Source organism: Aminobacter sp. UC22_36, from assembly GCF_044056035.1.
Classification (GTDB): Bacteria; Pseudomonadota; Alphaproteobacteria; order Rhizobiales; family Rhizobiaceae; genus Aminobacter.
The window spans coordinates 1,228,439-1,277,500 of the sequence record NZ_CP171996.1; the positions used below are offsets into that span (position 1 = coordinate 1,228,439).

The 49,062-nt window shown below is 63.8% G+C and carries 46 protein-coding genes (1 of these 46 running past the window's edge); 28 read left to right on the forward strand and 18 right to left on the reverse strand.

What is annotated here, in order from left to right:
- Positions 1–125 precede the first annotated feature (125 nt).
- Complete coding sequence (locus tag ACHMW7_RS09295; protein WP_395449981.1) at positions 126–1,757, forward strand: AMP-binding protein; 1,632 nt, start codon at positions 126–128, stop codon at positions 1,755–1,757.
- Here the strand turns inward: ACHMW7_RS09295 and ACHMW7_RS09300 are convergent.
- A complete protein-coding gene (locus ACHMW7_RS09300) occupies positions 1,754–3,037 on the reverse strand; it encodes a GNAT family N-acetyltransferase (RefSeq protein WP_395449982.1) in 1,284 nt (427 codons plus the stop codon). The genes ACHMW7_RS09295 and ACHMW7_RS09300 overlap by 4 nt on opposite strands.
- A complete protein-coding gene (locus ACHMW7_RS09305) occupies positions 3,037–4,446 on the reverse strand; it encodes a lipopolysaccharide biosynthesis protein (protein WP_395449983.1) in 1,410 nt (469 codons plus the stop codon). Before ACHMW7_RS09305 ends, ACHMW7_RS09300 begins: the two co-directional genes overlap by 1 nt.
- A 98-nt stretch (positions 4,447–4,544) precedes the next feature.
- On the opposite strand from ACHMW7_RS09305, the gene ACHMW7_RS09310 reads away from it, so the two are divergent.
- Positions 4,545–4,748, forward strand: a complete 204-nt coding sequence (locus ACHMW7_RS09310; RefSeq protein ID WP_395449984.1) for a hypothetical protein — start codon at positions 4,545–4,547, stop codon at positions 4,746–4,748.
- Positions 4,749–4,809: 61 nt separating this feature from the next.
- On the opposite strand, the gene secA is transcribed toward ACHMW7_RS09310, so the two are convergent.
- Entirely contained in the window at positions 4,810–7,533 is a 2,724-nt protein-coding gene (secA, locus tag ACHMW7_RS09315; protein WP_395449985.1) for a preprotein translocase subunit SecA, read from the reverse strand.
- Positions 7,534–7,773: 240 nt separating this feature from the next.
- On the opposite strand from secA, the gene ACHMW7_RS09320 reads away from it, so the two are divergent.
- Positions 7,774–8,688: a peptidylprolyl isomerase gene (locus tag ACHMW7_RS09320; RefSeq protein ID WP_395449986.1), complete on the forward strand. Its 915-nt coding sequence runs from the start codon at positions 7,774–7,776 to the stop codon at positions 8,686–8,688.
- Positions 8,689–8,791: 103 nt separating this feature from the next.
- On the opposite strand, the gene leuS is transcribed toward ACHMW7_RS09320, so the two are convergent.
- From leuS to ACHMW7_RS09335, 3 genes are all read right to left on the reverse strand, one after another.
- Positions 8,792–11,320: a leucine--tRNA ligase gene (gene leuS / locus ACHMW7_RS09325; RefSeq protein ID WP_395449987.1), complete on the reverse strand. Its 2,529-nt coding sequence runs from the start codon at positions 11,318–11,320 to the stop codon at positions 8,792–8,794.
- A 353-nt stretch (positions 11,321–11,673) separates the two neighbouring features.
- Positions 11,674–12,351 (reverse strand): hypothetical protein, encoded by a 678-nt coding sequence (locus ACHMW7_RS09330; RefSeq protein ID WP_395449988.1) that lies wholly within the window; start codon positions 12,349–12,351, stop codon positions 11,674–11,676.
- Positions 12,352–12,547: 196 nt separating this feature from the next.
- Positions 12,548–13,147 (reverse strand): TetR/AcrR family transcriptional regulator, encoded by a 600-nt coding sequence (locus tag ACHMW7_RS09335; protein WP_395449989.1) that lies wholly within the window; start codon positions 13,145–13,147, stop codon positions 12,548–12,550.
- Positions 13,148–13,243: 96 nt separating this feature from the next.
- Here ACHMW7_RS09335 and ACHMW7_RS09340 point away from each other — a divergent pair, with 96 nt between their 5' ends.
- The 6 genes from ACHMW7_RS09340 to ACHMW7_RS09365 all read left to right on the forward strand — a co-directional run bounded on the left by ACHMW7_RS09340 (position 13,244) and on the right by ACHMW7_RS09365 (position 16,805).
- The gene (locus ACHMW7_RS09340) at positions 13,244–13,477 is read left to right on the forward strand and encodes a hypothetical protein (protein ID WP_395449990.1); all 234 of its coding nucleotides are present in this window, start codon (positions 13,244–13,246) and stop codon (positions 13,475–13,477) included.
- Between the two features lie 102 nt (positions 13,478–13,579).
- Positions 13,580–14,821 carry a bifunctional glutamate N-acetyltransferase/amino-acid acetyltransferase ArgJ gene (gene argJ / locus ACHMW7_RS09345; protein ID WP_395449991.1) on the forward strand — a complete coding sequence of 414 codons (1,242 nt, stop codon included), beginning with the start codon at positions 13,580–13,582 and terminating at the stop codon, positions 14,819–14,821.
- A complete protein-coding gene (locus ACHMW7_RS09350; protein WP_395449992.1) occupies positions 14,802–15,602 on the forward strand; it encodes a GNAT family N-acetyltransferase in 801 nt (266 codons plus the stop codon). The genes argJ and ACHMW7_RS09350 overlap by 20 nt, the downstream gene beginning before the upstream one ends.
- 1 nt (position 15,603) lies before the next feature.
- Positions 15,604–16,017 (forward strand): (deoxy)nucleoside triphosphate pyrophosphohydrolase, encoded by a 414-nt coding sequence (locus tag ACHMW7_RS09355; RefSeq protein ID WP_395449993.1) that lies wholly within the window; start codon positions 15,604–15,606, stop codon positions 16,015–16,017.
- Positions 16,018–16,128: 111 nt separating this feature from the next.
- Positions 16,129–16,443 carry a hypothetical protein gene (locus ACHMW7_RS09360; RefSeq protein ID WP_395449994.1) on the forward strand — a complete coding sequence of 105 codons (315 nt, stop codon included), beginning with the start codon at positions 16,129–16,131 and terminating at the stop codon, positions 16,441–16,443.
- 188 nt (positions 16,444–16,631) lie between these two features.
- Positions 16,632–16,805, forward strand: coding sequence for a Flp family type IVb pilin (locus ACHMW7_RS09365; protein WP_395449995.1), 174 nt, complete (start codon positions 16,632–16,634; stop codon positions 16,803–16,805).
- A gap of 4 nt (positions 16,806–16,809) precedes the next feature.
- Here the strand turns inward: ACHMW7_RS09365 and ACHMW7_RS09370 are convergent, their stop codons facing one another.
- Positions 16,810–17,682: a methyltransferase domain-containing protein gene (locus ACHMW7_RS09370; protein WP_395449996.1), complete on the reverse strand. Its 873-nt coding sequence runs from the start codon at positions 17,680–17,682 to the stop codon at positions 16,810–16,812.
- 55 nt (positions 17,683–17,737) lie between these two features.
- Here ACHMW7_RS09370 and ACHMW7_RS09375 point away from each other — a divergent pair, with 55 nt between their 5' ends.
- Genes ACHMW7_RS09375 through ACHMW7_RS09390 form a run of 4 tightly spaced genes read left to right on the forward strand, consistent with a single transcriptional unit; the run spans position 17,738 to position 20,117 of the window.
- On the forward strand, positions 17,738–18,523 hold the full coding sequence (locus ACHMW7_RS09375) for a ComF family protein (RefSeq protein WP_395451295.1): 786 nt from the start codon (positions 17,738–17,740) through the stop codon (positions 18,521–18,523).
- A 26-nt stretch (positions 18,524–18,549) separates the two neighbouring features.
- A complete protein-coding gene (grxC, locus tag ACHMW7_RS09380) occupies positions 18,550–18,813 on the forward strand; it encodes a glutaredoxin 3 (RefSeq protein ID WP_395449997.1) in 264 nt (87 codons plus the stop codon).
- Between the two features lie 15 nt (positions 18,814–18,828).
- Entirely contained in the window at positions 18,829–19,695 is an 867-nt protein-coding gene (locus tag ACHMW7_RS09385) for a carbon-nitrogen hydrolase family protein (protein WP_395449998.1), read from the forward strand.
- Positions 19,692–20,117 (forward strand): DUF1178 family protein, encoded by a 426-nt coding sequence (locus tag ACHMW7_RS09390; protein WP_395449999.1) that lies wholly within the window; start codon positions 19,692–19,694, stop codon positions 20,115–20,117. Before ACHMW7_RS09385 ends, ACHMW7_RS09390 begins: the two co-directional genes overlap by 4 nt.
- Positions 20,118–20,144: 27 nt before the next feature.
- On the opposite strand, the gene ACHMW7_RS09395 is transcribed toward ACHMW7_RS09390, so the two are convergent.
- Complete coding sequence (locus ACHMW7_RS09395) at positions 20,145–20,522, reverse strand: bleomycin resistance protein (RefSeq protein WP_395450000.1); 378 nt, start codon at positions 20,520–20,522, stop codon at positions 20,145–20,147.
- Positions 20,523–20,652: 130 nt separating this feature from the next.
- Positions 20,653–20,994, reverse strand: coding sequence for an MmcQ/YjbR family DNA-binding protein (locus ACHMW7_RS09400; RefSeq protein ID WP_395450001.1), 342 nt, complete (start codon positions 20,992–20,994; stop codon positions 20,653–20,655).
- 141 nt (positions 20,995–21,135) lie between these two features.
- Between ACHMW7_RS09400 and ACHMW7_RS09405 the strand changes: the two genes are divergently transcribed.
- The gene (locus ACHMW7_RS09405; protein ID WP_395450002.1) at positions 21,136–22,023 is read left to right on the forward strand and encodes a DMT family transporter; all 888 of its coding nucleotides are present in this window, start codon (positions 21,136–21,138) and stop codon (positions 22,021–22,023) included.
- A gap of 49 nt (positions 22,024–22,072) precedes the next feature.
- Here ACHMW7_RS09405 and ubiG read toward each other — a convergent pair whose 3' ends face one another.
- The gene (gene ubiG, locus ACHMW7_RS09410; RefSeq protein WP_395450003.1) at positions 22,073–22,819 is read right to left on the reverse strand and encodes a bifunctional 2-polyprenyl-6-hydroxyphenol methylase/3-demethylubiquinol 3-O-methyltransferase UbiG; all 747 of its coding nucleotides are present in this window, start codon (positions 22,817–22,819) and stop codon (positions 22,073–22,075) included.
- A gap of 302 nt (positions 22,820–23,121) precedes the next feature.
- Between ubiG and ACHMW7_RS09415 the strand changes: the two genes are divergently transcribed.
- From ACHMW7_RS09415 to clpB, 6 genes are all read left to right on the forward strand, one after another.
- Positions 23,122–24,396 (forward strand): aspartate kinase, encoded by a 1,275-nt coding sequence (locus ACHMW7_RS09415; RefSeq protein WP_395450004.1) that lies wholly within the window; start codon positions 23,122–23,124, stop codon positions 24,394–24,396.
- A 75-nt stretch (positions 24,397–24,471) separates the two neighbouring features.
- The gene (gene ptsP, locus ACHMW7_RS09420; protein WP_395450005.1) at positions 24,472–26,748 is read left to right on the forward strand and encodes a phosphoenolpyruvate--protein phosphotransferase; all 2,277 of its coding nucleotides are present in this window, start codon (positions 24,472–24,474) and stop codon (positions 26,746–26,748) included.
- Entirely contained in the window at positions 26,745–27,824 is a 1,080-nt protein-coding gene (prfA, locus tag ACHMW7_RS09425; protein ID WP_395450006.1) for a peptide chain release factor 1, read from the forward strand. Before ptsP ends, prfA begins: the two co-directional genes overlap by 4 nt.
- Entirely contained in the window at positions 27,817–28,671 is an 855-nt protein-coding gene (gene prmC, locus ACHMW7_RS09430; protein WP_395450007.1) for a peptide chain release factor N(5)-glutamine methyltransferase, read from the forward strand. The genes prfA and prmC overlap by 8 nt, the downstream gene beginning before the upstream one ends.
- 337 nt (positions 28,672–29,008) lie before the next feature.
- On the forward strand, positions 29,009–29,812 hold the full coding sequence (locus ACHMW7_RS09435) for a DUF4167 domain-containing protein (RefSeq protein ID WP_395450008.1): 804 nt from the start codon (positions 29,009–29,011) through the stop codon (positions 29,810–29,812).
- Positions 29,813–30,148: 336 nt separating this feature from the next.
- On the forward strand, positions 30,149–32,755 hold the full coding sequence (gene clpB, locus ACHMW7_RS09440) for an ATP-dependent chaperone ClpB (RefSeq protein WP_395450009.1): 2,607 nt from the start codon (positions 30,149–30,151) through the stop codon (positions 32,753–32,755).
- A 41-nt stretch (positions 32,756–32,796) separates the two neighbouring features.
- Here the strand turns inward: clpB and ACHMW7_RS09445 are convergent, their stop codons facing one another.
- Positions 32,797–33,564, reverse strand: a complete 768-nt coding sequence (locus ACHMW7_RS09445; RefSeq protein ID WP_395450010.1) for a hypothetical protein — start codon at positions 33,562–33,564, stop codon at positions 32,797–32,799.
- Between the two features lie 119 nt (positions 33,565–33,683).
- Between ACHMW7_RS09445 and ACHMW7_RS09450 the strand changes: the two genes are divergently transcribed.
- Positions 33,684–34,046, forward strand: coding sequence for an MmcQ/YjbR family DNA-binding protein (locus ACHMW7_RS09450; RefSeq protein WP_395451296.1), 363 nt, complete (start codon positions 33,684–33,686; stop codon positions 34,044–34,046).
- Positions 34,047–34,238: 192 nt separating this feature from the next.
- Complete coding sequence (locus ACHMW7_RS09455; protein ID WP_395451297.1) at positions 34,239–35,615, forward strand: L,D-transpeptidase family protein; 1,377 nt, start codon at positions 34,239–34,241, stop codon at positions 35,613–35,615.
- Between the two features lie 229 nt (positions 35,616–35,844).
- On the opposite strand, the gene ACHMW7_RS09460 is transcribed toward ACHMW7_RS09455, so the two are convergent.
- Positions 35,845–36,330 carry a GNAT family N-acetyltransferase gene (locus tag ACHMW7_RS09460; protein ID WP_395450011.1) on the reverse strand — a complete coding sequence of 162 codons (486 nt, stop codon included), beginning with the start codon at positions 36,328–36,330 and terminating at the stop codon, positions 35,845–35,847.
- Between the two features lie 417 nt (positions 36,331–36,747).
- Positions 36,748–37,656 (reverse strand): ankyrin repeat domain-containing protein, encoded by a 909-nt coding sequence (locus ACHMW7_RS09465; RefSeq protein ID WP_395450012.1) that lies wholly within the window; start codon positions 37,654–37,656, stop codon positions 36,748–36,750.
- 405 nt (positions 37,657–38,061) lie between these two features.
- Between ACHMW7_RS09465 and ACHMW7_RS09470 the strand changes: the two genes are divergently transcribed.
- Together ACHMW7_RS09470 and ACHMW7_RS09475 are read left to right on the forward strand one after the other, a co-directional pair.
- Positions 38,062–38,775 carry an outer membrane protein gene (locus tag ACHMW7_RS09470; protein WP_395450013.1) on the forward strand — a complete coding sequence of 238 codons (714 nt, stop codon included), beginning with the start codon at positions 38,062–38,064 and terminating at the stop codon, positions 38,773–38,775.
- A gap of 278 nt (positions 38,776–39,053) precedes the next feature.
- Positions 39,054–39,770 (forward strand): outer membrane protein, encoded by a 717-nt coding sequence (locus ACHMW7_RS09475; RefSeq protein WP_395450014.1) that lies wholly within the window; start codon positions 39,054–39,056, stop codon positions 39,768–39,770.
- Positions 39,771–39,811: 41 nt separating this feature from the next.
- Here ACHMW7_RS09475 and ACHMW7_RS09480 read toward each other — a convergent pair whose 3' ends face one another.
- On the reverse strand, positions 39,812–41,248 hold the full coding sequence (locus tag ACHMW7_RS09480; RefSeq protein WP_395450015.1) for an MFS transporter: 1,437 nt from the start codon (positions 41,246–41,248) through the stop codon (positions 39,812–39,814).
- A gap of 103 nt (positions 41,249–41,351) precedes the next feature.
- Here ACHMW7_RS09480 and ACHMW7_RS09485 point away from each other — a divergent pair, with 103 nt between their 5' ends.
- The 3 genes from ACHMW7_RS09485 to ACHMW7_RS09495 all read left to right on the forward strand — a co-directional run bounded on the left by ACHMW7_RS09485 (position 41,352) and on the right by ACHMW7_RS09495 (position 43,383).
- A complete protein-coding gene (locus ACHMW7_RS09485; RefSeq protein WP_395450016.1) occupies positions 41,352–41,978 on the forward strand; it encodes a TetR/AcrR family transcriptional regulator in 627 nt (208 codons plus the stop codon).
- 2 nt (positions 41,979–41,980) lie between these two features.
- Positions 41,981–42,826 (forward strand): phosphotransferase, encoded by an 846-nt coding sequence (locus tag ACHMW7_RS09490; RefSeq protein ID WP_395450017.1) that lies wholly within the window; start codon positions 41,981–41,983, stop codon positions 42,824–42,826.
- Between the two features lie 62 nt (positions 42,827–42,888).
- Entirely contained in the window at positions 42,889–43,383 is a 495-nt protein-coding gene (locus ACHMW7_RS09495; protein ID WP_395450018.1) for a GNAT family N-acetyltransferase, read from the forward strand.
- Positions 43,384–43,406: 23 nt separating this feature from the next.
- Here the strand turns inward: ACHMW7_RS09495 and ACHMW7_RS09500 are convergent, their stop codons facing one another.
- From ACHMW7_RS09500 to ACHMW7_RS09510, 3 genes are read right to left on the reverse strand one after another with little or no spacing between them, the layout of a single operon-like run.
- Positions 43,407–43,877 (reverse strand): SRPBCC family protein, encoded by a 471-nt coding sequence (locus ACHMW7_RS09500; RefSeq protein ID WP_395450019.1) that lies wholly within the window; start codon positions 43,875–43,877, stop codon positions 43,407–43,409.
- The gene (locus tag ACHMW7_RS09505) at positions 43,870–44,211 is read right to left on the reverse strand and encodes an ArsR/SmtB family transcription factor (RefSeq protein ID WP_395450020.1); all 342 of its coding nucleotides are present in this window, start codon (positions 44,209–44,211) and stop codon (positions 43,870–43,872) included. Before ACHMW7_RS09505 ends, ACHMW7_RS09500 begins: the two co-directional genes overlap by 8 nt.
- Before the next feature lie 15 nt (positions 44,212–44,226).
- Positions 44,227–44,907, reverse strand: coding sequence for a glutathione S-transferase family protein (locus tag ACHMW7_RS09510; protein WP_395450021.1), 681 nt, complete (start codon positions 44,905–44,907; stop codon positions 44,227–44,229).
- A gap of 595 nt (positions 44,908–45,502) precedes the next feature.
- On the opposite strand from ACHMW7_RS09510, the gene ACHMW7_RS09515 reads away from it, so the two are divergent.
- Positions 45,503–47,023, forward strand: a complete 1,521-nt coding sequence (locus ACHMW7_RS09515; protein WP_395450022.1) for an MFS transporter — start codon at positions 45,503–45,505, stop codon at positions 47,021–47,023.
- A 91-nt stretch (positions 47,024–47,114) separates the two neighbouring features.
- Here ACHMW7_RS09515 and ACHMW7_RS09520 read toward each other — a convergent pair whose 3' ends face one another.
- Positions 47,115–49,062, reverse strand: the 3' portion of a protein-coding gene (locus ACHMW7_RS09520; protein WP_395451298.1) for a M23 family metallopeptidase. It continues 20 nt past the right edge of the window; 1,948 of the gene's 1,968 nt are visible here — the last part of the coding sequence; the start codon falls outside the window, past its right edge; the stop codon is at positions 47,115–47,117.

The window sequence follows — 49,062 nt, forward strand, 5'->3', positions numbered from 1 at the left end:
ATCGCGACGATGCTGGCAATTTCTTGACGTGAGCCGCTTGCGATACTAGGCAGGGTTCCTGTTGGTTGGTAGCTCCGGCACCACTATCAGCTATTTCCCTCGCGGAGGAGCGGAGACGACCGTCCATGCTCGAACGGCGCGACACCTACGACGCCCTCTACCGTGATTTCCGCTGGCATATCCCGCAAAAATTCAACATCGGCACCGCCGTCTCCGACCGCTGGGCTGTGGTCGATCCCGACCGCACAGCGCTGCTCGACTACCATGTCGACGGGGCGGCGGAGAAGCTTTCCTTCGGCGAGCTGTCGCGCCGCTCCAACGCCTTTGCCAATGCCTTGCGGAGCAAAGGCGTGCGCCGCGGCGATCGCGTCGCGCTGCTTGTGCCGCAGAGTTTTGAAACCGCGATCGCCCATGTCGCGATCTACAAGCTCGGCGCCATCGCCGTGCCGCTCGCCTTGCTGTTCGGCGTCGAGGCGCTGGAGTACCGGCTGCAGACCGCAGGCGTCAGGGCGATCGTCACCAACGAGGCCGGCTTTGCCAAGGTGAGCCCAATCAGCGGCCGGCTGCCCGGGCTCGAAACCATCGTCGTCGTCGGTGGCGGCGATGTCGATGATTTTGATCGCCTGGTGGCGTCGCATTCGCCTGTCTTCGCCGCCGAGGACACCCATCCCGACGATCCGGCGATGATGATCTTCACCTCCGGCACCACAGGCCCGCCCAAGGGCGCGCTGCATGGCCATCGCGTGCTGCTTGGCCATCTGCCCGGCATCCAGATGGCGCAGGAGTTGCTGCCGCAATCAGGCGACCTGATGTGGACGCCGGCCGACTGGGCCTGGGCCGGCGGCCTGCTCAATCTTTTGCTGCCCGGGCTCTATTTCGGCCTGCCGGTGGTCGCGGCACGCTTCGACAAATTCGCGCCGGAAGCCGCGCTTTTGCTGATGGAAAAGATGGCGGTGCGCAACGCCTTCATCCCGCCGACCGCATTGCGCATGCTGAAGGTCGTGCCCGACATCGGCAAGCGCTTCAGGCTCAACCTGCGCAGCATCGGCTCCGCCGGCGAAGCCCTCGGGCGCGAGACCTATGACTGGGCCGCCGCCGAGCTCGGGCTGGTGGTCAACGAATTCTATGGCCAGACCGAGTGCAATGCGGTGCTCGCCTCCTGCGCCGGGCTTGGCGTCAGCCGTGGCGGTTTCATCGGCAAGCCGGTGCCGGGCCACCGCGTCGCCATCATCGACGGTGACGGCCGCCGCGTGCCGGCAGGCGAGCCTGGCCAGATCGCCATCGCCCGGCCAAACCCGGTGATGTTTCTCGAATACTGGCAAAGCCCCGAGGCGACCGAGAAGAAATTCATCGGCGAGTGGATGACCACGGGCGACCAGGGCATCGCCGACAAGGACGGTTATGTCGCCTTTTTCGGCCGCGACGACGACGTCATCACCTCGGCTGGCTTCCGCATCGGCCCCGGCGAGATCGAGGACTGCCTGACCGGCCATCCGGCAGTGGCGCTGGCCGCCGCCGTCGGCAAGCCCGACGCGCTGCGCACCGAGATCGTCAAGGCCTATGTCGTGCTCAAGGATGGCGTTGTCGGCGACGCGGCACTCGCCGACGAGATCAAGCTTTGGGTGCGCGAGCGGCTGTCGGCACATGAATATCCGCGCGAGGTCGAGTTCGTCGATTCGATGCCGCTGACCACCACCGGCAAGGTCATCCGCCGCATCTTTCGCGACCGCGCCAGGCGCGAGACGAAGACGATCTAGCGCTTCTTCAACAGGCTGCGCACCCGGTCGCGCAGCTTGGCGGCAAGCTTTCTGGTCTCGCGATACAGATGCAATTGCGAGGCGGCCTGGCGGGTGGCGCGGTCGGCGTCCGGCGTCAGCCCGACGACGAAGGTGCCCATCGGCTTGCGCTCGCTCCACATCTTGCCGACCATCGGATGATCGGGCACGGCGCAGCTATCGGTCATCATGATGTTGGGATCGTCGAGATGCTGGCCGGTCACCGCCATCATCAAGAGCACGCCAGGCGAAAACGCCGACAGCGTCTCGTCATAGGCGGTCTTCCAGGTGTAGGCGACGCCGGCCTCGACGAAGACGACGAGGCTGGCAATGGTGCGGCCGTCGAGCGTCAGTGTGTGGATGCGGCACATGTCCTGCTCCGACATGCGGTGCACCGCCTCACGCGCGAAGGCGGCGCGGTAGCGGTCGATCGCCATGGCGGTGCGCTGGCGGCCTTTCCAGCCGGATGCCTCGAGCGTCAGGAACTGCTCGATGGCGTGGCGCACGTCGTCCTGGGTGCGGGCGACCTTGTGCTCGACGACGCCCTGGTCGGCGAGCCGGCGGCCGAGGCGACGGAATTCCTTGTAGTGGCGGCTGCCGAGCGATTCCTTGAGGTAGTCTTCGCCCTCGGCGTCGCTTTCGAGGAAGGGCCGTTCGAACTGGCCGGTGATGACGAGCGGCAGGCCGCGGCTTTCGGCGGTCGCGCTCAGCATGCGCGCCACCGCGCCGTCGAGGCGCATGTCGGGCATGACGAAGACTTTCGGCAGCTTGAGATGCGGCCTGGCCAGCATGGCGAAGAAATCGGCGATCACGCCTTCGGGGTCGTCGCGGTCGAGCAGCGGGGTGCCGAGCGGGCCAAACGGGCTCGACCATGTCCGCATGACAGGTATGCCGAGCGGCACTGCCGGCTTTTCGACCGAATAGGGCACCAGCAGCCGTAAGCGGCTGCGGTACTCGGTGCCGTCGCGGATGACGGCCAGGCGCACCTCGCGGTCCTCGAGCCTCGGCATGGCAGGGGCGAGGAAACGCGGGTTGAAAAAGACGTTGGGCTCGATGGTGCGGGCGCAGAGATGGTCGAGTTCCTCGACCAGGTCGAAGCCGGCGGAGGCCGGATAGATGGCAAGCCGCCGCAGCGGCCGTTCGGCCGAGGTCAGCTCGAGATGGGCTGCTTCGGTCGCGTCGGCTGGCAAACCGGCAATGCCGGCGATCAGCGAGCCCGCCGGGCCGCCACTGGTTTCCTCAAGAAGCGGGATGGCTGCCATCAGGCGTTCTCTACCGTGCGTTTGGTGGGGATGAACAGGACCATGACGATGCCGAGCTTGCGCCAGACGGTGAAGGACAGGGCTGTGGCTTCGAAAATCATCGCCGCCGAGGTGGCAATCGCCGCACCCCACAGGCCAAATGCCGGGATCAGGATGACGTTGAGGCCGATATTGAGGGCAAGGGTTGCGGCATAGACCATGGCGCAGACATTCTGGTAGCCGCTCATCGTCAGCAGGCTTTCGCATGGCCCGACCGCCGAACGCGCCACCACGGCTGCGACCAGCAAAAACAGCAGCGGGTAGCCGTCGGCGAAGCCGGGGCCGAACATGCCCAGCAGCGGCTCGCCAAGCAAAAGCACCAGCACGCCCATCACAAGCGACGGCCAGAACGTCCATGACACCGTCTCGCGGGCGAAGGCGCTGAGCTTTTCCGGTTCGCCATGGGCGATCTGGGCGTAGCGCTGGGCGACGCCGGCCTTGACGGCGAAATAGACGAAATGGACCAGCGCCAGGGTCTTCACCGTGGCGAAGTAGACCGCGACCTTGTCGGGGTCCATGTAGAAACCGACCATCAGCACGTCGGCATTGGTGAGCAGGAAAAAGAAGCTTTCGACCAGAAAGATCGGCAGCGAAATCTTGAGCCAGTAGCCGAGCCTGATGTTGCGCGGACCGGCGGGAATGCGCTGGTCGGCGCGGGTGGTGACACGGACGAACTGGGCGACCGTGGTCACGTAGGTGGCGACGATGGCGGCCAGGACGGCGGTTTCGGCCGTCGGCGCAAGGCCGGCCCCGACCGCCAGCGCCATGAACACCAGGATCAGCACCGGGCGGGTGATGTAGGTCGGCACGAGTGCGGAAAACGCCCAGGAATTGGCCCGCGCCAGACCCTGCAGCACGTCGGACAAGGCCAGCATTGGCAGGCAGATCATGCCGAGCGCAAACGGCACGACATAATAGCTCTCGATGCGGCCGGAAAAGGCCCAGACGCCGGCGGCCCCGAGTGCGGCGATGACGGTCGAGGCAATCAGCACGAACAGCCGGCTGGCCAACAGCACGCCGCGCAATTCGGCGAGCATGGCCTTTTCGCGGTATTCGGAGATGAAGCGAATGATCGAGGTGTGGAAGCCGAAGCACGACAGCGAGCCGACGATGATCATCGAGACCCAGACGAGCACGAAGATGCCGTATTCGAAGCTGCCCATCCAGCGCGCCAGCAGCACCTGGCTGACAAAGGCGATGGCGGCGCTGACGATGCGCACGGCAAAGGCAAACAGCGACATGCGGCCGGCTTCGCCACGCGCATCAGTGCTGAAAACGATGGCATCGACACGGCGCAGCAATGGCCTCAGGCGCGCGGCAATGAGCCCGGGCAACCATTTTTCGGCCGTCATCGCTGCGGAAAAACGCAACTCGATACACTCCATCTTCCGCGATTTCGCTCACAGCATGTAGCCGAGAGCCATTAAGAAACGGTTGGGTGAACCAAACAACGCGGCGAGGGGCCGCAATGATCTCCAAAGACCAGCGCAAATCGATGCCGCGGGCGCATTCGGTCGGGCCGAAGATGATCTGCTATCTCGAAGAGATCGGCATCGAGCGGCTGGGCGATTTGCGCGGTGCCGATCCACACGAGATCGCACTTGGACGCAAACACATCAACAGCCTTGCCGCCCTGCGCAACCTCGTCGAGCTGGCGAACGAACAGCCGTGAATGAAAAAGGCCTGGCGCGGGGGCCAGGCCTTTGTCGTTTGGTGTCTGGCGCTGACTTCGCTCAGGCGAAGGTGCCGTGGCAATGCTTGTATTTCTTGCCCGAGCCGCACGGGCAGGCTTCGTTGCGCGAAACCTTGCCCCAGGTCTCGGGATCGTTGGGGTCGCGGTCCTCGGCGGCAACGACGCGGCTGTCCTGCAGCACGGCAATCGAACCCTCGCCGAAATCGTCCTCGCCGGTGGTGCCGTCGATGTGGTGGCCGTGCATTTCGGGGGCTTCCGGCGGCGGCGCATCGGCGGCCTGGCGCACCAGCTCGACGCGCATCAGCTGCGCGGTCACGGCCTGGCGCAGATTGCCGAGCATCGCCTGGAACAGCTCGAAGGCCTCGCCCTTGTATTCGTTGAGCGGGTCGCGCTGGGCATAGCCGCGGAAGCCGACGACCGAACGCAGGTGGTCGAGATTGACCAGGTGTTCGCGCCACAGATGGTCGATGGTCTGCAGCACCACCGAGCGTTCGACATAGGTCATGACCTCGGGGCCGAAGCGCTCGGCGCGGTCGGCTGCTGCCTTGTCGGCTTCGGCGGTGATGCGGTCGCGGACCTCTTCTTCGGCGATGCCTTCTTCCTTGGCCCATTCTTCGATCGGCAAATCGAGGTTGAGATACTGGATCACGCCTTCCTTGAGGCCGGTGACATCCCACTGCTCGGCATAGGCGTTTTCGGGAATGTGCTTGGAAACGAGATCCTCGATCACGTCATGGCGCATTTCGCCGACAATCTCGGTCAGGCTGGTCGCGTCCATCAGCTCGATGCGCTGCTCGAACACCACCTTGCGCTGGTCGTTGGAGACGTCGTCATATTTGAGCAGGTTTTTGCGGATGTCGAAGTTGCGCGCCTCGACCTTCTTCTGCGCCTTTTCCAGCGCCTTGTTGATCCAGGGGTGGACGATCGCCTCGTCTTCCTTGAGGCCGAGCTTCGTCAGCATGCCGTCCATGCGCTCGGAACCGAAGATGCGCATCAGGTCGTCCTGCAGCGACAGGAAGAACTTCGAGCGGCCCGGATCGCCCTGACGGCCGGAGCGGCCGCGCAGCTGGTTGTCGATGCGGCGGCTTTCGTGGCGTTCGGTGGCAAGCACGTAGAGGCCACCGGCGGCGAGCGCCTTTTCCTTGAGGCGGGCGACGTCCTCGCGGATCGCCTTTACCTTGGCGTCGCGCTCGGGGCCTTCAGGCATGTCGGCCAGTTCGTCGGCAATGCGCATGTCGGCGTTGCCGCCGAGCTGGATGTCGGTGCCGCGGCCGGCCATGTTGGTGGCGATGGTGATCGAGCCCGGCTTGCCGGCCTGGGCGACGATCGCCGCTTCGCGTTCGTGGTGGCGGGCGTTGAGGACTTCGAAGTCCTTGAAGCCGTCCTTGCGCAGCCGCTCGGCGAGCTGCTCGGACTTCTCGATCGAGGTCGTGCCGACCAGGGTCGGCTGGCCCTTGGCGTTGGCTTCCTTGATCTCGCGGACGATCGCCTTGTATTTCTCCTCGACCGTCCGGTAGACCTCGTCGTCTTCGTCGATACGGCTGACGGGCAGGTTGGTGGGAACCTCGGTGACGTCGAGATTGTAGATGTTGCCGAACTCTTCGGCTTCCGTCAAAGCCGTGCCGGTCATGCCGGCGAGCTTTTGATACATGCGGAAATAGTTCTGGAAGGTGACCGAGGCCAGCGTCTGGTTCTCGGGCTGGATCGCCACGTGTTCCTTGGCTTCGAGTGCCTGGTGCAGGCCTTCGGAGAAACGGCGGCCCGGCATCATGCGGCCGGTGAACTCGTCGATGATGACGATTTCGTTGTCCTTGACGATGTAGTCCTTGTCCTTCTGGAACAGGCAATGCGCCTTGAGCGCATTGTTGACGTGGTGGACCAGAGCGACGTTTTCGATGTCGTAGAGCGACTCGCCCTTGAGCAGGCCGGCATCGCGCAGCAGGTTTTCCATCTTCTCGGTGCCTTCTTCGGTGAAGATGGCGGTCTTCTGCTTCTCGTCGACCTCGTAGTCGGACGGAACCAGTTGGAGAAGGAAGGCGTCGACGGTGTTGTACATTTCCGAACGGTCCTCGAGCGGACCGGAAATGATCAGCGGCGTGCGGGCTTCGTCGACCAGGATCGAGTCGACTTCGTCGACGATGGCAAAGAAGTGGCCGCGCTGCACCATCTGGGCGCGCTCATACTTCATGTTGTCGCGCAGATAGTCGAAGCCGAGTTCGTTGTTGGTGGCGTAGGTGATGTCGCAGGCATAAGCCGCGCGGCGCTCTTCGTCGGACAGGCCGTGCACGATGATGCCGACCGACAGGCCGAGGAACTTGTAGAGCCGGCCCATCCATTCGGCGTCGCGGCTGGCGAGATAGTCGTTGACGGTCACGACATGCACGCCCTTGCCGGTCAGGGCGTTGAGGTAGACGGGCAGGGTGGCGACCAGCGTCTTGCCCTCGCCGGTGCGCATTTCGGCGATGCCGCGGCCGTGCAGCACCATGCCGCCGATCATCTGGACGTCGAAGGGACGCATGCCGAGCGCGCGCTTGGCGCCTTCGCGGACGGTGGCGAAGGCCGGGATCAGCAGATCGTCGAGCGTGGCGCCGTTGGCGAGATCCTGGCGGAACTGCTCGGTTCGCGCCCGCAGCTGCTCGTCGGTCAGCGCCTGCAGTTCATTTTCCAGTGCGTTGATCGCTTCCACCCGGGGCCGGGTCGACTTGACACGGCGGTCGTTGGAGGAACCGAAAATCTTACGGGCGAGACCGCCGAGACTGACCATCAAGTGGTCCTTTCAATTCGAATGAAGCCGACTGTCCGCCGGCCGAGCCTGCCGAGGACATGGGGATGGCAGACTCAACACGAAAAGCGCCCGGAAAAACCCTTCTGGACGCGAAGACGATGGACAGATAAGAGGGGGCACAACTTATGTCAACGTTGCAGAGAGCCTGCGCGAGACGCCAAATTCCGCCACATTCAGGTTGATTTGGAAGTGCGGTCATTTCCCCACCGGAGAGTTTAGATGTCTTTTTCGTTCCGTAGCGCCTCGCTTGCCCGCATCGGGCTTGCAGCCGGGCTTGTGGCGCTGTCGTCGCTGCCTCTGGTTGCGCAGGAAACCGCGCCCGCGGCCCCAGCTGCTCCTGCCGCAGCGGCAGCTGTCGATCCGAACGCGATCGTGGCGACGATCAACGGCCAGAACGTCACCGAGGCCGACATTAGCCTTGCCGAGCAGGACCTTGGCCAGCAGTTCGGCAATCTGCCGCCCGAGCAGCGCCGCGCCGCCGCGCTGTCGTCGATCATCGAGATCCGGCTGATGGCTGCCCAGGCTGTCGAAAAGGGTCTCGACAAGGACGCCGACTTCCAGCGCCGCCTGGCCTTCCTCGACCAGCGCGCCCTGCATGGCGAACTGGTGGAGAAGGAAGTCGCCGGCAAGATCACCGACGATGAGATCCGTGCCCGCTACGACAAGGAAATCGCGGCGCAGAAGCCGGTCAACGAGGTCCATGCCCGCCACATCCTGGTCAAGACCAAGGAAGAGGCCGACGCGATCATCAAGAAGCTCGATGGCGGCGACGACTTCCAGAAGCTCGCCAACGACAACACCACCGACCCGTCGGGCAAGACCTCCGGCGGCGATCTCGGCTTCTTCGGCCCCGGCCAGATGGTGCCGGAATTCGAAAAGGCAGCCCTTGCCCTTGAAATCGGCGCCTACACCAAGGCGCCGGTGCAGACCCAGTTCGGCTGGCACGTCATCAAGGTCGAAGACAAGCGGTCGCAGCAGCCGCCGGCATTCGACGCCGTCAAGGACCAGGTCCGCTCGCTTTTGATCCGCGAGAAGTACATCGAGCTGGTCAAGCAGGTCCGCACCGCCGGCAAGATCGAGATCACCGATCCGGCGCTGAAGAAGGCGATCGACGCCATCGACGCCTCGAAGTAGTTTTCAACGCTTCCAAACGCGAAAGGGCGGTGCCGATGGCGCCGCCCTTTTTTTGTTTGCGTTGATGGCGTCACCGCCCGTTCCGGCCGAAAACCCGGGATTTTTACGACAACCGATCGCTCACGACAAAATTGACAAGCCGGTCCGGTACCGCGATCTCTTTAATGATCTGCTTGCCCTCAAGCAGTTCGCCGACGCGCGGATCATCCTTGACCGCACGCACAAGTGCGTCGGCAGAAAGACCCGTAGCGGCGAACAGCTTGTGACGCAGCTTGCCGTTGATTTGCACCACATATTCGCGACGCTCATCTTCAGCCAATACCGCATCGAATGAAGGCCAGGGTGCATAGGCCAGTGAGGCCTCGTGACCCAGCATGCGCCAGAATTCCTCGCAGATATGGGGCGCGAAGGGAGCGAGCAGCAGCACAAAAGTCTCCACCACTGCACGCGGCCTCTGCTCCAGTGCAAGGAGGGCGTTCGACATCTCCATGAGCTTGGAGATCGCCGTGTTGAACCGCATCGTCTCGATATCCTCACCGACCGCGCGGATGGTCTTGTGCATCAGGCGGGCGATGTCGCCTGGCGGCGCGATGTCGCAGACCTGTTCGCTAAGGCCATCCGCGTCATCGGCGACCATACGCCAGACACGATGCAGAAAGCGGCTGACGCCAGCCACGCCCGACATTTGCCACGGCTTGGCCACGTCGAGCGGGCCCATGAACATCTCGTAGAGACGCATGGCGTCGGCGCCGTAAAGATCGATCACCTCGTCCGGATTGACGACGTTGAACTTCGATTTCGACATCTTCTCGATCTGCTGGCTGACCGGCTCGTTGCCGGCAAACCACTGACCATCGCGCTCGCTCACCTCGTCAGGACGATAATATTTCCCCGAGGCGTCGCGATAGGAGAAGGCCAGGATCATGCCTTGGTTGAACAGCTTCTGGAACGGCTCCTTGGTCGAGACGACGCCGATATCGTAGAGAACCTTGTGCCAGAAGCGTGCATAGAGCAGATGCAGGACAGCATGCTCGGCACCGCCGACATAAAGATCGACGGGCAGCCAGTATTTTTCCGCGGTTGGGTCGATCAGCGCCCCGGCGTTTTTCGGATCGGCAAAGCGCAGGTAATACCAGCACGATCCTGCCCATTGCGGCATGGTGTTGGTTTCGCGCAGCGCAGCCAGGCCCGTGGCCGGATCGCTCGTGCGCATCCAGTCCTGTGCGCGCGCCAGCGGCGGATCACCCGCCATCGTCGGCTTGTAGTCGTCCAGTTCCGGTGCCAGGAGCGGCAGGGCGTCCTCGGACAAAGGCACGATGACGCCATCGGCGCGGTGCAGGATCGGGAAAGGTTCGCCCCAATAGCGTTGACGCGAAAACAGCCAGTCGCGCAGGCGATATTGCTTGCGCGGCTGGCCAATGCCCTGCTCGGCGAGCCAGGCGATGGCCGCCTTTTTCGCCGATGGCGCGTCGAGCCCGCTCCAAGCGCCGGAATTGACCAGCCGACCCTCTCCCTCCCAGGCTTTGTCATGGATATCGAACCCTGTCGGAACCGCCAGGGCAGCGACGATCGGCAAGCCGAAGCTTCGCGCGAACTCATGGTCGCGACCGTCATGGGCGGGCACCGCCATGACGGCCCCGGTGCCATAGCCCATCACAACGTAATCGGCGATCCAGACCGGGATCGGCGTGCCTGTGGCGGGATTGACGACATATGTCCCCGTGAACACGCCGGTCCTGGCGCGCTCCTGCGACCTTTCGACATCGCTGAGCGCTGCGGTACGGGCGAGATAGGCGTTCACGGCATCGCGCTGCGCCGGGGTCGTCATGACGGATGCCAATGGATGCTCCGGCGACAGCACGACTGACGTCGCGCCCCAAATCGTCTCGGGCCGCGTGGTGTAGACGGTCAGGCGCTCCTTGCTGCCCGCGGCGACGAACGTAATCTCGGCCCCCACCGAACGGCCGATCCAGTTGCGCTGCATCGTCTTGATGCCTTCGGGCCAGTCGAGGTCGTCGAGATCCTCCAGCAAGCGGTCGGCATAGTCGGTGATCTTGAGCATCCATTGGCGCATGAGACGGCGCTCGACGGGCTCGCCCGTTTCGACATACTTGCCGTCCTTAACCTCTTCATTGGCCAGCACCGTGCCCTGCGCCGGGCACCAGTTGACCGGTACCTCCGCCTGGTAGGCGAGGCCACGCTCGTAGAGTTTCAGGAAAATCCATTGCGTCCAGCGCACGAAGTCGGGGTCAGTGGTCGAGAACTCACGGCTCCAGTCATAGGAGAAGCCGAGGCGTTGAACCTGGCTTTTGAAGTTGCCGATGTTGTTCCTTGTCGTGATTGCGGGGTGGACGCCGGTACGTACCGCATATCGCTCCGCTGGCAGTCCATAGGCGTCCCATCCCATCGGATGCAGGACATTGAAGCCGCGCATTCGCTTGTAGCGAGAAATGATATCGGTCGCGGTATAGCCTTCCGGGTGGCCGACATGCAGCCCTTCGCCAGAGGGATAAGGGAACATGTCCAGCACATAAAATTTCGGCCTGGAGCGATCGTCGTCAGTCCTGAATGTCGCGTTTTTCTGCCAGTAGCGCTGCCACTGGGGCTCAATGCGCTTTGGGTCGTAAGCCATCTCTGTCGCTATCCGTTGATATGGCCGAGGAGACAGTCATAAAAAAACCCGCCTCTTCGGCGGGTTGCATCATCTCAAAAGCGCACGCGCTAACCCACCATCGTTTAATCGACGGTGCCTAGAAGCAGAACGTGGGCAAAGCTGTAAATCATGCGTATACGAGTGCCATGGACATCATTGAATGTCCAGTTGTCGCAAAAGCCCCAATTAGAGTTAGGCTTTTTGCGGCAGAAACTTTTCATTTCTGTCGGTTGCATCCTGCAAGCCGCTCAAATCGATCGATCGACGCCTCGAAGTCATTTTCAAGGCTCTTTTGTTGGTGTTGATGACGTTTTCGTCTCCGCCGGCGAGCCTCAGCGATAGCGGGTCGAGGCCTTGAAGGCGGCGGGGTCGGCGGCGGCGAGCGCCCCGACGAATTCGGGTACACGCACCGCCAGCATCATCAACCACAGCAGCGGCCAGTCGGCCGGTCGGCAGAACTGGTCGCCGACCGCCCTGATCGTCCGGTGGTTTTCCCGGAACGATGCCATCACCGCGCTGACCGCCAGCCCCAGTCTTGAGCGATCGCTGCGCTTGCGCAGTTTCATCAGCGCGAACTGGAAACCCTTGTTGCGGCGCACGTCCCAGATGAAGCCGAGGCCTTCATAGGCATGGATGGAGACGGCGCGCGGGTCGACCGCCAGTTCGATGCCGTCCTCGTTCATCAGATCCTGCCTGATGTGGGCGCTGACGAAGGGTCCTTGTCCGGGTTGGAAACGATAACGCTCGAGCAGGGCGCGGCGATAGATGGCGCCGTTGCTGGAAACATGGATCACCTTGCCGTGACGGTCGCGGCATTCGATGAAACCGCGATCGAGCAGCGACATCACCCGTTTCATCATGTTGCCGTTGCCATAGGAGGTTCGCCCCGAGACCGCAGCGATGGCGGGGTTGTGGTCGAGGGGCGCGTGGAGCGTCGCCATCCATCCCGGCTGCGGCAGGCAGTCGGCCTCGACGACGGCGATCAGCTGGTGGCGACGGCGTGCCGCCAACCGACGGATCGGCACTGTATGAAAAACTGCTTCCAGCCGGCAGGGCAATCAGGATTTCGGCCGGCACGCCCGCCTTGTCGTGCAAATAGGCCTCAAGCGACTGGCGCAACTCGCCATCGCCGTCATCCGAGAGATAGTCGGAAACCACGATCAGGCTGATCGGCAGCAATGGCTCCCTGGTGTCGTCCATTGCACTTTACCCCCTGGCAACGATGCCGTGGACGATATGCCGGATGGCCTGGCGCAGTACAGCCTCGTCCTCGTCGAGCCGGCCGGTCAGAAGATGCACCCAGGCGTAGGACGAGACCAGATCGGCGACCTGGGAGGGGTCGACATCGGCGGCCACCTCGCCGCGCGCCTTGGCCCGCTCGACCAGCTTGCCGGTATGGGCGCGGCGGCCACGCGCATATTCGGCCAGCGCTTCGGCGGCGGCGGGGTCCTGCTGCGCTTCGGCGACCAGCGAGCGGAAGATGTTGCCGGCTGGCGTTTCGCGCCACTGCGCAAACAGGCTCCTGGCGAAGATGAACAGGTCTTGCTCGATATCGCCGGTATCGGGGTAGGTGATGTCGCGCTTCTGGCGCTGGTAGACCTCGAGCAGCAGCGCTGTCTTGCTCGGCCACCAGCGGTAGATCGTCGGCTTGCCGGCGCGGGCCCGCCGCGCCACCGCCTCGATCGAAAAGCCGGAATAGCCGTTTTCGATCAGCACGGCCTCGGCCGCCTCGAGGATGGCTTCCGCACTTTCCAGGCTGCGTTTTGCACCGATCGATTTGCGCGCGGCTTCTGCTTCAGTGCTCATTTTGGTCTCCATTTTCAATTATCCCTACACCAGCTCTTGACGAAACGAAACGGCCCGTTTTATATAACGAAACGTTTCGTTCCGATGGAGTTGACGATGACTACCTCCCCAACCCGCTTTTCCCGCCCGCGTTTTGCCCTGATGGTGCTGATCGGCGTCTATCCGCTGATCACCGCACTTCTCTACGTCATCATGCCTCTGACCGATGGCTGGACGATCTGGCAGCGCACGCTGCTGATTGCGCCGCTGATGGTCTCGGCAATGATCTGGGGCCTGATCCCGACCGTCCAGCGCCTGTTCCGCGGCTTCCTCAATCCGGCTGTGCGTTGAGGCCGGACCACGGCTTCGTGAGGTGAAAACGCCTTGCGAAGCCTCGCGCTATCGGGCAAACGGGGCTTCCCTTACCGTTTTTCGAGCCTATCGAGGTTCCCGATGTCCGACGCCATTTCCCCGCTCGCGCCCAAGAAATACCCAAAGATGCCGGCCATCGAAGGCGTGCGCATCGCCACCGCCGAAGCGGGCATCAAATACAAGGGCCGCACCGACGTGCTGGCCATGGTGTTCGACGAGGGCACGACGGCGGCGGGTGTGTTCACCCGCTCCAAATGCCCCTCGGCGCCGGTCGACTTCTGCCGCCAGAATCTTTCAGGCGGCAAGGCGCGGGTCCTGGTCGTCAACTCCGGCAACGCCAATGCCTTCACCGGCAAGAAGGGCCGCGAGACGACGACGCTGACCGGCCAGGCCGCGGCCAAGGCCGCCGGCTGTACGCCAGGCGACGTGTTCCTGGCGTCCACCGGCGTCATCGGCGAGCCGCTCGATGCCGGCAAGTTTTCCCACCTGCTTTCGGGCATGGTCAAGGACGCCCGGCCCGACCAGTGGACCGAAGCCGCCAGGGCGATCATGACCACCGACACCTATCCCAAGGTGGTGACCGCAACCGTCAAGCTCGGCGATACCGACGTCACCATCAATGGCATCGCCAAAGGCGCCGGCATGATCGCGCCCGACATGGCAACGATGCTGTCCTTCGTTGCCACCGATGCGCCGATTTCAGCCGACGTTTTGCAGGACATGCTGTCGCGCGGCACCGCCAAGACCTTCAATGCCGTCACCGTCGACAGCGACACCTCGACCTCCGACACGCTGATGCTGTTTGCCACCGGCGCTGCCGCCAAACGCGGCGCGCCTGCCATTTCCGACCTCAAGGATGCGCGCCTCGGCGCGTTCCGCCGGGCGCTCAACAAGATGCTCAAGACGCTTGCGCTTCAGGTGGTGCGCGACGGCGAAGGTGCGCGCAAGCAGGTCGAAGTCACTGTCACCGGCGCCAAGTCGGCGCGCTCGGCCAAGCGCATCGCTTTGTCGATCGCCAATTCGCCGCTGGTCAAGACGGCGGTTGCCGGCGAGGATGCCAATTGGGGCCGCGTCGTCATGGCCGTCGGCAAGGCCGGCGAGCCGGCCGACCGCGACCTGTTGTCGATCTGGTTCGGCGACAACCGCCTCGCGCACAATGGCGAGCGCGATGCCGGCTATTCGGAAGCGGCGACCTCGGCCTATATGAAGGGCGACAACATCGTCATTCGCGCCGATATCGGCATTGGCCGCGGCAAGGCGACGGTGTGGACCTGCGACCTGACCAAGGAATATGTTGCCATCAATGGCGACTACCGGAGCTGACAACAGCGTGAACCAGAACCGCCCGTCGCACGAACTCGCGATCGCCCGCCGCTACGAGGCGGCGGGTTTTCGCGCCTGGCCAGCGGCGGCCGTTCATTATGACGGCACCTGGCTGGTCCGGCTGACGGCGGGCCACCCGGCCAAGCGGCTCAATTCGGTCAACCCGCTCGACCCCGCCGACATCCGCAACATTCCCGACCGCATCGCCCGCGCCAGCCGCCGTTTCGAGGCCTATGGCCGGCCGCTGACCTTCCGCATGTCGCCTTTGTCGGGCCCGGCGATCACCGCCCATCTCGACCGCGAGGGCTGGAGCACGTTTTCGGAATCGATGGTCATGCGGCTGTCGCTCGACGACGGCGTCGTCGAAGGCGCCATGGACCAGATCCCGCTCAAGGACATTGGCCGCTTCGTCTCCGCCTCGATGGCGGTGCACGGGCTCGACCCGTCGCTCAGGCCCGGCCTGTCGGAGATCATCGGCGCGATCCAGCCGGAAGCCGGCATGTTCGTGCTCGAACAGGACGAGCAGCCGGTGACGGCGGCGATCTGCGTCCACGACACCGATCTGGCCGGGCTGTTCGAGATCGCCACCACCGAGGCCGAGCGTGGCAAGGGCTTTGGCCACCGGCTGATCCTGTCGGCGCTGAAATGGGCGCGGCTCAGGGGCGCGCGTCAGGCCTGGCTGCAGGTCGAGGCCGACAATGTCGGTGCCATCCGCCTGTACAAGAAGATGGGCTTCAGGGAAGTCTACCGCTACCACTACCGCCGCCCGCCGGAGGCCTGACTTGACCCAACAGGGAAAACGCCTGCTGCTGGTGGCCGCCTGCGCGCTCGTCGATGCCGATGGCCGCGTGCTTCTGGCCCAGCGCCCCGAAGGCAAGTCGCTCGCCGGCCTGTGGGAGTTTCCCGGCGGCAAGGTCGAGCCCGGCGAGACGCCTGAGGAAACGCTGATCCGCGAGCTGCGCGAAGAGATCGGCATCGAAACCAAGACGGCGTGCCTGGCGCCGCTGACCTTCGCCAGCCACACCTATGACGATTTCCACCTGTTGATGCCGCTTTATGTCTGCCGCCGCTTCTGGGGCATTCCGGAACCGCGGGAAGGCCAGGTGCTGAAATGGGTGCGGCCCAAGCAGATGCGCGACTACCCGATGCCGCCGGCCGACGAACCGCTGATCCCGTTCCTCATCGACCTGCTGTGACGCTGCCTGTCCGGCAGCGTTAAGCCAAAGTTCATGCAATCGTGAAAAATTGAATGGCCGCCGCCTGTCTCGGCTGCCCATCGACGCGGCTTTTTGCGAGGGACGTTGCCAATGCAAGCTGACAACGAGTGGGACCTGATCCGCCGCGAGCGCTCGTCCCCTGTTGTCAGGGCGCGGGCCGGCATCTTGCGTGTCGCGCTGCTGTTCGGCTTCGTGGCGATTGCGCTGACGCTGTTTGCCACGCCCTTCCTCGCCGACCGGACGCGCCCGCTGATCGGCCAGGTCCGGTTCGACGGTCTCGACTACACCGCCACCGGCGCGATCAACCGCCATTCCAGCTACACGCTGCGCCGCTCCGTGCTGCAGGATACGCCGCAATCGGTTTGCGTCATCGGCGAGAATGGCCAGCGCAGCGGTCAGTGCTGACGACGCCGCGTCCGTATGGATGCACACGGGACGCTCTGACAGATGAGATCTGGGCATCGGGCTTTTCGGAAATCGGTGCCGGTTTCGGGCCGGTGCGCGCGCTTCACCGCCCGTTAAGCCTGCGCCGTTAACCTTTCTTAATCAGTCGGCGTTATGGTCTGACGCAACAAGACGGGTGGACGCGGCCGATGATCAAGCGATTTCTCAGAGACGAAAGCGGCGCGACCGCGATCGAGTATGGGCTGATCGCTACATTGATCGCGGTGGCGATGATCGGCGGGTTCACGAAATTTTCCAGCCAGCTCGAATATCTCTGGGGCAGCAATGACAGCGAACTGCAGAAGGCGCTGAACAAGAACTGACAGCCTAGGTCTTGCCGTCTTCGCCAAGCACCTGTGCCAGCGATACCTGTGCCGAACCCGGCTTGAGCGGCTTTTGCTGCGACGGATCGGGCGCCCATCCCGACAGCCAGACAAATGAAAAACTTGCCCGCACGCGCCCGTCCGGGTCGGAAAAGCGCTCGGCATAGATTTCGGCGGCGCGCTGGAACAGCCGTCGTGTCGCCGGCTTGCGCGAGCGGTCGGCAAGCGTGCTCGTCACCCCCATGGCGCGCAGGTCCCGCATCAGCCCGAACATCGTGTCGTAGCGCACGGTCACCGTCTCGACATCGGCGACGGGCAGGGCAAAACCTGCGCGCTGCAGCAGCCCGCCGGCATCGCGCACGTCGGTGAAGGGGATGACGCGCGGGCTCACACCGCCTGAAACTTCCGTCTCGGCGGCAAGCAGGCTCTCGCGCAACTCGACAAGCGTGCCGGCACCGGCCAAGACGCCGAGAAACAGCCCGTCCGGCTTCAGGGCCCGGCGGATCTGGATCAGCTGGCCGGGAATGTCGTTGGCCTCCTGCAGCGCCAGCAGCGACACGGCGAGGTCGATGCTGGCCGGCGCGAGCGCGATGGTCTCGGGGTCGGAGACGATGCCCGGCCCGCCGCCGAGAAAGGCCGCGTCGGCCTCGACGCGCACCAGTTCGGTGACCTTGCCGCTGGCTGCCAGCACCGCCATGGCCGCCGGGCTGACCGAAAAGATCGCCGCACCGCGTTCGAACTTGCGCTCGACCGTCGACAGCCGTTCGGCAAGATCCTCGGCGGCGCGTGCCATCAGGAAGTCGGCACCGGCGACGCCTTGCGCCAAGGCACGGCGCCGGTGCGCGATCACGAGGCTGGCGTCGAAAATGGCTTGCACGTCAGATGTCCTTGTTTGCCGGGTTTCTGTTATGGTCGCCCGACCCAAACCTGTCGTGGCCGATCCGATGCCGGAGATCAAGAGCCTCGCTCTGTCAGTCGCTGCCTGGCCGGCGCGGATGCTGTTTCCGCCCGTATGCGCCGGCTGCCGCCGCCAGGTGACGCAGCCCGGCGCGCTGTGCGGTGCCTGCTGGCCAAAGCTGCGCTTTCTCGAAAAGCCGTGGTGCCCGGTGATGGGCACGCCGTTTTCCCACGATTTCGGCACCAGCTTGCTGTCGGCCGAAGCGATTGCCAACCCGCCGCCCTTCAAAAGGTCGCGCGCCGCCGTCGCCTATAACGGCATTGCGCGGCGCATGGTCGGCGGCCTCAAATTCCATGACCGCACCGACCTCGCGCCCTGGATGGCGCGCTGGATGCTGCGCGCCGGCGCCGAACTCATCACTGACGCCGAAGTCGTCGTGCCGGTGCCGTTGCACTGGCGCCGGTTCTTGTGGCGCCAGTACAACCAGTCGGCGGAACTGGCCCGCGCCGTAGCTGCGCTCTCCGGCGTGCCCCTGGCGCCGATGGCGGTGCGCCGGAACAGGCGCACGCGCCAGCAGATCGGCCTCGGCAAGCGTGAGCGCGAAGACAATGTGCGCGCCGCGTTCATCGTTCCGCCCGAAGCCGAGATCGACATCAGGGGCAGGCGGGTGCTGGTGATCGACGATGTCTACACCACCGGCGCCACTGTTGCGGCGGTGACGCGGGCGCTCGACAAAAGCGGCGCCCGCGCCGTCGACGTCTTGACCTTCGCGCGTGTGCTGCCGGGGGACTTTCGGCCCGACGAGGCAGACACTATATAGTCGACCAAGGACAACGGATTTTCGTCATGGTCGATGTGACTATCTATACGCGCATGATGTGTGGCTACTGCACTGCGGCCAAGCGCCTTTTGGAGCGCAAGGGCGTTGCATTCACCGAACATGACGCTAGCTTCTCGCCTGAGCTTCGGCAGGAAATGATTGTGCGCGCCAATGGCCGCGCGACCTTCCCGCAGATATTCATTGGCAACACCCATGTCGGCGGTTGCGACGACCTGCATGATCTCGATGCGCGAGGCAGGCTCGACCAGCTTCTCGCGACCGGCGCATAGAACCGAGGACTGACCATGGCGATTTTCAAGGCGGCAGCAGTGCAGATGCGTTCGGGCAAGGAGCCGGAGCGCAATGCGCGTGATTTCGAGGCGCTGGTCCGCGAGGCTGCCGGGCAGGGTGCGACCTATGTCCAGACACCCGAGATGACCGGGGCCATCGTCGGCGACAGTGACGCGCGTGCCGCGGCCTTCACCTCGGAGGATCGCGATGTCATCGTCGCCTCCGGGCGCCGGCTCGCCGCCGAGCTCGGCATCCACCTGCATGTCGGCTCCACCGCGATCATGCGCGCCGATGGCAAGCTCGCCAACCGCGCCTTCCTGTTTGGCCCCGACGGGGCAACGCTTGCCGTCTACGACAAGATCCACATGTTCGACGTCGATCTCGACAATGGCGAGAGCTGGCGTGAATCCTCGGCCTATGAGCCGGGCACCGAAGCCGTCGTTGCCGACACGACGCTCGCAAAAATCGGCTTTGCCATCTGCTACGACCTGCGCTTTCCGCAACTGTTCCGCGCCGAAGCGCTTGCCGGTGCTGAAGTGCTCACCGTTCCGGCCGCCTTCACGCGCCAGACCGGCCTTGCCCATTGGCATGCGCTGCTGCGCGCCCGGGCCATCGAAAACGGCGCCTTCGTCATCGCTTCGGCCCAGGGCGGCAAGCATGAGGACGGCCGCGAGACCTTCGGCCATTCGCTGATCATCGACCCGTGGGGCCGCATCCTGGCTGAAGCCGCGCACGACGAGCCCGGCGTCATCGTCGCCGAGATCGACACCCAGCATTCGGCTGACGCGCGCAAGAAGATCCCCAATCTGAGGAATGCGCGCGACTTCAATGTGGCGCTTCGTGGAGCCGGCCAGGGAGCGCTCAGGGGAGCCGCGTCTTGATCCGCTTTTCGCTTCATTGCGACCACGCGCATGATTTCGAAGGCTGGTTCCGCAGCAATGACGACTTCGAGACCCAGCGCAAGCGCGGTTTTGTCGCCTGCCCGGAATGCGGCTCGCAGCAGGTCGACAAGGCGCTGATGGCGCCTGCCGTCTCGACCTCGCGCAAGCAGGAAAAGATGGCGCTCGCCATGGGGGCGGAGCAGCGCAAGATGATGGCGGCACTCAAGGAGCTGTCCGAAAAGGTGCGCGAGAACGCCGAAAATGTCGGCGACAAATTCGCCGAGGAGGCGCGCAAGATCCATTTCGGCGAGAGCGAGGCGCGCGGCATCTACGGTGCCGCCACCATCGACGAAGCCAAGGGCCTCGCCGAAGACGGCATCGAATTCATGCCGCTGCCGGTCTTCCCCGACGACCGGAACTGAGCGAGGCGCCCAGCTGGCGGGGCGCGCTCAGATGCGCTGCCCGACGTCGATCCGGTTGCCGTCGGGGTCGGCAAAAACGAAGGCCCGTTGGCCGTAATCCTTGTCTTTCAATGACTTGATGATGCGCACGCCGGCGGCCTGGCAGATCGCGTAGAGCGCGTCGATGTCGTCGACGAACAGGTGGAAGACATTGACGGTCGAGGGCCGTTGATCCTTGCTCTGGCTCAGATGGATTTCGGCGGCATCTTTCTCCAGCACCATGAAACCCACCGGATTGCCGTTCTCGAACACTTTCTGCATGCCGAGAATTTCGGAGTAGAAGCGGAATGCTGCCTGGATGTCGCGGACGGCAAGGCCGGGTGCTGCCCGGCCGAAGGTGATCGCGTCAATGGGGGATGGGCTCATCATGTGCTCCTGCTATCAAACGGCAGCGGCGGCGGTGCGCGTGCCAGGTGAGGAGCGGTGTCCCTGCCATCAGGCTCGCATGGAAACGCTCGCAAGGAAAGTCCCGCCGCGCCGTGGCGGGGTCGTCCGCCTAGCTACCGGCCAGGTCGAACGCCTTGCGCAGGGTGATCGGTGCGGTGTTGCGCCAGGCCGTCACCAACGCGCTGCGCAGCGTCTGCTCGTCGGTGGCATCCAGCATCACCCGGGTCCAGCCCTGTTTGCCCCAGCCGCCGTCGACGGGCCGGAAGAGCGCCGCTTCGGCCCCACACATCAGTTCCTGCTGGTCGCGGGTCAGCTTGATGACGGCGTCGCCGTCTTCGGGCAGGGTGGCAAAGACACGGTCGCGGACACGGAAATCCGGCTTGCCGAAATGCGATTTCTCGACCGCCCCGGGCAATTGCAGGGCGATCCGTCTGACGTCCTCTCTTGTCATGGCTCTCGATCCGGTCATGGCAGGCCATATTGTCAGGGATCGTAGCGGGCGGCGCAAGTTTGGGCACAGCGGCTTTCCCCGGCCCTCTGGCCCAATCGAGACCGTGTTTTCTGCCGGCCCGAGCCGCGCTAGACCCATGCCATGAAGATCATCTGGAATTCTGGCGTCGCGCTCCTGCTCGTCACTGGCGCGCTGCTCGGACTTACGCTGCCGTTCGGCAAGCTTGCAGTAGAGGGCGGAATCCCGCCGCTGTTGTGGTCTTTCGTCATTTCCTTTGGCGCCGGCAGCGTGCTTTTGATCACGCTTGTGGCCAGCGGCCGGTGCATGAAACTTGATCGCCAGAACCTGCGCTATTTCTTCATCGCCGCGGCGATTTCTTATGCCATCCCCAATTTGTTGATGTTCACCGCCTTGCCACATCTGGGGGCCGGCTACACCGGGCTGATGTTCACGCTGTCGCCTGTCGTCACGCTGGTCATGTCGCTTGTGTTGCGGGTCAGCCGGCCAAGCCGGCTCGGGGTGGCAGGCATTGCCATCGGCTTTGTCGGCGCGCTGCTCGTGGCCTCGACGCGTGGCCAGGCCGACCGGCCGGCCGAGCTGTTGTGGATCGGCGTCGGCCTGCTCATCCCGGTGTTTCTTGCTGCCGGCAACATCTACCGCACTTTCGACTGGCCCAGGACATCCGGGCCGATCGAGCTTGCCATCGGCAGTCATCTCGCCGCGGCGCTGATCCTGACCATGCTGTCGGCTGCGAGCGGACAGACAGCTTCCGCCGGCCTGCTCGCAGACATGCCGCTTCTGGTCGTGGCGCAGGTTGCCGCGTCGTCGGCGATGTTTGCCTTCTTCTTCCGGCTGCAGGCTGTCGGCGGGCCGGTCTATCTCAGCCAGATCGGCTATGTCGCCGCCGCTGTCGGCCTGATCTCCGGCACGCTGTTCCTGAGCGAGAGCTACGGTCCGCTGACCTGGGTCGGCGGCCTCATCATCCTCGCCGGCGTCACGCTGACGACCAGGGCCCAGCGCGGCAGCTGACCTTGCCTGGACGCCGCCCGACCCGGCCGAACAGACGGAAATGGCGGCCTCAGGCCGCCTTTTCCGCCAGCACCATGTAGTTGACGTCCATGTCGCGGGATTTCTGCCAGCGGTCGGCGAGCGGGTTGTAGATCACCCCGGTGCGGTCGATGGTGGCAAGGCCGGCACCTGACAGCGCCTTGTCGAGCTCTTCGGGACGCACCAGCTTGCCATATTGGTGGGTGCCGCGCGGCAGCCAGCGCAACACATATTCGGCGCCGACGATGGCGAGGCCAAGCGCCTTGAAGGTGCGGTTGATGGTGGCGACGAACATGATGCCGCCGGGCTTGACCATCTCGCCGCATTTCTTGACGAACAGCTCGACGTCGGCGACGTGCTCGACGACTTCCATGTTGAGGATGATGTCGAATTTCTCGCCGGCGTCGGCGAGGTCCTCGGCGGTGGTGGCGCGGTAGTCGATGCTCACGCCGCTTTCGGCGGCATGGATCTTCGCCACTTCGATGTTGGTCGCCGAGGCGTCGGCGCCGACGACCTCAGCGCCCAAGCGGGCCATCGGCTCGCACAACAGGCCGCCACCGCAGCCGATGTCGAGGATGCGCAGGCCTTCGAACGGCCGTGCGGCGTGGGTGTCGCGGCCGAAGCGGGCGGCGACCTGGTCGCGGATGTAGCCCAGGCGGATCGGGTTGAACTTGTGCAGCGGGCGGAACTTGCCGTTGGGGTTCCACCATTCGGCTGATAGCGCCGAGAACCGCTCGACTTCTCCGGCATCGATCGTCGATGGGCGGGGATCTGGCATTGCTGTGGTCTCCTTCGAGCGGATGTCGGGCGAGCGCAAGGAAGTCGGGTCTGGCGCCGCGATTGTCAAGGCGACATTTCCGCGAGCCGCCCGAGGCGATCCTGAAACCCCGGCCCGCCCTGCTGCGCCGGCAAAAAATGTCGCGCTGATTTGTCTGGCCGGGCGTCCTTGCGGAATGCGCGTGTTTTGGCTATGCAGGCCGCGCGTTCGACACCCTGTCAGGCACTGGGCCAGGCATTGGTGTTTTCACTCATTTTCCGGCCCCTTGGGGCCGGCGCATATGGCAAGGGCATTTCGCTTCTATGGCGCGCATCGTGATGAAATTCGGCGGGACATCCGTCGCCGACATCGCCCGAATCCGCAACGTGGCGCGCCATGTCAAACGCGAGGTCGACGCCGGCCACGAGGTCGCCGTTGTCGTGTCGGCGATGTCCGGCAAGACCAACGAGCTTGTCGGCTGGGTGCAGGAGGCCTCGAAGGCCGAAGGCGCCAATTTCAACGTCTACGACGCCCGCGAATATGACGCCGTGGTCGCCTCGGGCGAGCAGGTGACGTCAGGATTGCTGTCGCTTGCGCTGCAGGCAATGGGAATCAACGCCCGCTCCTGGCAGGGCTGGCAGATTCCGATCAAGACCGACAACGCCCATGGCGCTGCCCGCATCCTCGACATTGACGGCTCGTTCCTGATCAAGCGTTTCCAGGAAGGCCAGGTCGCCGTGGTCGCCGGTTTCCAGGGCATCGGCCCCGACAACCGCATCGCCACGCTTGGCCGTGGCGGCTCCGATACCTCTGCTGTCGCCATCGCCGCTGCGGTGAAGGCCGATCGCTGCGATATCTACACCGATGTCGATGGGGTCTATACTACCGACCCGCGCATCGAGCCCAAGGCGCGGCGCCTGTCGCGCATCTCGTTTGAAGAAATGCTTGAAATGGCCTCGCTCGGCGCCAAGGTGCTGCAGGTCCGCTCGGTCGAACTCGCTATGGTGCATCGTGTTCGCACCTTCGTGCGTTCGTCCTTCGATGATCCGGATGCGCCCGGCATGGGCGATTTTCTCAATCCGCCTGGAACGCTCATTTGTGACGAGGATGAAATCGTGGAACAGCAGGTCGTCACCGGAATTGCCTACGCCAAGGACGAAGCCCAGGTCTCGCTGCGCCGTGTCGCCGACCGGCCGGGCGTCGCCGGCGGGATCTTCGGCCCGCTGGCCGAAGCCAACATCAATGTCGACATGATCGTCCAGAACATCTCCGAGGACGGCAAGTTCACCGACATGACCTTCACCGTGCCGTCGGGCGACGTCAACAAGGCGCTTGCCGTGCTCGAGAAGATCCGCCCCGACATCGGCTACGACGCCGTCCAGCACGACGAGGGCATGTCCAAGGTGTCGGTCATCGGCATCGGCATGCGCAGCCACGCTGGCGTTGCCGCCACCGCCTTCCAGGCGCTGGCCGCCAAGGGCATCAACATCCGCGCCATCACCACCTCCGAGATCAAGATCTCGATCCTGATCGACGGGCCATATACCGAACTTGCTGTTCGGACTTTGCATTCCGTCTACGGTCTCGATAAGCAGTAGTATTAGGAGTCGAGCGTCACCGCGTTGCCGGCGTGGCAAGGTGTGCCCGCCGGGTCCAACCATTGGAGACGGTGAATGATACGTGACATGGCCGCTGGGCCGCGCGTACTTCTGAAGCGGCTCCGCGAGTTGATGGCGGAGCCCCTCGAGCCACAGGAACGGCTCGACAGGATCGTGCGCGATATCGCTGCCAACATGGTGGCCGAGGTCTGCTCGCTCTACGTGCTGCGCGCCGACTCGGTGCTTGAGCTCTACGCCACCGTCGGTCTCAATCCCAACGCCGTTCACCTGGCCCAGCTGCGTCTCGGCCAGGGCCTTGTCGGCACCATCGCGGCGAGCGCGCGTGCGCTCAATCTGTCCAACGCCCAGGAACATCCCGCCTTCGCCTACCTGCCGGAGACCGGCGAGGAGATCTATCACTCCTTCCTTGGCGTGCCGGTGCTCAGGGCAGGGCGCACGCTCGGCGTTCTGGTCGTCCAGAACAAGACCATGCGCCACTACCGCGACGACGAGATCGAAGCGCTCGAAACCACCGCCATGGTGATTGCCGAGATGATCGCGTCGGGCGACATCGGCCGCTTGAGCCGGCCCGGCCTCGAACTCGATATGTCGCGTCCGGCGAGCTTCACCGGCCTGTCTTTCAACGAAGGCGTCGGCCTTGGCCATGTCGTGCTGCACGAGCCGCGCATCGTCGTCACCAACCTGTTCAACGAAGACAGCGACGAGGAGCTGCGCCGGCTCGAGGTGTCGCTCGGCTCGCTGCGCCTGTCGATCGACGACATGCTGGAGCGCCGCGACGTCGCCTTCGAGGGCGAACACCGCGAGGTGCTCGAAGCCTACCGCATGTTCGCCAACGACCGTGGCTGGGTGCGCCGGCTCGAAGAGGCGATCCGCAACGGCCTGACGGCCGAAGCGGCTGTCGAAAAAGTGCAAAGCGACATGCGCGCCCGCATGCTGCACATGACCGACCCCTATCTGCGCGAGCGGATGAGCGATTTCGACGATCTCGCCAACCGCCTGCTGCGCCAGCTGATGGGCCGCGGCCCCGACACCATCGCCGAGTCGCTGCCCAAGGATGCCATCATCGTCGCGCGCTCGATGGGCGCTGCCGAGCTGCTCGATTATCCGCGCGACCGGCTGCGCGGCCTGGTGCTGGAGGACGGTGCGCCGACCAGCCACGTCGTCATCGTGGCGCGTGCCATGGGCATCCCCGTCGCCGGCCAGATGAAGGGCGCCGTTTCCATGTCGGAAAACGGCGATCCGATCATCGTCGACGGCGTCGAGGGCACCGTCCATCTGCGGCCGCAGCCCGACCTCGAAGCGGCCTACGCCGAAAAGGTGCGTTTCCGCGCCCGTAGGCAGGAACTCTACCGCGAATTGCGCAAGAAGCCGTCCGAGACCAAGGACGGCGTCAAGGTCGACCTGTTGATGAATGCCGGCCTTGCCGTCGACCTGCCGCAGCTGGCCGAGGCGGGGGCTGCCGGCATCGGCCTGTTCCGCACCGAGCTGCAGTTCATGGTCGCCTCGACCTTCCCGCGCGCCGAAGCGCAGGAGAAGCTCTACCGCGACGTGCTCGACATCGCGCGTGGCCGTCCCGTCACCTTCCGCACCATCGACATCGGTGGCGACAAGGTGCTGCCCTATTTCAAGGGCTCGGTGCAGGAAGAAGAAAACCCCGCCCTTGGCTGGCGCGCCATCCGGCTCACGCTCGACCGTCCCGGCCTGTTGCGCACCCAGATCCGGGCGCTGCTCAAAGCCGCCGGCGGGCGCGAGCTCAAGGTCATGTTGCCGATGGTCACCGAGCTCTCGGAGATCGCCCAGGCGCGCGAGATCATCGACCGCGAGGTGCGCCACCTCTCGCGCTTCGCCCACCATCTGCCGACCAGCCTCAAGCTCGGGGCGATGATCGAGGTGCCGTCGCTGTTGTGGCAGCTCGACGAGCTGATGCAGGCTGTCGATTTCGTTTCGGTCGGCTCCAACGACCTGTTCCAGTTCGTCATGGCGGCCGATCGTGGCAACACCCAGCTTGCCGACCGCTTCGACACGCTGTCGGTGCCGTTCCTGCGTGTGCTCAAGCAGATCGCCGATGCCGGCATCCGCAACCACACGCCCGTCACCTTGTGCGGCGAGCTCGCCGGCAAGCCGATCTCGGCGATGGCGCTGCTTGGCCTCGGCTACCGCTCCATCTCGATGTCGCCGGCCTCGATCGGCCCGGTCAAGGCGATGCTGACCGAACTTCCTCTCGGCGAGTTGAAATCCTTCCTCGACGATAACCTTGCCGGTCCTGCCGCCAGCCTGCCGATGCGCGCGCTGCTCCAGGCCTTTGCGGACGACCGTTCCATACCATTATGATCAGCCTGCCTCATGACCGAATGAACCAAGTCGTCAAGCGCTTCGACATGCTCGAAGCGCAGATGGCGGCCGGGCCCGCGCCTGACGTCTATGTCAAGCTGGCGTCCGAATATTCCGACATCCAGGACCTCGTTGCCAGGATCCGCGAGCTGCGCTTGGCCGAGCAGGAGCTTGCCGATCTCGAAGCGATGCTGTCCGACAAGGGCACCGACGCCGAGATGCGTTCGCTCGCCGAGATGGACAAGCCCGATGTCGAGGACCGCATCGACAATTTGCAGCGCGAAATCCAGATCCTGCTGTTGCCCAAGGATGCCGCCGACGAGCGCAATGCCATCCTCGAAATCCGCGCCGGCACCGGCGGCGACGAGGCGGCTTTGTTCGCCGGCGACCTCTACCGCATGTACGAGCGCTACGCCGCTTCGCGCGGCTGGCGCTTCGAGGTCGCATCGGCCAGCGACGGTGATGCCGGCGGCTTCAAGGAAATCATCGCCACGGTCTCGGGCAAGGGCGTGTTTGCGCATCTGAAGTTCGAGTCGGGCGTGCATCGTGTCCAGCGCGTGCCGGCGACCGAAGGCAGTGGTCGCATCCACACCTCGGCTGCGACGGTTGCGGTGCTTCCTGAAGCCGAGGAGGTCGACATCGACATCCGCCCCGAAGACATCCGCATCGACACGATGCGTGCCTCGGGCTCGGGCGGCCAGCACGTCAACACCACCGACTCGGCGGTGCGCATCACCCATCTGCCGACCGGCATCATGGTGGTGCAGGCGGAGAAATCGCAGCACCAGAACCGGGCCCGGGCGATGCAGATCCTGCGCGCCCGCCTCTATGACATGGAGCGCAGCCGCGCCGATGAGGAGCGCTCCTCGTCGCGCAAGTCGCAGGTCGGTTCCGGCGACCGCTCCGAGCGCATCCGCACCTATAATTTCCCGCAAGGGCGCCTGACCGACCACCGCATCAACCTGACGCTCTACAAGCTCGACCGGGTGATGATGGGCGAGCTCGACGAGGTCGTCGCCGCGCTGATCTCCGATCACCAGTCGCGGCTTTTGGCCGACATGGGCTCGGATGGCTGAGCGTCGGCTCGGCGAGTTCCTGCGCCACGCGCGCCAGCGCCTTGCTGGTGCCGGCATCGTCGATGCGGCCTTCGATGCCCGGCTGATTGTCGAGCATTTCTCCGGCACGACCCGCGCAGACGCGATTTCGTCGCCCGACAGGCTTGTCGGGCAGGTCGCCGAGATCGAGGCCGCACTCGAGCGGCGCATCTCTGGCGAACCCGTCCACCGTATCCTCGGCTACCGCGATTTCTACGGCATGCGGCTCAGCCTCTCCGCAGAGACGCTCGAACCGCGCCCCGACACCGAAACGCTCGTCGATGCGGTGTTGCCCTTCGTCCATGAGACGGCGGCGTGCGCCGGCATCTGCCGTATCCTCGATCTCGGCACCGGCACCGGGGCCATCGCGCTGGCGCTTGTCACCCAGGAGCCGAAGGCCGTGGCGATCGGCGTCGATGTATCAGACGACGCGCTGGCAACCGCAGCAGCCAATGCCGCTCATCTCGGCGTGTCGTCACGCTTTTCGGCCAAGAAATCGGACTGGTTTGCAGAGATAATTGGCCGGCACCATTTAATCGTCTCAAATCCTCCCTATATATCCTCTGCAGAGATCGAGGATTTGCAGAACGAGGTTCGCAATTTTGATCCGCGCCGCGCGCTCGACGGCGGCCCGGACGGTCTTGAGCCATACAGAATGATTGCGTCGGGTGCTGCGCGCCATCTTGAAGAAGATGGCCTTGTCGGGCTCGAAATCGGGCACGACCAGCGCCGCGACGTAACCGGGATATTCGAGCACGCCGGCTACCATTTGTTCGCCCAGCACAAGGACTTGGGCGGCAATGATAGAGTGCTTGTATTCCGCCGCTGAGCAAGGCTTTTTGGCATTGCAAAAAACCGCTTGGCAAGGAAAGTGAATGCCGCTAGGTTCCCGGCAACCGGATGAGACGAAGCAGGCAGTGCTGTTAAACGATTCGGTTTCCTTCGAAACAAGCTGCCTTCTTGCGTAGACGACGCTCTAGCTTCGTGCGGGGATCGTCCGGCAAGTGACATGAACCGAAACAGGATGGCATGTGGCGCCGACGCAGGAAAATTGCGGGCGATCACCGGCGGAAAAATACGAAACGGCAGGCCGCCTAAGTGCCCCCGTTCGGATTAGACTTCAACACAAAGAGAATCTGATGAGGCCACAACAGCAGAATAGGCGCATGCGCGGTCGTAACAACAATAACAACAATAATAATAGCAACAACAACAACGGCAACAACAACCGCAAGGGCCCCAACCCACTCACGCGCAACTATGAGAGCAACGGACCTGATGTAAAGATCCGTGGTTCCGCGCAGCAGATCGCCGAGAAATACACCACTCTGGCGCGCGACGCGCACAGCTCTGGCGATCGCGTGATGGCCGAAAACTACCTGCAGCACGCTGAGCACTACAATCGCATCATTGCCGCCGCCATGGCGCAGATGCCGATCCAGCAGCAGCAGCAGAGCCGCGACGACTTCGACTCCGACATGGATGACGAGCGCGACGATGACGGCATGGGCAACAACGTTGCCGAGGTGCAGGTCCAGCAGCCCCAGGTCCAGCCGCAGCCTGTCGTCAACGGTTCGGGCCCGCAGCCTGACATCGAAGGCACGCCGGCCGAGGTCGCCCTCAACCCGGAAGCCGCCGAAGGCCAGCCGCGTGAAGGCCGCCGCGAACGTCGCCCCAATCGCAACGAACGCCGTCCGCGCCATCATGAGCAGCAGGCCGAGGCAGCACAGGCGGATGTCGCCGTGACCGAGCAGCCGCAAGCCGTGGTTGCCGAAGCCGTCGTCGCCGAGGCCGTCGTCGCTGATGCAGTCGCCACTGGGGCAGCTCCTGCCGCCGAAGCCGTCGAGGGCGAAGTCACCGCCGCACCGCGCCGTGGCCGTCGTCCGCGCCGGGGTGAGCGCGCTGCCACCGAAGTGCAGGGCGAAGCCGGCGAAACGCCGCCAGCCGAGCCTGCCATCGTCGAAGGCTGACGCTTTCGAACCATTGCAAATTCCAAAACGGCGGGATGAGAATCCCGCCGTTTTTTGTTTCTGGCTTAGGGTCCGCGCGGCGGCCTGAAAATCGGATTTGCTTTTCCAAAGCGCGGTGCGCAGAGTCGGACATGCTGGTGCGTCCTCGGCTCGTCAAAATGGGCCCATCAAAATGGGGGCCCGTCAAAAAATCACGCACGCAGCGCCCGGCGCCTTGAGGTATATCGTCCTACGCACCATATCAGCGTCAGTCGGGTCCGGCCCGTTCGGGCGGACCCGTCACCTCAAGCCTGACCGGTGCCGCCAAGCGGGCCGGGCAGGGAATGGAGACATCGAATGAATCTTGAGAAATACTCCGAACGCGTCCGCGGCTTCATCCAGTCCGCCCAGACCTACGCCCTTTCCAACAATCACCAGCAGTTCACGCCCGAGCACATCCTCAAGGTGCTGATCGACGACGAAGAAGGCCTTGCCTCGTCGCTGATCGAGCGCGCCGGCGGCAATGCCCGCGACGTCAGGCTCGGCGTCGAAGCCGCGCTCAAGGCGATGCCCAAGGTCGAGGGCGGCAATGGCCAGCTCTATCTGGCGCAGCCGCTGGCCAAGGTGTTTTCCGCGGCCGAGGAGCTGGCCAAGAAGGCCGGCGACAGCTTCGTCACCGTCGAGCGCCTGTTGACCGCACTTGCCGTCGAGAAGTCGGCCAAGACCGCCGACATCCTCGCCAAGGCCGGCGTCACCGCCCAGGCGCTCAACGCCGCGATCAACGATATCCGCAAGGGTCGCACCGCCGACTCGGCCAGTGCCGAGCAGGGTTACGACGCGTTGAAGAAGTATGCGCGTGACCTCACCGCCGATGCGCGTGCGGGCAAGCTCGATCCGGTCATCGGCCGTGACGACGAGATCCGCCGCACCATCCAGGTGCTGTCGCGCCGCACCAAGAACAATCCGGTGCTGATCGGCGAGCCGGGCGTCGGCAAGACCGCGATTGCCGAGGGCCTTGCGCTGCGCATCGTCAATGGCGACGTGCCCGAAAGCCTCAAGGACAAGCAGCTGATGGCGCTCGACATGGGCGCGCTGATTGCCGGTGCCAAATATCGCGGCGAGTTCGAGGAGCGGCTGAAGGCCGTGCTCTCCGAGGTCACTTCGGCTGCCGGCGGCATCATCTTGTTCATCGACGAGATGCACACGCTTGTCGGCGCCGGCAAGGCCGATGGCGCGATGGATGCGTCCAACCTTTTGAAGCCGGCACTGGCCCGCGGCGAGCTGCACTGCGTCGGCGCGACCACGCTCGACGAGTACCGCAAGCATGTCGAAAAGGACGCCGCCCTTGCCCGTCGGTTCCAGCCGGTGTTCGTTTCCGAGCCGACTGTCGAGGACACCATCTCGATCCTGCGCGGCCTCAAGGAAAAATACGAGCAGCACCACAAGGTGCGCATCTCGGACTCGGCACTCGTTGCCGCCGCCACGCTGTCCAACCGCTACATCACCGACCGCTTCCTGCCCGACAAGGCGATCGACCTCGTCGACGAGGCCGGCTCGCGGCTGCGCATGCAGATCGATTCCAAGCCCGAAGCGCTCGACGAGGTCGACCGCCGCATCATGCAGCTCAAGATCGAGCGCGAGGCGCTCAAGCTGGAGAAGGATGACGCCTCGCGCGACCGGCTCGAACGGCTGGAAAAGGAGCTTGCCGGGCTCGAGGAAGAGTCGACACGGGTGACCAGCCAGTGGATGGCCGAGAAGGAAAAGCTCGGCCTTGCCGCCGACCTCAAGGGCCAGCTCGAAGAAGCCCGCAACGAACTCGCCATCGCCCAGCGCAAGGGCGAGTTCCAGAAGGCGGGCGAGCTTGCCTATGGCCGCATCCCCGAGCTTGAAAAGAAGCTCGTCGAGGCCGAGGCGCTCGAAGGCCGTGGCACCATGGTCGAAGAGACCGTGACACCCGACCATGTCGGCCATGTCGTGTCGCGCTGGACCGGCATCCCGGTCGACAAGATGCTCGAAGGCGAGCGCGACAAGCTGTTGCGCATGGAAGACGAGATCGGCGTGCGTGTCGTCGGCCAGGGCGAAGCCGTTCAGGCGGTGTCCAAGGCAGTCCGGCGTGCCCGTGCCGGCCTGCAGGACCCCAACCGGCCGATCGGCTCGTTCATGTTCCTCGGCCCGACCGGCGTCGGCAAGACCGAGCTCACCAAGGCGCTCGCCGACTATCTGTTCGACGACGAGCATGCGCTGGTCCGCATCGACATGTCCGAATACATGGAAAAGCACTCGGTCGCCCGGCTGATCGGCGCGCCTCCCGGCTATGTCGGTTACGAGGAAGGCGGTGCGCTGACCGAAGCGGTGCGCCGCAGGCCTTACCAGGTGATCCTGTTCGACGAGATCGAAAAGGCCCATCCCGACGTCTTCAACGTGCTGTTGCAGGTGCTCGACGACGGCCGCCTGACCGATGGCCAGGGCCGCACCGTCGACTTCCGCAACACGCTGATCATCATGACCTCCAACCTTGGCGCCGAATATCTGGTGGCGCTGGGCGAAGGCGAGGATGTCGACAAGGTCCGCGACGAGGTCATGGGCGTCGTCAAGAGCGCGTTCCGGCCGGAGTTCCTGAACCGCATCGACGAGGTCATCCTGTTTCATCGCCTGCGTCGCCAGGATATGGGCAAGATCGTTGCGATCCAGCTCAAGCGGCTGGAAAAGCTGTTGTCCGACCGCAAGATCACGCTGTCGCTCGATACCGATGCGATCGACTGGCTCGCCAACAAGGGTTACGACCCGGCCTATGGCGCGCGCCCGCTCAAGCGCGTCATCCAGAAGGAGCTGCAGGACCCGCTCGCCGAGAAGATCCTGCTCGGCGACATCCTCGACGGCTCGACCGTCAAGATCACCGCGGGCTCGGACCGGCTCAATTTCCGGTCCAAGCCGACGGTGGTCAGCGCAGAGGCGGCTGCGTAATGTGATGAGCTGGCCCTTGCTGGAAACAGCAAGGGCCAGTTTCAAATCGCCTCAACCGCAACGAGATCACGACCGTTGGCGGCGTTTTCGGCCCGCAGGTAGGAGCGTGAGAGAATGACCGCAGTCATGACGATCTGGTAGCTGCTGATGGCTGTGCCAATCATCGCGCTGAGCAGGAGGCCGAAATCAAAGCCGCCTGCTGCCGGGAAGTAGGAGTCCCCTGCGCCCAGCATGTTGGCTGCGGCTGCGATAGCCAGGATCTGTACAACGCTCAAGAGGCCGAACGACACGAGCAGCCGAGGGAATGAATAGAAAAAACTCATTCTGCCGCGGCGCCCGGCGGCTGCAAATGTTCTGTCGCTCTGCATGACGATGGCGGGCAGCATGGTTCCCCACTTTGCGAAAACCAGGGCTGCCAACAAAAGCAGTGCCAAAACTGCCGTGGCAATGAGGCTGGTCCTTCCCCAGTTGTTCGCAGACAGGAATATGACCAGAGCCAGAATTGGTGCGCCGGAAATTGCGCCCAGGACGATTGTGCGGAACACGAAGCTGCCGATGTATCTTGGGCTCTTGCTTTGAAGTTCACGCATGGCGTCTGCCGTGCTGAGGCGAGATAGAACCGACAAATGTGCAGGGATTGCCAACATCGCCGATGCGAACGTCAGCGCGATGGAGCTCGCGGACGTATTCTCCATTTTCTCTTCGATCATCAGGAAAACCACGATCATCGCGCAATACGCCAAGACGTAAATGATCTCCTTCTTCATGATGCGTAGCGACGTGGACCAGATGTTGCCGCCGTTTTCCATCGACGATTTTCCTTTGTGCGCACCGGGACTAAGCATGCGCAAATCTGACACGGCATCGTGAAAGTAAAGTTAGCTTCCATTGCGGAATAATTGAAAGAATTGCGGGGGGTATCGTGACCATGACACTCGACGACTACAACAGCTTCTGCGCTTCGCTGCCCCACACGACCCATGTCGTGCAATGGGGCGGGGCGCATGTCTGGAAGGTCGGCGGCAAGGTCTTTGCCATTGGCGGCTGGAGCGACGGCGACGGGCTCGCGGTTTCCTTCAAGGTCTCTGAAATGGCCTTCGACATCCTCAAGGAACAGCCGGGGCTTCGTCCCGCGCCCTATCTTGCCTCGCGCGGCATGAAGTGGATCCAGCGCCAGAACGACGCGACCATGGATGACCAGGGCTTGCGCGACTACATCGGCGAAAGCCACCGGCTGGTTGCGGTGAAGCTTACCAAGGCAATGCGCAAGCAACTCGGCTTTGCTGCCTGACGTCGATTCGCGGCAATGCGCAATGCTTTGGGCTTTGGCCGTCCCGAAGCCTCAAAATCCTGATAACGCGGTCATTTTCATGCCCTGTTCATGTTGGAAGGGTTAGCAGATCGTTATTGGATGTCGGTGGATAACAGTGATTCCACCATGGCTGCCTGCGCGGCAGTCGAGATTCGGAGAGATGTGGCGACCATGTTGCGCAAGATCGTTGTGCTTTCAGCCATGGCCACCGGCCTGTCGGCATTCCAGGCAGCGGCTGCGGTCGCGCCTTCGGGCGAGCCTGCGCCGGCACGTCCTGCGACAGACCAGCAGATGATCCGCCTGGCCCAGGGCGACGAGGTCGAGATCTTCTACGACAGCCGTGGCAACCGCGTGCTCGTCGATCCCTACACCGGCAAGGTCATCGCCGTGCAGCCGCCGGAGAGCCGCCTCAACCGCCAGGCGTTGCGCCGTGAACAGCGCCGCCAGGAACTGCGCCGCGACTACCGCCAGGGCGACGTGCTGCTCGGGCCGGCCGACGATGGTTATTACAGCGACGACGCGCTTGCCGTCCCGGCCGAACCCAATGGCGACGACTACTACAACAACCCCAACGCCTTCCCCGAGGCGCCGGGTGGCCCCCGCGTCGTCTCGCGCGAGCCGCTGCAGAACCCCGACGACCAGCCGGCACTTCCCTCGACGCCGACAATCACCGAAGGGCCGCTCGAACCGTCCATCGCCGTCAAGGGCCGCGAGGACGTCGCTTCGCTGCAGATCCTGCTCGATCGTCTCGGCGCTTCGCCAGGCGTCATCGATGGCCGCTTCGGTTCCAATGTCGACAAGGCGCTCGCCGCCTATAACGAGATGACCGGCGCCAGCCTGAAGTCGACCGACGCCGAAGGCATCAAGCAGGCGCTGGCCGAAACCGGCGGCGACGCCTTCGGCTCCTACACCATCACCCCGGAAGACGCGGCCGGGCCCTTCGTCGCTTCGGTTCCGGCCGACTACAGCGAAAAGGCCAAGCTCGAACGCATGGCCTTCACCTCGGTGACGGAAATGCTGGCCGAGCGTTTCCACATGGACGAGAATTATCTCAAGGCGATCAACCCGGACCTCAATTTCAACCGGCCCGGCACCATCGTGAAGGTCGCCAATTTCGGCAAGCTGGTGAACAAGCCGGTGTCGCGCATCATCGCCGACAAGGGGTTGAAGCAGGTCCGCGCCTATAACGAGGCCGGCCAGCTTGTCGCCGCCTATCCGGCGACCATCGGCTCGGGCGACACGCCGTCGCCGACCGGCATCCATGCGGTGTCGCGGGTCGCGCTCGATCCCAACTACACCTACAATCCCAAGATCAATTTCAAGCAGGGCGAAAACGACAAGGTCCTGACCATCCCGCCGGGGCCGAACGGTCCGGTCGGCTCGGTCTGGATCGCCTTGGATAAACCGACCTACGGCATCCACGGCACGCCCGACCCGTCCAAGATCGGCAAGACCGAGAGCCATGGCTGCGTGCGCCTGACCAACTGGGACGCGCGCGAGCTCGCCAAGATCGTCAAGTCGGGCGTGCCGGTCGAGTTCATGGAATAGGGCAGGTGCCTAGCCGCTCGGCGTCGAGCCGAAGCGGCGGCGAAAGCTGCGGTTGAAACCAGACACGTCGCTGCCCTGTTCAGCAGCGCGATTTCGCCGATCCGCATCCGTTGCGCCTGTCGGCGAGCGGATGCGCAGGCAAGCCCATTGCCATCCGGTCCTCGGCCTGACATTTCGCGGGCAAATTTTGTCGGTGCCGCAGGGGCCAGCCGCCGTCGCTGCTTGGGTCTCAGCTTCGCGGTCGCCCGATCCTCTTGCTCATATTGATGCCGGTGGTGCGAAAGCCCACAACGTCGTAGAGATGATGAGCCCGCGCGTTGTCAGCGGCGACACGCAGGCGGATCTGCTCGAAGCCCGCTTGGGAGAGCGTGGCTTCCAGTGCGGCAAGAGCGCCCTTGCCGTAGCCATTGCCCTGGTATGCCGGCAAGATGTGGAAATCGCTGATGAATGCGGAATGGGCTGTTTTGTCTGGGCGATACCAGAAATAGCCAATGACGACGTCGCTTCCCAGCGCACTGTCGGTGATGGTCAGCAAGACTTCGCCATCCGTGTTGGGACCGTCTGGCAGGTCATCTGAAATTTCTTGGCGTGCCCGTGCAAAAGCTTGCGCCTCGGACATATCAAAATTTCTGGAGATCTCGGCGGCATAATCAGGGATAAAGTAGCTGAGATAGCCGGAGTACTCGTCGTTTCGCATCGGCCTAAGTATGATCATGGCGCTCCCTGCCGGCCTCCGTTCAATCTGCTGGCCATTGTCCGATTTTCATCGCCCTCAGCCATGGTGCCCCGGCGCGGTTGGAATTTCGGCTTGATACCGGCGCCCTGATACCGGCATTGGCGTCTAACGACGCCGACTGGTCTTCACAAGATTTGCCGCAACCTAGCGTTCCATTCAAGAACCGTCTTGGGACGCAGCGCACCGGAATTGTCCCGGGCAGTACAGGATGCGTGTTGTCGGGGATTGCGCCGTGCTGCGGCCGATTCAGAGATAAGAACCAAGGCGGAATCGGAAGAGATTTTTTCGACCGCCGTGACCGGAGCTATAGCTACTCCAGCGCAATAGACGTGACTTGGCCCCGGGCCGCTCGCATCGCTGCAAGTTGCTTTGCGGATCACAGTACCACAGGAGCAATCAATTCTCGGGGAGCGGCAACGGTGTGTCACTCATGGTCCTGAGGTAAGCGATGAGGTCGGCTCGCTGCTTCTCGTCCTGCAGACCCGGGAAAGTCATATCTGTTCCAGGCAAAGTGAGTGCGGGGTTTGAGATAAAAAAATTGAGCTCCTCAAATGTCCAGTTGCCGCCAGCGTCCTTTAGGCTTGACGAATACTTGACGTCGCTTTCCGAAGCCTTCCGTCGGCCGACGATGCCCCACAGATTGGCTCGTCCGGGCACCTTGACCCCCGGCGCTGACAGATGACAAGCCCCGCACGTTTTGTCGAAAATTTCCTTGCCCGATCCAGCGTTTGCCGATGCAAGGCGTGCCGAGATCGGCGCAATGGCCGGTCGTCCGGCGCCATGACCGTGCAAGTAGGCCACGACGTCGTCGTGACCACTGAGCTTGGCCAGATGTATGGCCGGACTTCCATTCGACGTCAGTGCATTCACATCTGCTCCAGCATCCACAAGATAGATGACGCACTGAAGGCAGCCATTCTCGGCAGCCACGTGCAGCGGGGTCTGCGCTTTCGCCACCTGATTTGGATTGGCCCCATTGTCGAGCAGCAGCTTCACGACGTCAGCATGTCCAGCCTTGTTGGCGGCGTAGAGGGGCGTTCGTTGCCAGCTGACGGGCAGGTTAACGTCCGCCCCACGATTGATCAGAAGTTTTGCTAATTCGACGTTTCCGACTTCGCAGGCGATATAGAGCGCCGTAACACCGTCAATTTCGTTGATAGCGGCGCCTCTGTCCAAGGCCGACGTCACCGCCGCGACGTCGGCATTCCTGACAAGATCGCCCAAGTCGCTCGCCTGGGCGGGCAGCGCAAGAAGCCAAAGGACCCACGAAGCCCCTATCAGCCACATGCGCCCCTTGTTGATCATTGTATCCTCCCTGACGAGAGTTCCATGACGGGTTCATCTTAGAACAAGGGCTTGCTGGCGACAACGCCGGAGCCGGCGGAGATACGTGGTCAATGACCGCTCCCGGCCCTTCTGCGACATTGCAACGCTAGCCGACAATGGCCGCCTTCGCCTCGGAAGCAGAACCATGCCCGTTTACGAGTTCACGCCTGGCTCGCCTGCGCGGACCAGGAATTCAGCCTGATCCTGGGCACGTTTCCGCCGATGTAACTGGTCATCAGGCGGTGGCGCTGGCAACGGCTGAATGGTCATCAATAAAAATGCGTCAGCGCATCCCACGACAATTCCGGTGCTGGCCAGCCCAAGACGTGCAACCGCGGACGGTGCCATACACAGGGCTCAATGAGCTTGAGGGCACAGCCGCAAATGAAAATGATGATCGTCGCCTCCGCCCTCATTGTCGCAGGGGCGAGTAACGCGCTTGCCGCCGACGCAGCGATTGAAGACGTCGCGCCGGCGTCAGGCGCCTATGACTGGTCCGGCTTTTATGTTGGCGTCCACGGTGGATATTCTGCCGGTAAGTCCCAATACGGTGTCTATGAGCTGGACATGCTGCGCGTATTCGCCGACCCCGATCCCCGCGGCTACCTCGGAGGTGTTCACGCTGGTTACGTCAGTCAGTTCAGCAACGGATTTGTTCTCGGCGGCGAAGCTGACCTCAGCTACAACGCGTCGGACGGCAGCGGTGGTGCTTATCTTGTCATGCCGTACGGGAACATTCCTGATCCTGACGTGCACGTGGATGCCGAAGTAAAATGGACGGGGTCCGCCCGCGCCCGGCTTGGCTATGCAATGGATCGTTTGCTTCCCTACGTAACCGCTGGTGTTGCGGTCGCGCGCGTTGAGAGCGACTTCATAGTCGCCGGAAATTCATCTCAACCCAGGAACGATACCCATATCGGCTGGACTTTAGGCATGGGCGCCGAATACGCGGTGACGGAAAAGGTCAGCTTGCGCGCGGAGTATCGTTATTCCGACTACGGTGTCCAGGATTCCAACTTGCCCTATCTCGGCAACCTTCCTGCGAAGATGGGTCTCAAAGCCCAGGACGTTCGCTTCGGTATCTCCTACAAGTTCTGATCCCAATCTCAGCGGAACATGCCACAGCACGCGTCTGGCTGGGCAATCGCCATGGCTTGGGCAGCTGTGACAGGCGGTGTCGGCGCGGAACATGCGATGACCGAAGATGCGAGCCTCGGTCGAAAGGCCTGCCGTGGCTGGTTCAGTCTCTGCCATCGAGAAAAAAATGCCGCAGTGCATTCCGCGACAATTCAGATGCTGGACAGCCCAAGACGCGCGACTGCGGACAGTGCCATACCGAAGGCTCAATGACCTTGAGGGCACAGCCGCAAATGAAAATGATGATCGTCGCCTCCGCCCTCATGGTCGCAGGAGCCAGCAACGCGTTTGCCGCCGACGCGGCTGCTGAAGACATCGCACCGATCGCGTCTGGCGCCTATGACTGGTCCGGGTTCTATGTCGGCATCCACGGGGGGTATTCGTTCGGTCAATCGAACTACGACGTGTATGAGCCGGGACCGGCCGCGCTGTATGTAATCTCCAACCCGGATCCCGATGGTTACCTGCTCGGTGCCCATGCTGGCTACATCAGACAGTTCAGCAACGGCTTTGTCTTCGGCGGCGAAGCCGATCTCAGCTACAGCTCGTCGAAGGGCTCCGACTATGTGTCTTTAATCACCCCGACTGGACCAATAGCCGACGACAACATCTGGTTTGAGAGCGAGATCAAATGGACAGCGTCCGCCCGCGCGCGATTTGGCTATGCGATGGATCGCTTTCTTCCTTACGCAACGGCTGGCGTCGCCGCAGCACGTGTTGAAAGCAGCTTGAACTACGCAAGCTATCCCTATCAACAATTCGAGGGCACGCATGTTGGCTGGACGGCCGGTATCGGCACGGAATATGCGATGACCGAAAAAGTCAGCATCCGCGCCGAATACCGCTATTCTGACTATGGCGACCAGGATTTCACGACCGTGCCCCTCAGCAACAGGCCGACCAAGATCGATTTCCAGTCACACGATATCCGCCTGGGCGTCAGCTACAAGTTCTGATCGGCGCAAGCCATCGACCATGTGCCCAGGCCGCACCAGGATCATGCCGGCTTTTTCGGCAGCACCATCGCAAACACCAGGCTGACCACGATGCCTGCCGCGGCGAGCCAGAAGGCGAGCTGGATGCCGTCGGCGACAGCGACTTTCAGCGCCTCGCCGGTCAAGCCGCCGACATGGCTGTTGGCAATGGCGATCAGTGCCGCCATGCCGATGGCATTGCCGACATTGAGCGTCGTCGAGGCCATGCCGGACGCGACGCCTTGCTCGTCATGGTGGACACCTGAAGCGGCTGCGATCCACATCGCTGTCCAGACGATGCCCTGTCCGATGCCCGAGACAACAAGGCCCGGTGCGAGCGCGGCATAGCTGCTTGCGGCGGTCGCACCGAACACCATCATCGCCGTGCCGGCCGCACCGATGACCATGCCGCTGACCAGCGTCGCGCGTGTCGAATACCGCGTTGCCAGCCTTTCGCCGATCTGGGTGCCGGTGGCGATGGCGACCGACGGCACCAGGAATGCGAGCCCGGTCTGCAGGGCGGTGAAACCGTGCACCGTCTGCAAAAGCATGGTGAGGAAGTAGGGCAGCGCGCCGAAGGTTGCCATGTAGAGGAAGGTGATCGTCATGGAGGTGACCAGGCTGCGGTTGCGAAACAGGCGCAGCGGCATCAGCGGGTCGGTGCTCCTGGCTTCGATCACGCCAAAGGCGATCAGCAACAGCGCTGCCAGTGCGGCGCTCATGACAATCGACGGCGCGCTCCAGCCATATTCCGGGCCCTGGACCAGGGTGAACACCAAAAGCGTCGCGCCGGCGGTCACCGTCAATGCGCCGGGCAGGTCGAAGCTGCGCTTTTCCAGGCGCCTGGGATCGCGTGGAATGATGGCGAAGGCAGCGATGATGGCGATGCCGGCCAAAAGCACGTTGACGTAGAACACCGAAGGCCAGCCGAAGGCGCTGGTCAGGAAGCCGCCGGCCAGCGAGCCGAGCGTCAGGCCGCTCGCGCCGGCGCCGCCCCAGACGGCGAGCGCCCGGTTGCGTTCGGGCCCTTCGGCAAACAACCGGTTGATCAGCGACAGCGTTGCCGGAAACAGGAAGGCGCCGCCGATGCCTTGCACCGCGCGCGCCGCGATGATGACCGCCGGCGACCAGGCGAGGCCGCCGACCACCGACGACAGCGCATAGAGCCAGAGCGCGAAGATGAAGATGCGGCGCTGGCCGATCAGGTCCGCCGCGCGGCCGCCAAACAACAGGAACCCGCCGGTGAAGACGGTGTAGGCGCTGACCACCCACTGCAGCGTCTGGCCGGAAAAGCCGAGGCTTGTGCCGATCTCCGGCAGCGCGACGAAAACGATGTTGAGGTCGAGCGCGATGATGAGCTGGGCGAAGGCCAGCAGCGCCAGCGTGGCGCCGCGTTTGGCGCCGATGCCCGCTTGTGGTGTTGCCGCGCCAAGCGGGGCGCCCTGGTCGAGTGAACTCATGATGATCTCCAGATGATGATTCTTTGTCGATTGACAAAGAATTAAGATTTGCAATCCGGAGTCAAGCGGATTATTTGTTGACCGATAAAGAATAGAGGTGGCGATGGCGGGAAGACCAAGGGAGTTCGATCGCGACAAGGCGCTGGAAAGCGCGCGCGACGCCTTCTGGACGCGCGGCTATGAAGGCACCTCGATGGCCGATCTGGTTGCGGCGCTCGGCATCGCCTCGGCGCGCATCTATGCCGCCTTCGGTTCGAAGCAGCAGCTGTTTCGCGAGGCTGTCGGGCTTTACGAGGCCAATGAAGGCGGCTTTGCGCTGCGGGCGCTGGCCGGGCAGCCGACAGCGCGGCAGGCTGTCGACAAGATGCTGCGCGATGCGGCCGAGACATACACGCGGCCGGGAAAGCCGCAAGGCTGCATGGTTGTGACAGCTGCCACCAATTGCGCTGCCGAAAATGACGCCGTGCGCGACTGGCTGACCGGGCATCGCCACAAGCAGACCGAAAGCATCGTTGCGCGGCTCGACCGGGGCGTTGCCGACGGCGAGCTGAAGGCTGATACCGACACGCACATGCTGGGCGATTATCTTGCCACGGTGATGCATGGCCTTTCAGTGCAGGCGCGCGACGGTGTGGTTCAGGCGCGGCTGCTTGCCTTCATTCCGCTGGCGATGCAGGCCATCGATGCCGCACTGGCAAACCAGGTCGAGTCCAGATCGGAAGATGTTTGACGATGCGCCCGACAGTGCAGGAAATCGCTGAAGCCTTGCATGCGCCCGAGATGCTGTCGGCGACCGTCATCGACAGCGGGCAGAACAATCTTGTGCTCGATACCGGCGATCTGATCGTGCGGGTGCCGCGTCACGACGGGGCGCGGCGCGATCTTGCCAAAGAGGCCGGCATCCTTGCCGCACTCGCCCCAAGCCTGCCTCTGCCGGTGCCGGCGCCGCAGCTGCAAACTGTCGGTCCGCATGTCGTTGCGGTCCATCGCAAATTGCCGGGCGAGTCCCTGCTGTCGCTCGCTGGAATGACTGATACGCAGAAGCTGGAACTGGCCGGTGACCTGGCGCTGTTCCTGCGTGCCCTTCATGCGATCCCGGTCGGGCTCCTGCCCGCCGAAGCCGCGCCCGATCCGGTGGCCGAATGGCGTGCGCTGCGCGACCAGCTCGAAGCCAAGGCGTTGCCGCTGCTGCCTGCCGTGACCGGCGCAGCCATCCGCGCGCGCTTCGACCGCTTTGTCGGGCAAGCCCTGAGTGCGCCGCGCACGATCACCCATGGCGATTTCGGCACCGGCAACATCCTCGTTGTCGACGGCAAGGTTTCCGGTGTCATCGACTTCGCCGGCTGCGGGGAGGGCGATCCCGCCTATGATCTCGCCAGCCTGTCCGCCGGCCTGGGCGACGAGTTCCTGCTGCTGATGGAGCCGCACTATCCCGGCATTGCCGCGATGTCGGAGCGCATCAGCTTTTATCGCAGCACCTTCGCGCTGCTCGACATGCTCTTTGGCATCGACCATGGCGAGGCGGCAGCACTCGAAGCCGGGTTGCGGGCGTTGACCGGGAGCGATGCGGCGGCCTGAGTGCGGTCTTGCATTCGGGCAAAACCTGCCGGCAAATGCCCACGAGATCGAGGAAGCCTGGGATGACCATCCGCCCCGAACAGCCCGCCGACGTCGACACCATCCGCACGCTGACCCGTGCTGCATTCGCCCATGCGCCGCATGCGAGCCAGACCGAGGCGGCGATCGTCGACGCCTTGCGCGATGCCGGGGCGCTGACCCTGTCGCTGGTGTCGGAGGACAATGGCGAGATCCTCGGGCACGTCGCCTTTTCGCCCGTCACCGTCGGCGGTGCTGACGGCTGGTACGGTCTTGGCCCGGTGTCGGTCTGGCCCGAAAGCCAAAGCAGGGGCATCGGCCAGTCGCTGATCCGCCATGGGCTCGAAGCGCTCAGGCAGATGGGCGCCAGGGGCTGTGTCCTGATCGGCGATCCGGCCTATTACAGCCGCTTCGGTTTCGTCGCCGACCCCGGCGTCAGCTATGGCGGCATCCCGCCTGAATATGTCCAGCGCCTGGCCTTCGGCGACGACATTGCCCGCGGCGAAATCGTCTATCACGCCGGCTTCGAAGCGGGCTGAGCCGGGCATGTGACGGCAAACGCTCAGTGCACGCGCGCCGTCTCCCTGGCGAGGATATCGACCAGCCGGTCGAAGCCCGTTTCGGTGCCGGTAATGCGCGCCGCCATCGCCTCGGCGGTGCCGAGAAAGGCCAGCTGCTCGGTGAATTTCATCCGTGTCCGGCCGGCTTCGGCTGCAAGCTCGATCGTTGCCAGCGACGCCGAGATGCGTTGGCCGCCATGGCTCATCTCAAAACCATAGATGATGCGCTGTTCGGCCAGAATGTCGAAATAGACGGCGCGGAAAGCCAGCTCCGCGCCATCGGGCATGCGCCAGCTTTTGGCTTCGATGCCGCCGACGCGGAAATCGAAGCTGTCCTCGAGCTCGGTCCAGTCGGGATGGCAGTCGTTCCAGGCGCGCTTGAGTTTTGGCTCCGACCAGAAGCGGAAGGCGTGTTTGGGGGATGCCGGCAGCGCGCGCTCGATGACAAAGGTCTTGTGCGCCACATCAGTCATTCACTTGCTCCTCGGGAAAATCCTTCATTGCCTGGATGAGGCGGTCGAATGCCTGGTTCATCGCAGTCTGCCGCTGCCGCACCCAGTCGTCGATGCCGGACAAGGCCTTGGGTTCGATCGTGTAGGTGCGGGTCCGCCCGACCTTGCGCGAGGCGACGATGCCGCCGTCCTCGAGCACCTTCAGATGTTTCAGCGCCGAGGGCAGCCGCATGCCGTTTGGCTCGGCCAGCTGCTTGACGGTTGCCGGCCCCAGGCTCAGGCGCTCGACCATGCCGCGCCGCCCGGCATCGGCAAGGGCGGTGAAAACGCGGTCCAGTTGTTGTGCTTCGATCATCGCTGCCTCTCGTCCCTAGTCATGGAGAAACCGTTCCGGCATGGCTTCGCGATAGGGGAAGAAGTGGAAATAGGGGCGCGCCTCGGCAAGTGTGCGCCGTACCGACGGGCGCGCGACCAGCCGCTCGAAATAGGCAGCGAGATTGTGCTGGCCGCGGGCGAAGGGGTGCACGATCGAGGCGTAGAACAGGCCTGGTGTGGCTGAGCAGTCGGCGATGGTGAAGTCTTCGCCTGTCGCCCAGGTCTTTCCCATAAGCTGGCTCTCGATCATCTGATAGGCGGTGTCGAGCGTGCGCCGCGCCTCTGCCACGCCGACCGGATCGTTGCCGCCTTCGGGCCGTATCCTGTCGGTCACGATCTTCTGCATCGGCACGCTGATATACAGATCGAAGAAACGTTCCCACAGCCTGGCGTCAAGGCGCGCGTCGGCATCGGCGGGCAGCATCTGCAGCGGCCCGGGATAATGCTGCTGCACATATTCGATGATGATGCTGGTTTCCGGCACCACGCGGTCGCGCGCCCCGTCGTGCAGCACCGGGATCTTGCCGACCGGCCACTTCGCCGTCAGCGCCGCCGTTTCGCCGGGGTCGCCGAGATCGACTGTCACCGGATGAAACTCGGTTCCGTTCTCGTAAAAGGCGATCAGCACCTTGTGGCAGAACGAGGCGAGGGGATGGGTGTAAAGCGTCAGCGCCATTGCGGGGGATCCAGATTGTTTCCTTAAGGGGAAACTATTGCGGCTTGGCGGGGTTGGCAAGCGAAAGTTTCCGACAACGGAAACTATTTGGCTTCGGCTGGCGGACACCAAGTGTCAAATGTGGTGAGGTTTTCCACGGTCGATGATTTTTTCGCAGCATCTCATCGGTCGCGATCCTTCGCACCCCCCTCTGCCCCGCCGGGCATCTCCCCCACAAGGAGGGAGATCACGCCTTCATCGACACCGCAGCCAATCGCCTGCGTTGCAATGCTTGCTGTTGCAATGTTGCAGGATAGGCGCCGCCGGCGACGCGACTAATCTCCCTCCTTGTGGGGGAGATGGCCGGCAGGCCAGAGGGGGGCGCGAAGGATCGCTATGTCGAATGTTTGCGTCGCAGCGCACCACCACCGGGACTACGCCGGGGGTGCGTTGGACGAGCGCCCGCGTGGCCGCCGAAAAGCGCAAGTGCTTCAAGCCCACGGAAGCGGAACGGCGGGGAAAAATGCGAGAGCGACGAAAGCCCATGTCGCCTGGCTTCCACAAATCGTCCCCCTGGTCACTTCCCGCGCCACGCTTGCCCACATAGTCTCAAGCGATGGACATTTCCGACACCCTGCCGGCCCCGGCCAACAACAACAACGTCTTTTGCCCGCCTGAGGCGCGGCGCTACGTGCTGGTCTCGGCGATCCTTGCCTCCAGCATGGGTTTCATCGACGGTTCGGTGGTGTCGCTGGCCATGCCGGTCATCCGGGCCGACCTCGGCGCCTCGCTTGTCGACGCCCAGTGGATCAGCAATGGCTACATGCTGTTTTTGTCGGCGCTCGTCCTGCTTGGCGGGGCGGCCGGCGATGTCTTTGGCGTCCGCAACATCTTCGCCACCGGCATCGTTTTGTTCATGATCACCTCGGCCGCTTGCGCGCTCGCCGTCGATGCCGAAATGCTGATCATCATGCGCGCCGCCCAGGGCATCGGTGCTGCCCTGATGGTGCCGGGCAGCCTTGCCTTGATTGCCAAATCCTATCCCAATGCGACACGCGGCAAGGCCATCGGCCAGTGGGCGGCATTCTCGTCGCTGACCACCGCGATGGGCCCCTTCGTCGGCGGCATGGTGCTGTCGTTCGGCGCCGAATGGATGTGGCGGCTGATCTTCGCCATCAACGTGCCGATCGGGCTCGTCGCGCTCACCATGCTGCTCAAGAAGGTGCCGCAGGACCGGCCGTCGTCGAAGCGCCGGCTCGATCTCGTCGGCGCGATCCTGGCGACTGCAGGTCTCGGGCTGATGGCCTGGGGGCTGACCGCCTTCGGCCTGCCGGCCGAGGACCGCTCGGTCTCGCCCTGGGCGTGGATTGCGCTTGGCGCTGTCATCTTCGCCGGCTTCATCATCTGGGAAAAATGGGCGCGGGCGCCGATGGTCAAGCTCGAGCTGTTTGCCTCGCGCGCCTTCACCGGCGCCAATCTCTACACGCTGATCCTGTTTTTCGCCTTCAACGCCGTGCTGTTTTTCCTGCCGATGACCGTCGTGTCGGGCTGGGGCGCGAGGGAATGGGAAGCCAGCCTGCTGTTTTTGCCGCTGTCCTTGTTCATCGCCGGCCTGTCGAGTTATTCGGGCCGGCTCTCCGACGCCATCGGCCCGCGCTGGCCGCTGACAACAGGTGCGGCGATCGTCGGCATCTCATATGTCGGCCTGGCGCTGACCATGCCGCTGATGATGTTGTGGCAGGTGACCTTCCCGATCCTGCTGCTCAAGGGCCTCGGCATGGCGATCGTCGTGTCGCCGGTGTCGGCGGCGGTGATGCGGGCGACACCCGAAGAAGACACCGGGCTTGCCTCGGGCATCAACAACGCGCTGGCCCGGGCCGCCGGCCTGATGGCGGTGGCCTCGCTGGGTGCCGTCGCCGGCGTGGTCTTTGCCAATACAGTGGGAACGGCGGCACCCGGCGCGGAATTCGGCGCCTTCGTTGCGGCACCGCTCGACGCGGGCGCCGAAGCGTTGCGGGTGGCGGCGACCAACAGCGCCTTTACGGCCATCGCCGCGATCTCGGCTGCGATGTGTTTCGTCGCCGCAGCCGTCGCCTGGGTCACCCAGCCGTCATGGAAAAGGAAGGAAAAGGCCTAGAGGTTTTTCGCTTTTCTTCGAAACGCGACTACCTGCTTGTTGTTAGGCAATCCCGGACCGAAAACCGCCGCGCAGTTTTCCTGGAATTGCTCTAGCCGCTGACCTTGGCGGTGCTCGCGACCTTCAGCGCATCCTTGTTTTCGTCCTTGAGCAGGTCGTCGATACGCTCGCGCTCGCGCTTGAAGGCGACAAGTTCGTCGCCCTTGAGCACGCGGCCGGTGGGCAGGCGCACGCGCATCGGGTCGACCTTGGTGCCGTTGACGATCAGCTCGTAGTGCAGATGCGCGCCGGTCGACAGACCAGTGGTGCCGACATAACCGATGACCTGGCCCTGGCGGACGCGGGCGCCGGGAACGACGCCGGGCGCGATGCGGCTTTGGTGATTGTAGGACGTCTCGTAGCCATTGGTATGGCGGATCATCGTCTGCTTGCCATAGCCGCCGGCCCAGCCGGCCTTTTCGACAACGCCGTTGCCCGAGGCGATGATCGGCGTGCCGGTCGGCGCTGCCCAGTCGACGCCGGTGTGCATCTTGACGTAGCCGAGGATCGGGTGCTTGCGGCCGCCGAAGCCGGAGCGGAACTTGCCGTTGGGCAGCGGGTTGCGCAGCAGGAACTGGCGCGCGCTGCGGCCGTCCTCGTCGAAATAGTCGACCGCACCGTCGCCCATCTGGAAGCGGTAGAAGTTGCGGGTGTTGCCGCCGAAATTCGCCGAGACATAAAGCAGCTCGGAATCGGCCGAAGCCTTGTCGTCGCCGTCGGGCTGCGAGAAAAACACCTCGATGCGGTCGGACGGATTGAGGCGCGACTGGAAGTCGACGTCGGACGAGAGCAGCCTGACCAGCTTCTTGGTCATGTCCTGCGACATGCCATAGGAATAGGCCGCCCGGTAGATGCCGTCATAGACGGTGGGCAGTGCCCCGCGCGACGTCGTCGGCACGGTCGGGGTATCTTCGAAGGCGGTGGCGATCTCGGGGTTCGGCTCGGGCTCGTCGCCGGGGACGAACTGGTTGCGGTCATCGAGCGCAATGGTCAGGATATGCTGGGTGCGGTCGTAGACGCTGGTGCGCACGATCTTGCCGACATCGCCGCGAACTTCAAGGCCGATGCGCAGCACAGTGCCAGCCTTCAGCGCCGTGGCATTGAGCAGGCGCGAGACCGCATTGGCCATGCCTTGCGCGTCTTCACCGGCATAACCTGAGTCAGCCAGCGCATCGACGATCTTGCGGTCCTTTTCGAAGGCGATGATGTCTTCGGCATAAGACAGTGTCTCGGGGTCGACATCGGCGCGGGCCGTGACCGAGACGTTTTCGGGCACGATCTTGATGCCGTAGGAGCCGGCGAGCGTCTGGTCGGCGAAGGCATCGCCAAAACGCTGCGGGTCGACATAATGCAATGAGGCGACCTGGATGTCGCCTTCGGTCAGGTCGCCGCCAGCGTCGCGGACGACGGTTTCGACTTCGTTGGCGCTCAGTGCCGAGGTCTCGTCGAAGGCCGCGGTCTCGATCGGAAAGTCGACGGTCTTGAGGCTCATCTCGCTCTCGACCTTGACGCCGTAGATCTGGCCGGTCGCGGCTGCCGCCGCCGGCTGTGCCGGGCCGTCCTCGGCAAACACCGTCAGCGGATCGAAGGCGGGATAGCTGCGTGATGTCGGATGCGAGGCGGCAAGCGCCATCTTGATCTGGACGAAAGGCATCGTGCGAATGACTTCGCGGTCGCCTTCCCTGGTCAGCATGGAGACTTCCATGCGCCGCCGGTCCTTGGCCTTGGCGATCTGGCGCAGCGGCGCAAGCCGCGTGGTCTTGGCGCGCTCGCCGGCGTCGCCGCCGGCGGCAAGGGTTGCCAGTTCGGCGATCTCGGGTGGGGTGGCGAGCTTCTCGCGGCCGTCGAGGGCGGCAAACAGTGCCACGCCCATCAGGACCGAAGAGGTCACGCCGGTGAGGAAGGTGCCTGAAAGCCAGCGTGCCGAGACCTCGCGACGGTCCGGGGGACCGGCGCGGCCATCCGCGATAAGCGGCGGCTCATTGCCGAGCTCGGCTATG

Coding starts and splice junctions, on each gene's coding strand:
- ACHMW7_RS09340 (WP_395449990.1), top strand. CDS start 13,244: ATGACTACCTCCCCAACCCGCTTTTCCCGCCCGCGTTTTGCCCTGATG.
- prfA (WP_395450006.1), top strand. CDS start 26,745: ATGATCAGCCTGCCTCATGACCGAATGAACCAAGTCGTCAAGCGCTTC.
- ACHMW7_RS09300 (WP_395449982.1), bottom strand. CDS start 3,037: ATGGCAGCCATCCCGCTTCTTGAGGAAACCAGTGGCGGCCCGGCGGGC.
- ACHMW7_RS09310 (WP_395449984.1), top strand. CDS start 4,545: ATGATCTCCAAAGACCAGCGCAAATCGATGCCGCGGGCGCATTCGGTC.
- clpB (WP_395450009.1), top strand. CDS start 30,149: ATGAATCTTGAGAAATACTCCGAACGCGTCCGCGGCTTCATCCAGTCC.
- ACHMW7_RS09490 (WP_395450017.1), top strand. CDS start 41,981: ATGCGCCCGACAGTGCAGGAAATCGCTGAAGCCTTGCATGCGCCCGAG.
- secA (WP_395449985.1), bottom strand. CDS start 7,533: ATGGTCAGTCTCGGCGGTCTCGCCCGTAAGATTTTCGGTTCCTCCAAC.
- ACHMW7_RS09395 (WP_395450000.1), bottom strand. CDS start 20,522: ATGAGCCCATCCCCCATTGACGCGATCACCTTCGGCCGGGCAGCACCC.
- ACHMW7_RS09460 (WP_395450011.1), bottom strand. CDS start 36,330: ATGATCATACTTAGGCCGATGCGAAACGACGAGTACTCCGGCTATCTC.
- ACHMW7_RS09385 (WP_395449998.1), top strand. CDS start 18,829: ATGGCGATTTTCAAGGCGGCAGCAGTGCAGATGCGTTCGGGCAAGGAG.
- ACHMW7_RS09505 (WP_395450020.1), bottom strand. CDS start 44,211: ATGATCGAAGCACAACAACTGGACCGCGTTTTCACCGCCCTTGCCGAT.
- ACHMW7_RS09455 (WP_395451297.1), top strand. CDS start 34,239: ATGTTGCGCAAGATCGTTGTGCTTTCAGCCATGGCCACCGGCCTGTCG.
- ACHMW7_RS09465 (WP_395450012.1), bottom strand. CDS start 37,656: ATGATCAACAAGGGGCGCATGTGGCTGATAGGGGCTTCGTGGGTCCTT.
- ACHMW7_RS09320 (WP_395449986.1), top strand. CDS start 7,774: ATGTCTTTTTCGTTCCGTAGCGCCTCGCTTGCCCGCATCGGGCTTGCA.
- ACHMW7_RS09480 (WP_395450015.1), bottom strand. CDS start 41,248: ATGAGTTCACTCGACCAGGGCGCCCCGCTTGGCGCGGCAACACCACAA.
- ACHMW7_RS09450 (WP_395451296.1), top strand. CDS start 33,684: ATGACACTCGACGACTACAACAGCTTCTGCGCTTCGCTGCCCCACACG.
- ACHMW7_RS09470 (WP_395450013.1), top strand. CDS start 38,062: ATGAAAATGATGATCGTCGCCTCCGCCCTCATTGTCGCAGGGGCGAGT.
- argJ (WP_395449991.1), top strand. CDS start 13,580: ATGTCCGACGCCATTTCCCCGCTCGCGCCCAAGAAATACCCAAAGATG.
- ACHMW7_RS09445 (WP_395450010.1), bottom strand. CDS start 33,564: ATGGAAAACGGCGGCAACATCTGGTCCACGTCGCTACGCATCATGAAG.
- ACHMW7_RS09415 (WP_395450004.1), top strand. CDS start 23,122: ATGGCGCGCATCGTGATGAAATTCGGCGGGACATCCGTCGCCGACATC.
- ACHMW7_RS09475 (WP_395450014.1), top strand. CDS start 39,054: ATGATGATCGTCGCCTCCGCCCTCATGGTCGCAGGAGCCAGCAACGCG.
- ptsP (WP_395450005.1), top strand. CDS start 24,472: ATGATACGTGACATGGCCGCTGGGCCGCGCGTACTTCTGAAGCGGCTC.
- ACHMW7_RS09500 (WP_395450019.1), bottom strand. CDS start 43,877: ATGACTGATGTGGCGCACAAGACCTTTGTCATCGAGCGCGCGCTGCCG.
- ACHMW7_RS09485 (WP_395450016.1), top strand. CDS start 41,352: ATGGCGGGAAGACCAAGGGAGTTCGATCGCGACAAGGCGCTGGAAAGC.
- ubiG (WP_395450003.1), bottom strand. CDS start 22,819: ATGCCAGATCCCCGCCCATCGACGATCGATGCCGGAGAAGTCGAGCGG.
- ACHMW7_RS09360 (WP_395449994.1), top strand. CDS start 16,129: ATGCAAGCTGACAACGAGTGGGACCTGATCCGCCGCGAGCGCTCGTCC.
- ACHMW7_RS09400 (WP_395450001.1), bottom strand. CDS start 20,994: ATGACAAGAGAGGACGTCAGACGGATCGCCCTGCAATTGCCCGGGGCG.
- ACHMW7_RS09405 (WP_395450002.1), top strand. CDS start 21,136: ATGAAGATCATCTGGAATTCTGGCGTCGCGCTCCTGCTCGTCACTGGC.
- prmC (WP_395450007.1), top strand. CDS start 27,817: ATGGCTGAGCGTCGGCTCGGCGAGTTCCTGCGCCACGCGCGCCAGCGC.
- ACHMW7_RS09295 (WP_395449981.1), top strand. CDS start 126: ATGCTCGAACGGCGCGACACCTACGACGCCCTCTACCGTGATTTCCGC.
- ACHMW7_RS09510 (WP_395450021.1), bottom strand. CDS start 44,907: ATGGCGCTGACGCTTTACACCCATCCCCTCGCCTCGTTCTGCCACAAG.
- ACHMW7_RS09335 (WP_395449989.1), bottom strand. CDS start 13,147: ATGAGCACTGAAGCAGAAGCCGCGCGCAAATCGATCGGTGCAAAACGC.
- ACHMW7_RS09495 (WP_395450018.1), top strand. CDS start 42,889: ATGACCATCCGCCCCGAACAGCCCGCCGACGTCGACACCATCCGCACG.
- grxC (WP_395449997.1), top strand. CDS start 18,550: ATGGTCGATGTGACTATCTATACGCGCATGATGTGTGGCTACTGCACT.
- ACHMW7_RS09515 (WP_395450022.1), top strand. CDS start 45,503: ATGGACATTTCCGACACCCTGCCGGCCCCGGCCAACAACAACAACGTC.
- ACHMW7_RS09350 (WP_395449992.1), top strand. CDS start 14,802: ATGGCGACTACCGGAGCTGACAACAGCGTGAACCAGAACCGCCCGTCG.
- leuS (WP_395449987.1), bottom strand. CDS start 11,320: ATGGCTTACGACCCAAAGCGCATTGAGCCCCAGTGGCAGCGCTACTGG.
- ACHMW7_RS09365 (WP_395449995.1), top strand. CDS start 16,632: ATGATCAAGCGATTTCTCAGAGACGAAAGCGGCGCGACCGCGATCGAG.
- ACHMW7_RS09435 (WP_395450008.1), top strand. CDS start 29,009: ATGCGCGGTCGTAACAACAATAACAACAATAATAATAGCAACAACAAC.